The sequence below is a fragment of the Bradyrhizobium sp. Leo78 genome, assembly GCF_059512425.1.
Genome location: NZ_JCAMOT010000004.1, coordinates 228,033 through 284,262 on the forward strand (window position 1 = coordinate 228,033; position 56,230 = coordinate 284,262).

At 62.6% G+C, this 56,230-nt stretch carries 54 protein-coding genes, 1 pseudogene and 1 riboswitch (1 of these 56 running past the window's edge); of the genes and pseudogenes, 20 read left to right on the top strand and 35 right to left on the bottom strand.

What is annotated here, in order from left to right; all coding sequences use genetic code 11:
- The 16 genes from fliP to motA all read right to left on the bottom strand — a co-directional run.
- Positions 1–187: the beginning of a flagellar type III secretion system pore protein FliP gene (gene fliP, locus AC5ZG1_RS07585; protein WP_028161575.1), read on the bottom strand. The gene continues 548 nt to the left of window position 1, outside the view; only the first 187 of its 735 coding nucleotides appear in the window; the start codon lies at positions 185–187; the stop codon falls past the left edge of the window.
- On the bottom strand, positions 184–639 hold the full coding sequence (locus tag AC5ZG1_RS07590; RefSeq protein ID WP_496132456.1) for a flagellar basal body-associated FliL family protein: 456 nt from the start codon (positions 637–639) through the stop codon (positions 184–186). Before AC5ZG1_RS07590 ends, fliP begins: the two co-directional genes overlap by 4 nt.
- A 50-nt stretch (positions 640–689) precedes the next feature.
- Positions 690–1,391: a flagellar basal body L-ring protein FlgH gene (gene flgH, locus AC5ZG1_RS07595; RefSeq protein WP_130223159.1), complete on the bottom strand. Its 702-nt coding sequence runs from the start codon at positions 1,389–1,391 to the stop codon at positions 690–692.
- Positions 1,388–2,077 (bottom strand): MotE family protein, encoded by a 690-nt coding sequence (locus tag AC5ZG1_RS07600; RefSeq protein WP_028161572.1) that lies wholly within the window; start codon positions 2,075–2,077, stop codon positions 1,388–1,390. Before AC5ZG1_RS07600 ends, flgH begins: the two co-directional genes overlap by 4 nt.
- Before the next feature lie 60 nt (positions 2,078–2,137).
- The gene (gene flgI / locus AC5ZG1_RS07605) at positions 2,138–3,241 is read right to left on the bottom strand and encodes a flagellar basal body P-ring protein FlgI (RefSeq protein WP_464344079.1); all 1,104 of its coding nucleotides are present in this window, start codon (positions 3,239–3,241) and stop codon (positions 2,138–2,140) included.
- Positions 3,238–3,717, bottom strand: coding sequence for a flagellar basal body P-ring formation chaperone FlgA (gene flgA / locus AC5ZG1_RS07610; protein ID WP_245287139.1), 480 nt, complete (start codon positions 3,715–3,717; stop codon positions 3,238–3,240). Before flgA ends, flgI begins: the two co-directional genes overlap by 4 nt.
- 21 nt (positions 3,718–3,738) lie before the next feature.
- On the bottom strand, positions 3,739–4,527 hold the full coding sequence (gene flgG / locus AC5ZG1_RS07615; protein WP_208825120.1) for a flagellar basal-body rod protein FlgG: 789 nt from the start codon (positions 4,525–4,527) through the stop codon (positions 3,739–3,741).
- Positions 4,528–4,536: 9 nt separating this feature from the next.
- Positions 4,537–4,854: a flagellar hook-basal body complex protein FliE gene (gene fliE, locus AC5ZG1_RS07620; protein ID WP_496132513.1), complete on the bottom strand. Its 318-nt coding sequence runs from the start codon at positions 4,852–4,854 to the stop codon at positions 4,537–4,539.
- A gap of 6 nt (positions 4,855–4,860) precedes the next feature.
- Complete coding sequence (flgC, locus tag AC5ZG1_RS07625; protein ID WP_028161567.1) at positions 4,861–5,280, bottom strand: flagellar basal body rod protein FlgC; 420 nt, start codon at positions 5,278–5,280, stop codon at positions 4,861–4,863.
- Between the two features lie 11 nt (positions 5,281–5,291).
- Entirely contained in the window at positions 5,292–5,669 is a 378-nt protein-coding gene (flgB, locus tag AC5ZG1_RS07630; protein ID WP_130223165.1) for a flagellar basal body rod protein FlgB, read from the bottom strand.
- Positions 5,670–5,762: 93 nt separating this feature from the next.
- Positions 5,763–6,839, bottom strand: a complete 1,077-nt coding sequence (gene flhB / locus AC5ZG1_RS07635; protein WP_028161565.1) for a flagellar biosynthesis protein FlhB — start codon at positions 6,837–6,839, stop codon at positions 5,763–5,765.
- 12 nt (positions 6,840–6,851) lie between these two features.
- Entirely contained in the window at positions 6,852–7,886 is a 1,035-nt protein-coding gene (locus AC5ZG1_RS07640) for a flagellar motor switch protein FliG (RefSeq protein ID WP_496132457.1), read from the bottom strand.
- 13 nt (positions 7,887–7,899) lie between these two features.
- Positions 7,900–8,298 (bottom strand): flagellar motor switch protein FliN, encoded by a 399-nt coding sequence (fliN, locus tag AC5ZG1_RS07645; RefSeq protein WP_130223171.1) that lies wholly within the window; start codon positions 8,296–8,298, stop codon positions 7,900–7,902.
- Positions 8,299–8,349: 51 nt separating this feature from the next.
- Positions 8,350–8,631, bottom strand: coding sequence for a hypothetical protein (locus AC5ZG1_RS07650; protein ID WP_130577363.1), 282 nt, complete (start codon positions 8,629–8,631; stop codon positions 8,350–8,352).
- Entirely contained in the window at positions 8,612–9,547 is a 936-nt protein-coding gene (locus tag AC5ZG1_RS07655; protein ID WP_035688738.1) for a flagellar motor switch protein FliM, read from the bottom strand. The genes AC5ZG1_RS07650 and AC5ZG1_RS07655 overlap by 20 nt, the downstream gene beginning before the upstream one ends.
- Positions 9,547–10,452, bottom strand: coding sequence for a flagellar motor stator protein MotA (gene motA, locus AC5ZG1_RS07660; protein WP_456643783.1), 906 nt, complete (start codon positions 10,450–10,452; stop codon positions 9,547–9,549). The genes AC5ZG1_RS07655 and motA overlap by 1 nt, the downstream gene beginning before the upstream one ends.
- Before the next feature lie 250 nt (positions 10,453–10,702).
- Between motA and flgF the strand changes: the two genes are divergently transcribed.
- Together flgF and fliI are read left to right on the top strand one after the other, a co-directional pair.
- The gene (flgF, locus tag AC5ZG1_RS07665; protein ID WP_028161560.1) at positions 10,703–11,434 is read left to right on the top strand and encodes a flagellar basal-body rod protein FlgF; all 732 of its coding nucleotides are present in this window, start codon (positions 10,703–10,705) and stop codon (positions 11,432–11,434) included.
- Between the two features lie 30 nt (positions 11,435–11,464).
- Positions 11,465–12,796, top strand: a complete 1,332-nt coding sequence (gene fliI / locus AC5ZG1_RS07670) for a flagellar protein export ATPase FliI (RefSeq protein ID WP_028161559.1) — start codon at positions 11,465–11,467, stop codon at positions 12,794–12,796.
- Between the two features lie 73 nt (positions 12,797–12,869).
- Here the strand turns inward: fliI and AC5ZG1_RS07675 are convergent, their stop codons facing one another.
- Positions 12,870–13,676, bottom strand: coding sequence for an NAD-dependent protein deacetylase (locus AC5ZG1_RS07675; protein ID WP_496132458.1), 807 nt, complete (start codon positions 13,674–13,676; stop codon positions 12,870–12,872).
- Positions 13,677–14,190: 514 nt separating this feature from the next.
- On the opposite strand from AC5ZG1_RS07675, the gene AC5ZG1_RS07680 reads away from it, so the two are divergent.
- Positions 14,191–14,436: a hypothetical protein gene (locus AC5ZG1_RS07680; RefSeq protein WP_496132459.1), complete on the top strand. Its 246-nt coding sequence runs from the start codon at positions 14,191–14,193 to the stop codon at positions 14,434–14,436.
- A gap of 111 nt (positions 14,437–14,547) precedes the next feature.
- Here AC5ZG1_RS07680 and AC5ZG1_RS07685 read toward each other — a convergent pair whose 3' ends face one another.
- The 7 genes and pseudogenes from AC5ZG1_RS07685 to AC5ZG1_RS07715 all read right to left on the bottom strand — a co-directional run bounded on the left by AC5ZG1_RS07685 (position 14,548) and on the right by AC5ZG1_RS07715 (position 21,417).
- Positions 14,548–15,165, bottom strand: a complete 618-nt coding sequence (locus AC5ZG1_RS07685; protein ID WP_496132460.1) for a dihydroxyacetone kinase subunit L — start codon at positions 15,163–15,165, stop codon at positions 14,548–14,550.
- Positions 15,165–16,163 carry a dihydroxyacetone kinase subunit DhaK gene (locus tag AC5ZG1_RS07690; protein ID WP_496132461.1) on the bottom strand — a complete coding sequence of 333 codons (999 nt, stop codon included), beginning with the start codon at positions 16,161–16,163 and terminating at the stop codon, positions 15,165–15,167. Before AC5ZG1_RS07690 ends, AC5ZG1_RS07685 begins: the two co-directional genes overlap by 1 nt.
- Positions 16,164–16,189: 26 nt before the next feature.
- Positions 16,190–17,238, bottom strand: a pseudogene (locus tag AC5ZG1_RS07695) (ABC transporter ATP-binding protein).
- Positions 17,239–17,273: 35 nt separating this feature from the next.
- Positions 17,274–18,113, bottom strand: coding sequence for a carbohydrate ABC transporter permease (locus tag AC5ZG1_RS07700; RefSeq protein WP_207230935.1), 840 nt, complete (start codon positions 18,111–18,113; stop codon positions 17,274–17,276).
- Positions 18,103–19,062 carry a carbohydrate ABC transporter permease gene (locus AC5ZG1_RS07705; protein WP_496132462.1) on the bottom strand — a complete coding sequence of 320 codons (960 nt, stop codon included), beginning with the start codon at positions 19,060–19,062 and terminating at the stop codon, positions 18,103–18,105. The genes AC5ZG1_RS07700 and AC5ZG1_RS07705 overlap by 11 nt, the downstream gene beginning before the upstream one ends.
- On the bottom strand, positions 19,062–20,462 hold the full coding sequence (locus AC5ZG1_RS07710) for an ABC transporter substrate-binding protein (protein WP_496132463.1): 1,401 nt from the start codon (positions 20,460–20,462) through the stop codon (positions 19,062–19,064). Before AC5ZG1_RS07710 ends, AC5ZG1_RS07705 begins: the two co-directional genes overlap by 1 nt.
- 55 nt (positions 20,463–20,517) lie before the next feature.
- On the bottom strand, positions 20,518–21,417 hold the full coding sequence (locus AC5ZG1_RS07715; protein ID WP_028161552.1) for a dihydrodipicolinate synthase family protein: 900 nt from the start codon (positions 21,415–21,417) through the stop codon (positions 20,518–20,520).
- Positions 21,418–21,645: 228 nt separating this feature from the next.
- On the opposite strand from AC5ZG1_RS07715, the gene AC5ZG1_RS07720 reads away from it, so the two are divergent.
- Positions 21,646–22,452 (top strand): IclR family transcriptional regulator, encoded by an 807-nt coding sequence (locus tag AC5ZG1_RS07720; RefSeq protein WP_456643776.1) that lies wholly within the window; start codon positions 21,646–21,648, stop codon positions 22,450–22,452.
- Positions 22,453–22,520: 68 nt separating this feature from the next.
- Here the strand turns inward: AC5ZG1_RS07720 and AC5ZG1_RS07725 are convergent, their stop codons facing one another.
- From AC5ZG1_RS07725 to AC5ZG1_RS07740, 4 genes are all read right to left on the bottom strand, one after another.
- The gene (locus AC5ZG1_RS07725; RefSeq protein WP_456643775.1) at positions 22,521–23,537 is read right to left on the bottom strand and encodes a hypothetical protein; all 1,017 of its coding nucleotides are present in this window, start codon (positions 23,535–23,537) and stop codon (positions 22,521–22,523) included.
- Positions 23,538–23,646: 109 nt separating this feature from the next.
- Positions 23,647–24,654, bottom strand: coding sequence for a substrate-binding domain-containing protein (locus AC5ZG1_RS07730; protein ID WP_456643774.1), 1,008 nt, complete (start codon positions 24,652–24,654; stop codon positions 23,647–23,649).
- 23 nt (positions 24,655–24,677) lie between these two features.
- Positions 24,678–25,667, bottom strand: coding sequence for an ABC transporter permease (locus AC5ZG1_RS07735; protein WP_130223198.1), 990 nt, complete (start codon positions 25,665–25,667; stop codon positions 24,678–24,680).
- The gene (locus AC5ZG1_RS07740; RefSeq protein ID WP_496132464.1) at positions 25,664–27,178 is read right to left on the bottom strand and encodes a sugar ABC transporter ATP-binding protein; all 1,515 of its coding nucleotides are present in this window, start codon (positions 27,176–27,178) and stop codon (positions 25,664–25,666) included. The genes AC5ZG1_RS07735 and AC5ZG1_RS07740 overlap by 4 nt, the downstream gene beginning before the upstream one ends.
- 167 nt (positions 27,179–27,345) lie before the next feature.
- Between AC5ZG1_RS07740 and AC5ZG1_RS07745 the strand changes: the two genes are divergently transcribed.
- Both AC5ZG1_RS07745 and AC5ZG1_RS07750 read left to right on the top strand, forming a co-directional pair.
- The gene (locus tag AC5ZG1_RS07745) at positions 27,346–28,236 is read left to right on the top strand and encodes a CoA transferase subunit A (protein ID WP_456643772.1); all 891 of its coding nucleotides are present in this window, start codon (positions 27,346–27,348) and stop codon (positions 28,234–28,236) included.
- Between the two features lie 3 nt (positions 28,237–28,239).
- Positions 28,240–29,052 carry a CoA-transferase subunit beta gene (locus tag AC5ZG1_RS07750; protein ID WP_456643771.1) on the top strand — a complete coding sequence of 271 codons (813 nt, stop codon included), beginning with the start codon at positions 28,240–28,242 and terminating at the stop codon, positions 29,050–29,052.
- A gap of 72 nt (positions 29,053–29,124) precedes the next feature.
- Here AC5ZG1_RS07750 and AC5ZG1_RS07755 read toward each other — a convergent pair whose 3' ends face one another.
- Together AC5ZG1_RS07755 and AC5ZG1_RS07760 are read right to left on the bottom strand one after the other, a co-directional pair.
- Positions 29,125–30,267 (bottom strand): CaiB/BaiF CoA transferase family protein, encoded by a 1,143-nt coding sequence (locus tag AC5ZG1_RS07755; protein ID WP_496132465.1) that lies wholly within the window; start codon positions 30,265–30,267, stop codon positions 29,125–29,127.
- Positions 30,268–30,286: 19 nt separating this feature from the next.
- Positions 30,287–31,342: a LacI family DNA-binding transcriptional regulator gene (locus AC5ZG1_RS07760; protein WP_456643769.1), complete on the bottom strand. Its 1,056-nt coding sequence runs from the start codon at positions 31,340–31,342 to the stop codon at positions 30,287–30,289.
- Positions 31,343–31,548: 206 nt separating this feature from the next.
- On the opposite strand from AC5ZG1_RS07760, the gene AC5ZG1_RS07765 reads away from it, so the two are divergent.
- Genes AC5ZG1_RS07765 through AC5ZG1_RS07780 form a run of 4 tightly spaced genes read left to right on the top strand, consistent with a single transcriptional unit; the run spans position 31,549 to position 34,814 of the window.
- The gene (locus AC5ZG1_RS07765; RefSeq protein ID WP_496132466.1) at positions 31,549–32,325 is read left to right on the top strand and encodes an ATP-binding cassette domain-containing protein; all 777 of its coding nucleotides are present in this window, start codon (positions 31,549–31,551) and stop codon (positions 32,323–32,325) included.
- Between the two features lie 25 nt (positions 32,326–32,350).
- On the top strand, positions 32,351–33,283 hold the full coding sequence (locus tag AC5ZG1_RS07770) for a CoA transferase subunit A (protein WP_496132467.1): 933 nt from the start codon (positions 32,351–32,353) through the stop codon (positions 33,281–33,283).
- Complete coding sequence (locus AC5ZG1_RS07775; RefSeq protein WP_496132468.1) at positions 33,276–34,049, top strand: CoA-transferase subunit beta; 774 nt, start codon at positions 33,276–33,278, stop codon at positions 34,047–34,049. The genes AC5ZG1_RS07770 and AC5ZG1_RS07775 overlap by 8 nt, the downstream gene beginning before the upstream one ends.
- 18 nt (positions 34,050–34,067) lie before the next feature.
- Positions 34,068–34,814 (top strand): hypothetical protein, encoded by a 747-nt coding sequence (locus AC5ZG1_RS07780; RefSeq protein WP_496132469.1) that lies wholly within the window; start codon positions 34,068–34,070, stop codon positions 34,812–34,814.
- 31 nt (positions 34,815–34,845) lie between these two features.
- On the opposite strand, the gene AC5ZG1_RS07785 is transcribed toward AC5ZG1_RS07780, so the two are convergent.
- A complete protein-coding gene (locus AC5ZG1_RS07785) occupies positions 34,846–36,528 on the bottom strand; it encodes a thiamine pyrophosphate-binding protein (RefSeq protein ID WP_496132470.1) in 1,683 nt (560 codons plus the stop codon).
- Between the two features lie 186 nt (positions 36,529–36,714).
- On the opposite strand from AC5ZG1_RS07785, the gene AC5ZG1_RS07790 reads away from it, so the two are divergent.
- The 6 genes from AC5ZG1_RS07790 (at position 36,715) to AC5ZG1_RS07815 (ending at position 43,386) form a co-directional block, all read left to right on the top strand.
- On the top strand, positions 36,715–38,193 hold the full coding sequence (locus AC5ZG1_RS07790) for a xylulokinase (protein ID WP_496132471.1): 1,479 nt from the start codon (positions 36,715–36,717) through the stop codon (positions 38,191–38,193).
- 1 nt (position 38,194) lies between these two features.
- Complete coding sequence (locus tag AC5ZG1_RS07795) at positions 38,195–39,388, top strand: CaiB/BaiF CoA transferase family protein (RefSeq protein ID WP_496132472.1); 1,194 nt, start codon at positions 38,195–38,197, stop codon at positions 39,386–39,388.
- Positions 39,389–39,631: 243 nt separating this feature from the next.
- A complete protein-coding gene (locus AC5ZG1_RS07800; RefSeq protein ID WP_496132473.1) occupies positions 39,632–40,600 on the top strand; it encodes a sugar ABC transporter substrate-binding protein in 969 nt (322 codons plus the stop codon).
- Between the two features lie 52 nt (positions 40,601–40,652).
- The gene (locus AC5ZG1_RS07805; protein WP_496132474.1) at positions 40,653–41,666 is read left to right on the top strand and encodes an ABC transporter permease; all 1,014 of its coding nucleotides are present in this window, start codon (positions 40,653–40,655) and stop codon (positions 41,664–41,666) included.
- Entirely contained in the window at positions 41,663–42,571 is a 909-nt protein-coding gene (locus AC5ZG1_RS07810; RefSeq protein ID WP_463328136.1) for a CoA transferase subunit A, read from the top strand. The genes AC5ZG1_RS07805 and AC5ZG1_RS07810 overlap by 4 nt, the downstream gene beginning before the upstream one ends.
- A complete protein-coding gene (locus AC5ZG1_RS07815; RefSeq protein WP_496132475.1) occupies positions 42,568–43,386 on the top strand; it encodes a hypothetical protein in 819 nt (272 codons plus the stop codon). Before AC5ZG1_RS07810 ends, AC5ZG1_RS07815 begins: the two co-directional genes overlap by 4 nt.
- A gap of 72 nt (positions 43,387–43,458) precedes the next feature.
- On the opposite strand, the gene AC5ZG1_RS07820 is transcribed toward AC5ZG1_RS07815, so the two are convergent.
- The 3 genes from AC5ZG1_RS07820 to AC5ZG1_RS07830 are packed head-to-tail and all read right to left on the bottom strand — an operon-like array spanning position 43,459 to position 47,574.
- A complete protein-coding gene (locus AC5ZG1_RS07820) occupies positions 43,459–45,009 on the bottom strand; it encodes an AMP-binding protein (protein WP_496132476.1) in 1,551 nt (516 codons plus the stop codon).
- A gap of 32 nt (positions 45,010–45,041) precedes the next feature.
- A complete protein-coding gene (locus tag AC5ZG1_RS07825) occupies positions 45,042–46,358 on the bottom strand; it encodes a thiolase family protein (RefSeq protein WP_496132514.1) in 1,317 nt (438 codons plus the stop codon).
- A 4-nt stretch (positions 46,359–46,362) separates the two neighbouring features.
- The gene (locus AC5ZG1_RS07830; protein ID WP_496132477.1) at positions 46,363–47,574 is read right to left on the bottom strand and encodes an ABC transporter substrate-binding protein; all 1,212 of its coding nucleotides are present in this window, start codon (positions 47,572–47,574) and stop codon (positions 46,363–46,365) included.
- Between the two features lie 241 nt (positions 47,575–47,815).
- Between AC5ZG1_RS07830 and AC5ZG1_RS07835 the strand changes: the two genes are divergently transcribed.
- The 4 genes from AC5ZG1_RS07835 to AC5ZG1_RS07850 all read left to right on the top strand — a co-directional run bounded on the left by AC5ZG1_RS07835 (position 47,816) and on the right by AC5ZG1_RS07850 (position 53,106).
- Positions 47,816–48,358 (top strand): MarR family transcriptional regulator, encoded by a 543-nt coding sequence (locus AC5ZG1_RS07835; protein WP_456643756.1) that lies wholly within the window; start codon positions 47,816–47,818, stop codon positions 48,356–48,358.
- Positions 48,359–48,449: 91 nt separating this feature from the next.
- A riboswitch (cobalamin riboswitch) is annotated at positions 48,450–48,649 on the top strand.
- Positions 48,650–48,899: 250 nt separating this feature from the next.
- Entirely contained in the window at positions 48,900–51,050 is a 2,151-nt protein-coding gene (locus AC5ZG1_RS07840) for a TonB-dependent receptor (RefSeq protein WP_496132478.1), read from the top strand.
- Between the two features lie 2 nt (positions 51,051–51,052).
- Positions 51,053–52,501, top strand: coding sequence for a PepSY domain-containing protein (locus AC5ZG1_RS07845; RefSeq protein ID WP_496132479.1), 1,449 nt, complete (start codon positions 51,053–51,055; stop codon positions 52,499–52,501).
- Positions 52,502–52,635: 134 nt separating this feature from the next.
- Positions 52,636–53,106: a MarR family winged helix-turn-helix transcriptional regulator gene (locus tag AC5ZG1_RS07850; RefSeq protein WP_496132480.1), complete on the top strand. Its 471-nt coding sequence runs from the start codon at positions 52,636–52,638 to the stop codon at positions 53,104–53,106.
- 117 nt (positions 53,107–53,223) lie between these two features.
- On the opposite strand, the gene AC5ZG1_RS07855 is transcribed toward AC5ZG1_RS07850, so the two are convergent.
- Positions 53,224–54,828 carry a porin gene (locus AC5ZG1_RS07855; RefSeq protein ID WP_130223242.1) on the bottom strand — a complete coding sequence of 535 codons (1,605 nt, stop codon included), beginning with the start codon at positions 54,826–54,828 and terminating at the stop codon, positions 53,224–53,226.
- Between the last annotated feature and the right edge of the window lie 1,402 nt (positions 54,829–56,230).

The following is a 56,230-nucleotide window of genomic DNA, read 5'->3' on the forward strand; positions in this document are numbered from 1 at the left end:
TGAAACTCGTCACCATGATCAGAAGCCCGGGAGCCAGCGACAGGACTGTGAGCAGCGCCACGAGCTGGATGATCCGGCCGCTGGCGCTTCCACCGCCTTGCGGGATCAGCGAGGACAGATCGGGAATCTGCGCCGCTGCCGCGGTGGGGAGAAGAGCCAGGAGCAGGACGAGGCAGAAGCGCTTCATTGGATGACCAGTGTTTCGATGATCAGTTCGCGCACCTTTCCGCCCGAACGGACCGCCGCCCGCTCGTTGAGATCCTCGCGAAGATACTGCAGCCCGCGCGCGCCCTCGATTTGCGCCGCCGACACCGTTCGCAGGTAGGACACGATGTCTTCGCCCAGCCGGGCCGCGAGAAGGCTCGCCTCCTCCTCGTTCATCTGATCGGTGATGACTGATCCCTCCATGCGGACCCACGTGCCGGTCGGTGCCGCCAGGTTGGTCACTACCGGCGAGATCTTCCGCAGGCGCGCCGTCGGACTGAATGCGGTGGCGACCGGCCGCTCCGCGGGCTCCTTCTGGCTATCCGCCATCCGCTGCCCGGCGGACAGGACATACAGACTGGCAAGACCGCCCGCCCCAGCCGACAGCACCGTAATCAGCAACAATGCGGCCAACCATTGCATCACGTTTCCCATGCTCCGCTCCGCCGCCTGACGAGCTTCGCCACTTCTGGCCGCACCATCGGCTAGAACGGCCCGACCTGGTCGTAGATCTGCTGCCCCCACGCCGGCTGCTGCACCTCCATCAGACGGCCGCGGCCGCCGTAGGACATTCGCGCTTCTCCGATCTTGTCGTAGGCAATGGTGTTGTTGCGGCCGATGTCCCGCGGCCGGACGATACCGGCGACGTTCAGAATGCGCAGTTCGTAATTGACGCGCATTTCCTGCGATCCGCTGATCAGCAGGTTGCCGTTCGGCAACACGTCCACCACGACCGCTCCGACCGAGAACTTCACCTCATCGGTGCGATCGATCTTGCCCGCTCCCTTGGTCGACGTTTGCGAGTCGACGTTGCCATTAGCCAGCCCCTGGGGCTTCCAGCCGAACATGTCGACGAGGTAGTCGGCGCTGAACTTTGTCTTCGAATCCCGTGACCGGTCGGTCTTGTTGTCGAGGGTCGCCTTGTCGTTCATGGAGATGTTGACGGTGATGAGATCACCGATGCGCGCCGCGCGCGGATCGCGGTAAAGATCCCTCCGCTCGTCCCACAGCGAGTGATAGCCAGCGGTGTATCGGCTGCGCGGCTCGACGGGAACCGCGCGCGCTTCTGCGTGCAGACCCTGGCCGATCGGCGACAAATAGGGCGCTTGGTTGATCTCGGCGAGGCTGTTCATGCATCCGCCCAGAGCGAGAACCGGAAACAGAGAAAGTAAGCGAAGAACCTTCATTTGTTCGTCTTCCCGTCGTCGGGGCGTCGCATGCCCGCCAGGGTGTCGGCGAGGTGGGCCGCGCGCCCGGTCTCCATCTCGTTCAGGATCGCGCTTGCGGTCCGCACCCGAAGCTTGGCGAGCACGGCGGCCGCGGTTTCATCCGCCATGCTGGCGATCTGCCGCGCGGCGGCATCCGGGTCCATGCCGGAGTAGATCTCGACGACGCTGTCTTCCGCCTTCTTCAGGAAGTCCTCGCGCAGCTTCAGCCATTTCTCGTACTCGGCGCGCTTCGCCTCCAGCTCGGCGATCCGCTCCCGAAGCTTGGCCTCGGAGGCTTCCAGCTGCTTTTGCTGCCACGCCACGCGCGCATCCAGCGCCGAATCCGTGATGTTCTTGCAAAATTCGGTGGCGTCAGATCCGCGCTGATCGCCTGTCGCCGGCTCTCCAGGTGCCGATGGAGGCGCTGCATTTTTCGCAACGGTTGCGGTCGTCAGCGGCAGTTCGGGCTGGGAATTGCCGGACGGCGCCTCCGGCTTGGCAACAGGGCGGGACGGCACCGCGCGCGATGTCTTGGCGAAGTTGGCCAGGTTCAGCGGCTTCGACAATTTCTGCTCAGGCTGCGCCCATGCCGACGCCTGCGCGGAGAGCGCAAGACACCCCGCAAGCAGCATGCTTCTTCCCAGCAACGTCGCGAGCCTCACCATCCGCTCCCCGTACAGCATCTGTTCGAAGCGTTGCACGTTCAAGCTTGTGCGACGCTGACTCTACTGGATGACAAGATCGGCTTGGAGTGCGCCCGCCGCCTTGATCGCCTGCAGGATCGCGATGATGCCCTGTGGCTTCAATCCGATCTGGTTCAAGCCGCGCACGAGACGCTCCAAGTCCGTTCCACGCAAGATCGCCACTTGCGCGCCATTCTCGCCGGCTTCGATGAACGTTTGCGGCACCACGACCGTTTCGCCGCGGCGCGCGAATGGCCCAGGCTGGGAAACGACCGGCATCTCGGTGATCCGAACCGAGAGATTGCCGTGGGTGACGGCGACGGTCGAGACCTGGACGTTGCGGCCGATCACAACGGTGCCGGTCCGTTCGTCGATGACGACACGCGCCGGCGTGTCAGGCTCGACCAGCAATTCGCCGATCTCGGCGATGAAACGAACCGGCGCGACCGAGCGTGGCCGCGACAATATGATCGACCGGTAGTCACGCTCGAAGGCCATGCTGGCGTGATATCGCCCCTGGCCATAGTGGTTGATGGCGTCGATGATTCGCGTCGCGGTGACAAAATCCGGATTTTTCAGCTCGAGAATGAGCGATTCCATCTGGTAGAATTTGCCCTGCACCTCGCGTTCGATCAGCGCGCCGTTTGGAATGCGGCCCGACGTCGGAACGCCCTGGCTGACGGTCTGCGCGGCACCTTCGACCGAATATCCGCCAACCGCAATAGCTCCCTGGGCAACGGCATAGACCTCACCGTCCGCGCCGCGGAGTTGGGTCATGAGGAGAGTGCCGCCCAATAGCGAAGAGGCATCGCCGAGCGAGGAGAGCGCGACATCCATGCGCGAACCACCAGTAGCGTATGGTGGCAGATCGGCCGTCACCACGACAGCGGCGACGTTTCGCGTCCGCAGCAACGTTCCGCGGATGTTGATCCCCATATTGTCAAGCATCGACTGGAGCGACTGCTCGGTGAAAGGGGCATTGCGCAACGTATCGCCGGTCCCTTTAAGACCGATCACCAGACCGTAGCCGATAAGCTGGTTTTCCCGCACACCCTTCAGGTTGGCGATATCCTTGATCCGCACCGCCGCATCGGCGACGGTGCAGGAAAGGAGCAGGACGATGAATGATAAAAGTCGCAATATCATCCGTTTTGAATCCGCACCGATCCGTCCGACTGGATGATACCCCTGATGATCACGCCCGTATCGAGGTTCCGAAGCTGGATCATGGTGCCCGGACTGCCGGATTGCAGCGATGAGGCGTAGGTGACGATGGAAAGCGATCCATCTTCGACGATCACCTTGACGACATTGCCTCGCGCCACGAGTTTCTGCTCTTCGAGAGCGTTGATCGGAATCGGCTGGCCCGCCACCAGCGTCCTTCGCGCGACGCGGCCAACAAGCGATGCCCGGTCGGCGGCAAAGGCCGCTGCACCGGGCATATTCGGCCCGAAGGCGCGATCGATGATCAACTCGTCCTTGATCACATCGCCCGGATAGATCACCGTTGCCGGCACGAGCAAGCGCACGGATTCTTCCGCGATCGCGCCGCCACCTGCGCCGCTCGCAACGAGCATGAGCGCCGCGATCATGGAAACCAGCGCGAACTTGACGAGCTTCAAGACGCTTCTCCGCTTGCAATCCTATCGAAGGCCCTTGGAGACCGTCGACGCCATCTCGTCCGCCGCCTGGATCACCTTCGAGTTCATTTCGTAAGACCGCTGCGCCGAGATCAGTTCAGTGATCTCTTTCACCGGATCGACGTTCGAACTTTCCAGGTAGTGTTGGTGGATCTTGCCGAAGCCGATATCGCCGGGAACGCCAACGACCGGAACGCCGGACGCCAACGTCTCCTTGTAGAGATTGCCGCCAAGCGGATCGAGGCCCGCCTCGTTGGCGAAATTCGCGAGATTTAGCTGGCCGAGCAGGCGCGGATTAACCTCGTTGTCCAGCTTGGCGTACACTTGGCCGGATTCATTGACCGTGACATCGACCGTCCCTTGCGGGACGATGATCGCGGGATCGACGGTGTAGCCATCCGCCGTCACCAACTGTCTATCCGCGTTGGTATTGAAGGCCCCGGCGCGGGTGTAGAGCGTTTCGCCATTCGGCCCCACGACCTGGAACCATCCTCTGCCGTTGACGGCGAGATCGTAGGTATTGCCGGTTTGCGCCAACGCACCCTGCAAGTGCAGCTTTCGCACGGCCACCGACCGAACGCCCAGCCCCAGCTTGGCCCCCTCGGGGACCGCAGCTTCGCCGCTGCGGTTCGGAACGCCCTGCATGCGATCGACCTGGTAGAACAGATCAGTGAATTCGGCTCGCGAACGCTTGTACGATGTCGTGTTGATGTTCGCGATGTTGTTGGCGATGACCTCGACATTGAGCTGCTGCGCGCTCATTCCGGTCGCCGCGATGGCAAGCGCTCTCATTTGCTATCCTCAGATCGCCATTCGGCTGACTTCTTGGTACGCCTGCACGACCTTGTCGCGCACAGCGACCGCCATCTGCAGCGTCTGCTCGGCGGACATCACGGCCTCCACCACGCTCTGGGCCGACACCTTGCCCTGGATATACGACACCGACGCAGCCTCCCCGTTCTTAAGGGTGCCGATGGCGTCGGCGGCAACCTGCTCAAGGACCCCGCCAAAACCGGCCGAGGATTGAGCCGCCTGCGGCGCCACCGGTGCGGACGTCGCAACACTGCTTGAGCGAACGACACCGGCAATGTCTTTTAGAACCGAAACCGCTTCCAACATCATGGACTATGCCCCCTTCAACAGATCGATCGTCATGGCAACCATCGACCTCGCCTGCTTGATCACCTGCAGATTGGCCTCATACGAGCGGTTGGTTTCCCGCATGTCCGCCATTTCGATCAGCATGTTCACGTTCGGCAGCTTGACATAGCCGTCCTGGCCGGCCGCCGGATGAGTTGGCTCGTAATCGACCCGAAACGGAGCACGGTCGACGCCGATGTCCTTGATCTTCACGACCCGCACGCCCGCCGCGCGATCGACCTCCGCCGAGAACGTCGTGGTCTTGCGTCGGTAGGGCTCGGCACCGGGCGTACGGCCAGTGGAGTTGGCGTTTGCCATGTTCTCGGATACGACGCGCATCCTGGTCGACTGCGCCTCAAGTCCCGAACTGGCGATTTGAACTGATGCCTGCAGCGGATCGATCATCAAGCCTCGCGTTAGCTCTTCGCACCGGTCATGAACATGCGGTGAAACGATTTGACGATTGCGACGTTCAACGAATAGTCCTTGTTGATATCGCCTGCCTTGAGCATTTCCTGCTCGAGACTCACCGAGTTTCCGGAGTGAACGACTTCCCAGCTATTCTCCTTGCGCGTGCCCTGCGGACGTACAAGCGAGCCGGTGGTCATATGTTTCGGAGATGTGACTGCGAGCGGCACGACTTTGGTATCGAGTATCTTGTCGAACGGCTCGATATCCTGCGCTCGGTAGCCCGGCGTATTTGCATTGGCTACGTTCGACGAAATCGTGGACTGTCGAAGCGACAGCCAGCGCGCGTGAGATGAGGCAAGATCGAAGAGATAAACGGGTCCCACAACGTCCTCGTCACAGTGGTCCTATGACGATCGTATACGAACCCAAACTTGTCCGAGGCTGGTGAAATCTCCGCCATTGATGCGAAGCGTTTCTCACACACCCGCCTTCTGCTTGCGTGAATGCAGGAAATAGATGATCTCGGCGACCGGACGAAAGAACTCTTGCGGAATCACTCGGTCGACCTGAGCGGCACCGTACATGGATCTCGCAAGCATCTTGTCCTCCACGACCGGCACGTTGTTCTGCTCGGCAATTTCCCTGATCTTGAGCGCGATGAGATCCTGCCCCTTCGCAAGCACGGTGGGGGCTGCATCTTCGCCATGTCGATATTTCAGGGCGATCGCATAGTGAGTGGGATTGGCCACGACCAACGTCGCGCGGGGAACCGCAGCCAGCATCGACTTTCGCGCCCGATCGCGGGCCAATGACCGCAGCCGCGACTTGACCAGCGGATCACCTTCCGCCTGCTTGAATTCGTCTTTGAGTTCCTGCCGCGTCATGCGCAGGTCGCGCCGCCAGTGGAATCGTGCCCAGACGAGATCGAGTGCCACCAGCACGATCGTGGCAATGCTGATTGCCGATACGAGCCGCATCGCAGTCGTCAAGATAAGTTCCGGAACGCCGGTCGGGTCGCTAAACAAAGAATTCACGGCCACAGCCTCCTCGGCCCGCAATACGATGGCCACCACGAGGCCTATCGCAAAAAACTTAAAAGCGGCCTTCAGGAACTCGATGCGCCCCTGACTGCCGAATAATCTTCCCCATCCCTGAGAAATCGAAATACGTGAGGCCTCGGGCTTTATCCTTTCAAACACCAGACGCGGAGCGTTCTGCAGGAACGAAGCCGCCAGTCCGGCTATTGCAAGGACAACCACGATTGGAAGTAGCAGGGCGGCCGAACTGCTTCCAATAACCACCATGAATTCCAACGCATCCGCACCGTTACGGATGCGAATCCCGGAGGGATCATCGATCAACCGGCTCAGCGTCGATGCCAGTTTCCGGACACTGTCGACCGTAAGGAAGCTCAGGATGATGAGGAACGCGATCATGGACGAGAAGATCGACGCCTCACGCGAGACCGGAATTTTGCCCTTCTCGACGGAGTCTCTTATCTTCTTTTCCGTCGGCTCTTCGGTCTTGCTCTCCTTGTCGGGTCCCTCAGCCATAACCGTCAGTCTTTACGTGAATACCGGCCCATCTTCCTGATCCGGATTGAGCTCGATCTCTCCTCGCCCGGCCATGTCGAGCGCAAGGTCCGTGATCGCGCGGCGCGCCTCCAGGATTTCGCGCTGGTTCGAAGGGACACTGCTGGCAAGCTCGCCCTCGACCATCCGGCGCGTCCGCGACGCCAGCGACGACAGAATGAGCTCGCGAAAGCTCGTATCGGTTCCCTTCAGCGCTATCACCGTGCGATCGGTCGGGACCTGGTCGAAGATCAGCATGCGCGCCTTGGCGGTGAGATTGACGATATCGTCAAACGTGAACAGCATCCCCTTCAGTATCTCCGCCGACTTCGGTCGCGATTCGGAGAGATTCTTCAGCGATTCCTCCATCTGCGTCCGCTCCATCTTGTTGATGATGTCGGCCATGCGAGGATAGGTGTCGGATGCGAGGTTGCGCCCGAAGTTGATCATGAAGTCTTCGTGCATGGTCTTCTCGATGACCCCCATCGCCTCCTCGACAACGGGTTTCAGGCTCAGCATGCGGCGCATCAGATTGTGCCGCAAATCCGCCGGCAGCAGGCTCATCACGCGCGCGGCGCACGCGGGCTTTACCCTGGAAAGGATCAAGGCGGCCGTCTGCGGATGCTCCTTGAGCAGATAGTTGGCCAGCAGGCTTTCGGACACGGAAGAGACCCGTTCCCACACCGACTTGGTCTTGTTGCCGAGCACCTCCGATATGATGTCCGTGACCTGCTCGGGAGGAAGAACGCCGGTCAGCAGTTTCTCCAGCTCGCCGACCGTCCCGAAGATGTTGGGCCCGGTCGTGAAGTGCTGGGCGAACTCCTCGATGATCGCCTCGAGCTCGGGACCTGAAATAGGCTTCAATTCCGCCGCTGCGCGCGTGACGATCCTGATCTCTTCCGGATCGAATTCCTTTAGGACGCCGCCGGAGAGCTCCCGGCCCATGGCCAGAAGGAGCGCGGCAACCTTCTCCGTACCGCTCAGCGGCCTGGCTTCGGAGCTACGCTTTGCAGGTGCATTGAACGCCATTCGGGCAGATCCCTTACGCCTCTACATCGCCCGGGGATCCTCCGACGATTTCGGTGAGCGACACGCCGAATCGCGAGTTCTCGTCCTCCACGACGACAACCGCGCCGCGCGCCACGATTCGGCCGTTGACAACCACCTCCACCGGCTCGCCGACGCGATGATCCAGCGGAATGACGGCGCCTCGCCCCAGCTTCATCAGATCGGCGACCGGCATCGTCGCCGAGCCAAGCAGAACCTGGACAGTGACCGGAATGCGCAGGATCGGCTCAAGGTTTGTAAGCCGGCTGGTTTCCTCCGCCGCGCGCGCAGCAAGATCCGCGAGTTTTCCGAACGCGGCTCCTCCCAGCTTGGCCGCCTCCGAGGGATTCGCTGTCGGGGAGGCGGCTGATTCGGTTTCGAATGGCTGCTTCATTTCACTTGCTTTCTCGGCAATTTCATATTCCGGCGATCACGCCAATTATATCTACCTGCGGGACACATCGGCGCGAGTTTCGATATCGATGATGGCCTTGCGCGCCTCTTCGATCTTGCTTCCGAGAATATTGACGAGCTGCTTTCCGTCGGCACTGAACTCCCGCACCATGAGCACCATGTCATCCATGGTTTCAGTGGTCTTGCCGAGAATGAAAGCGAAATCGCCCTGGCTGGCGCGCAGGTGAACGAGCTCCCGGTGCATCCTCGTCACACGGATGGTGGTGACAAGCAGCGCCGCCAGGAGAATAAGGTCAACGAGATAGGATGCCATCGATGAACTCCCGCTTTTGATCCGCCGATTCCTTGACTTGCAGCGAATAGACCCCGTTGAGCTGCCCCATTTGGCACCAGAACAGCCGCTGATTGTTGCACTCGAGCCTCACGAGAGTGCTCGGCGTGGCATTCAGCTCGATCACCTGACCTACCTGAAATCCCGCGACTTCGCCGAGAGTGAGCGAGCGCTCCTCGAGCACCGCTTTCAGCACCACCTCGGTGCGCTGGATCTCGTTGTGGAGCTGCTTGCTCCAGTTCGGGTCCGTGGATACGGACTCTCCGGACACGATCTGCGAAAGCGCCTGGCGGATAGGATTGAGAACCGCGTGCGGAATGACGATGAACATCTCGCCACCGCGGTCCAATCCCTGGACCAGAATCTTGGCATATACGGCCATGTTGTTGAGCCGGCCGATAGCCAGATAATCCATCCGCGTCTCGACGCGTTCCAGATTGAACTGGACCTCCGAAGCGCGCGAGAACGACGATTGCAATGCCTTGCCGAAGCGTTCGAACAGCGCTTCTGCAACATGCAGCTCCACGTTCGAGAAAACGCGCGGCATGTCCAGCGGTGGTTCCGCCCCGTCGGAGCCGAACAACAGCTCTACCATCGTGTATACGAAGTCGCGATCGAAGCCGATGAGGATTCGGCCGTCCCACGCCTGCGCGTAGAACACCGCCACGATCGCCTCTGATTCGCGGCCGTCGAGAATCTCGGAAAGACGGTCGCTACCGACACCGGTCAGCGAAAAATACGACTGCGACGGCGACATCGACCGGAGACTCTCGGCGCAGAGGTTGGTCATCTGATCGAAGATCACATGCAGCATCGGCATGCGATCGACCGAGATTCCGGCGGCCCCGAGCAGTTGATCCGGCGCCGGCTCGTGCCGCAGCGGCTTGCTTTCCGACATCAGGCCTTCGCTCCCGCCACTTTCGCCACCTGTTCACCGCCGCCGCCCTTTGTCGCGCCGGCGATGGTCTCGTTTTCCACCACGTCGATCGAGGGACGATCGCCAGGTCCGATCATCTTGCGGCCATGCTCGATTGCGATCTGCGGCAGCGCGCCGTTCATGAAGGCAAGCAGCGTCTGCTTGACGATGATGTACATCCGGCATTGCTGCTCACGCACCATTTTGACCTTGTGGGCCAAAGGCGCAACAAGGCCGTACGAGAGAAAAATTCCGGCAAATGTTCCAACCAGCGCCGAACCGATCAGGCCACCGAGAAGCTTGGGCGACTGATCAAGCGCCCCCATCGCCTTGATGACACCCAGGACCGCGGCCACGATCCCAAGCGCCGGCAGGCCTTCCGCAACCATCATCAGAGAATGGTACGGCTTGAGCTTGCTACGAACTATCGTTTCGATCTCTTCGTCCATCAGCGCCTCGATCTCATGCGGTCGCGCGCTTCCCATGACGATCAGGCGAAAATAGTCGCAGATGAAATGCACGAGAGAATCGTTGGCAAGTACGGTCGGGAAGTTCTGGAAGATCTCCGACGATGACGGGTCGTCAATATGCGCCTCGACTTCATTGCGCCCCTTGTTGCGCACCTCGCGCATGAGCGCGTGCAGAAGTCCGAGCAGGTCGAGATAGTGGCGCTGCTTCGGCACCGCCACGGTAAGCGCCTGCACGATCCCGACCCCCGTGTCGATGACGACTTTCCAGGGGTTCGCGACAATATAGGTGCCGATCGCCATACCGGCGATGATGACGAACTCCCACGGCTGCCAGATCACGCTGACATGCCCACCCATCGCCACGAAGCCGCCCAGCAGGCTCGCGATCGTGACGATGACGCCAAAAAGAATGCTCAAGCCCACCGCTCCGAATTGGGACACATTCGTTTAGGCAGCGATCCTTGCACGAAGCTGTCACTGGACCGGCGCGAACAGCCTCACACAAGCTTGCCGGTCGATTTTTCAGCCAGTCTTAATCCCTGTGTGCGCGCAGGAGCTGCTTTCGCGATGGTGTCCCACGATCGCAAGTTATCGGAGATCTCCGGCAATCCGGCTCGATCTCCGAGCGGACGGCGCGCAGCAACCTGAAGATCGGACGATAGCCGGTATGCAATCAGCGCTCTATGTCAGCCTTTCCGCTCAGGTCGCCGTCGAAAAGAGGCTTGAGACCATCGCCAACAATCTGGCGAACATGAAGACGACCGCTTTCCGCGCCGACGCGGTGAAGTTCGAAACGGCAATGTCGCGCGCCGCATCCCAGCCCGTCGCCTTCTCGACCCCCGGAGAAAACTTCATCTCCCGAAGGCCCGGAAGCGTGACGCGGACCGAGAATACCCTCGACGTCGCCGTCATCGGCAACACATGGATGGGGTTTACCGGTCCCACCGGCACGGCTTACACGCGGGACGGCCGGATGCAGATCAACCGCACTGGCGAATTGCAGACCGTTTCAGGGTTCCCCGTGCTCGATGCAGGCGGCACGCCGATCATCGTCGATCCCGAGGGCGGACCGCTGACGATCTCGCGAGACGGCACCATTACGCAAGGCATAAACCAGGTCGGAGTGCTCGGCCTGTTCGACATTCCTGTGGGGGCAAAACTGGAGCGCTACGGCAATTCGGGGGTCATTCCGGACCGTGCCGCGACGCCCGTCGTCGATTTCATGTACACCGGCTTCCAGCAGGGCTATGTCGAGGAGTCCAACGTCGATCCGCTATCGGAGCTGACACAGTTGATCACCGCCTCGCGCGCGTTCCAGAGCGTCACCTCGCTTGTCGAGGGCTCCGAGGGCACGATGCAGAATGCGATTCGCTCGCTTGGCGAACCGCCCAAGGCATAGCAGCCAGCAACACAGGAGCCTGGTGACCGAATGAATGCGCTGGAGCGGCTGGAATCGACGCTTTCGTCGCTCCGCAAGGACGTGCCGACGGTCCGGGTGGGCGGCACCGTTTCAGAGGTCGCGCCAACGCATTACCGCGTCTCGGGCCTCTCGCGATTCGTAAGACTGGGAGAGTTGATCGGGCTCGAAATCGATGGCCAGGTACAACTCGGCGAGGTCGTTCGTATCGACGGCAACGGCGTCACTGCCAAGCCATTCGATTCCCACATCGGGGCGGGCCTGGGCCTCGTTGCCTATCGTCATCCACCAAAGACGATCTCGCCGCATCCAAGTTGGAAGGGCCGGGTGCTGAACGCCCTTGCCGAGCCGCTCGACGACGCTGGCACGTTGCACGTCGGGGACCGGGTGATGTCAACGGATGCAAGCCCGCCGCCCGCCATCAGCCGCGCCCGGGTGCGCGCACCGTTGCGGACGGGAGTGCGGGTGCTGGACCTGTTTACGCCGCTCTGCGTCGGGCAACGTATTGGTATTTTCGCCGGGTCAGGCGTCGGCAAGACGACGTTGCTGTCCATGATCGCGCAAAGCCAGGGTTTCGACACCGTCGTCACGGCCTTGGTCGGCGAACGCGGCCGCGAGGTACGCGAATTCCTCGAGGAGGCACTGGTTCACCATCAATCGCGCGCGATCACGGTGGTGTCCACGAGCGACGAGAGTCCGATGATGCGCCGCCTGGCAGCAAAGACCGCCACCACGATCGCCGAATATTTTCGGGATCGCGGCGAATCGGTGCTGCTGATCGTCGATTCGGTCACACGCTTCGCTCACGCGGCCCGCGAAATAGCACTGGCCACCGGCGAGCCGGCGGTTGCGCGCGGCTATGCCCCAAGCGTCTTCAGCGAGCTGCCGCGCCTGCTCGAACGGTCCGGACCCGGCATCGACGGACAGGGCTCAATCACCGGCATTTACTCCGTGCTCGTCGATGGCGATGATCACAATGAGCCGATAGCAGATACGGTGCGCGGCACTCTCGATGGGCACATCGTGCTTGACCGGGAGGTCGCAGATCAGGGGCGCTATCCCGCCGTCAATGTACTGTCATCGGTATCGCGCCTGGCCCAACAGGTCTGGACCGCGGACGAGCGCAATCTGCTGCGAAAGTTGCGCGCCATGATCGCGCGCTTCGAGGACACGCGCGATCTGCGCTTGATGGGCGGCTATCAGCCGGGTCGCGACGGCGAACTCGATCAAGCTGTCCAACTCGTTCCGAAGATCTACGATCTGATGCGGCAAGCACCGTCGGACCCGCCGAGTCGTGAGCCGTATCAGGAACTGCTGAACCTCATCAAGGCCGCAATCGAGTAGCGGTTTGCCTTTCCGGGAGGCCAACCTCGGAAGGTCACTGTAGCTTTGTTGTTCCTGACACTCGCCGAGTTTCTCATAGCAAGAAGGCAAGCGCCGCCTCGCAGCGATCTTCTATCTTCAGCGTGAGCAGGTGATCGGCACGGGTCCGACCGAGATTGACGGCCGCGATCGGCAGACCATTTTGAGCGGCCATCTGCGCGAACCGAAAGCCGGAATAGACCATGAGCGAGGAACCGACGATCAACATGCCGTCGGCTTCGTTCAAATGGCTCTTAGCGGTGGCAACGATCTCGCGCGAAACATTTTCGCCGAAGAAGACGACATCCGGCTTGAGAACGCCCCCGCACACGCGGCAAGCCGGTACGACAAAGCTTGAGAAATCCTCGTTCTCGACGTCAGCGTCCCCGTCCGGAGCGTCCGCGGCGTCCAAACCGAGCCACGCGCCGTTCAAGCGAGCCAGCTCATCCTGAAAAGTCGACCTCGGCATCGTCGATGCGCATCCCAGGCACCGAACCATATCAAGTCGTCCGTGCAGGTCGATGACCTGCCTGCTGCCCGCAGCCTGATGCAGCCCATCCACATTTTGCGTCAGGAGGATTTTGCTTCGTCCCTTCGCTTCCAGCTTGGCCAGCGCATGGTGGGCATCGTTGGGCAACGCACGGCCAAACCTCCGCCACCCGATCAGACTCCGCGCCCAATAGCGCTGCTGGGTCGCGTGCTCACGAATGAAGGCCTGGTAGGTGACCGGCGGCGTCCGCTTCCACTTGCCGTCGCTATCGCGATAATCCGGAATGCCGGAATTTGTGCTGCAGCCTGCTCCCGTCAGGACGAACAGACGTGAGTGGCGGCTGATGAAGTCCTCGAGCGCATCGTCTTGCATAGCCGGAAGTATTTAGTGCGTCGGTGTCGCTGACGCCAGTAGGAGCCGGCGAGCTTGTGCGCCGGGCCCCGGACGGGACCGCTCTCCACACCAACTTCGGCCGAGCCTTGCTTGCCGAGGAGGCCCGCCGATGGCCTCTGCTTCGCAGGCTTCTCAGGGGGATAGAGTGGAGCGCGTTGCTCTATCCGCGGCAATATTGTTAAACAGCGCTGTCATCGTCCGGCTTGGCCGGACGATCCAGTATTCCAGAGACGGCTGAGCTTAAGTTGAGAGGCCGCCAGATACTGGATGCCCCGCCTTCGCGGGGCATGACGGGGGAGTGGGTGTGTGAGTTCGCATTCTCGCGGCGCATTGCGTCCGAGCTTCGCTTCACTTTCCACCCTCTTCGCGGTCAGAGCGCGCAGGGAAAGCCGGGTGCTGGTTGCCCCCATGGGTTCGCTGATGAGGATGGACAGACTTTTGCTGATTTGCCCGTCAGGTTGATTTGTCGCACATAGGGCGGAGCGGGAACGCGATGCCTGAACCGATCACCGCGTTCCCGTTTGAAAAGCCTCAATCCCGCCGCCTGATCTCGGCCGTGCGGCTCGATTCACCGGGCGGCAGCCTCGCCGAGGCGGTCAAACTCGCCAATTTGATCCGCAGGGCGAAGCTGCCGACGATTGTCGCGGCCGGGTCGCGCTGCGCCTCGGCCTGTTTCAGTCGTCTATGTCAGATGGCTTCACTCCCACCTGCGGCGCTTTCTACAAATGCCTGTGTTTGAAGCGCTGTCGCGATGTATAGTCCCGTTCTCAACGGGTCTCAGCGTCCTGCTGTAGTTATTCCTGTTCGCCAAGAGCGCGCGGATCGCTTCGTTTGCTCCGCGCGCAAGGCCTTATGAGGCATGATTGCCTTCCGTAACGGCGGTCACCAGCCTGACAAATGCCAGCATTCCGGGATCGTCGAGGCCGCGGCTCTTGTCGCCGAACATCCGCGCACGGCCGATCCTGCAGGGTTTGTCTTTGAAATCGGCCAACACAACGGCGGCACCCTGCCGCGCCGCGCTGACCACCTCTGTCCAGTCCGACTTGCCCGTAACCGCCTTGGCAACGGCATCGATCGCGTCGATGACCGTCTTGTCACCGAGCGCCGATTGGCCGCGCTTCAGCATCGCGTCACGCACATCAGCAAGGATCGGACCCAGCTCCGAGGCGGCAAGCTCGGTGCGGCCTTTCGTGGCGCGAGCGAACGCGAGAAGTCCGGTCGCAAATAGCGTGCCAAGGCTGGAGCCGGTGGCAGCCGCGGCCGCCTGTGCAAGAGCGCCGCAGACACGGCCGAGATCGTCGCCGTCCTTCGCATCCACCGACGCCAGCCGCTCAATCACCCTGGCAAGCATACCGCCCGTGTCGCCATCGCCCAACTTCGCGTCGGCAGCATTGAGTTCTTGTTCGAGCTGCGGCATGGCGGCATGAGCGCGCGACGCTGCCGAAATGAGGGACTTTGCCGACAGCATCAGCCGACCGTCCAGAATGGGCAGTGTGCGGGAGCAGCGAGAAGGCGTTCCAGTTCCTGGTCGAGGAAGCAAAGGCTGATCGAGGCGCCGGCCATCTCCATCGAGGTCACGTAGGGGCCAACAAGCGGCATCACGATGTGTAGCCCGCGTGCCGCCAGGAGTTGGGCCGCTTTCCTGTAGAGGATGAACAGCTCTTCCAGCGGCGTCGCGCCCAGGCTGTTGACGAGGATGGAGACCCGATTGCCGCTGCCCCGCGGCTGCTCCGCCAGAAGGCGCTCGATCATTTCGGTCGCGATCTCGTCAGCGGATCTCAGCTTGTCGCGCCAGATGCCGGGCTCGCCGTGAATGCCGATGCCCATCTCCATCTCATCCTCACCGACGGTGAAGGTCGATCTGTCCGCGCCGGGCACCCGGCAGGGCGCGGTCGCCATGCCGATGGTACGGGTCGCATCGACAGCTTTCTGCGCGATCTCGGCGACATCGGACAGGCTGGCCCCCTCCTCTGCGCGTGCGCCGGCGATCTTGTAGGCGTAGACGATGCCGGCGACACCACGCCGCTTGCGCGCCTCCTGAGGCGAGGCGCTGGCGATGTCGTCGCAGCCAAGCACGGTGCGCGTTTCGACGCCATCAAGCTCAAGCATCTCGGCGGCCATGTCGAAGTTCATGCGGTCGCCGCCGTAATTGCCATAGAGCAGCAGCACGCCGGCGCCACCATCAGCAAGCTTGATGGCCTCGGTGCAGGAGGCCACATTCGGTCCCTCGAAGACGTTGCCGATGGAGCAGGTGTCGAGCAGCCCCTTGCCGACATAACCGGTGAAGAGCGGCAGATGCCCCGAGCCTCCGCCCGAGGCGATGCCGACCTTCCCCTGACGCGCGCCTTCCGCCCGGCGCACCACGCGCTTTGCCTCTCCGCCCAGAGCAAGCGAGGGATTGGCCGCCACGAGGCCGGCAAGCATCTCGTCAACATAGTCCGAGGGTGAGTTGATGATTTTCTTCATGAGAAGCCCTCCTGAATGGCACAAGGTCAGTTGCCGATACGCGCTTCGGTCCCGGGATCGAACAGATGAATGACGGGGTCGAACGCCAGCTTGATGACGTCCCCTACAGCAGCCGTGATGCGCTCCCGGACAACGGCCGTGACTGGCGTCGTGCCGACACGAAGCTGCAGTACGGTCTCGGCACCGGTCGGCTCTATCAGCAATATGGTCCCGTCCAGCCCGCTTTGCCGACGTGGATGTGCTCCGGCCGGATGCCGAAGATCACGTTCCGTCCGTCCTGCATGCCCGGCGCCGAACCGAGGTCTACGCCACCATCGGCGATGATGCGCCCGCCGCTCGCGATCGCCGGAATGAAGTTCATCGCCGGCGAGCCGATGAACCCGGCCACGAACTTGTTGACCGGCTTGTCGTAAAGATCCAGCGGTCGTCCGACCTGCTCGACCGAGCCGCCGCGCAGCACGACGATCTTGTCGGCCATGGTCATCGCCTCGATCTGATCGTGCGTGACATAGACCGTCGTGGTCTTGAGCCGCTGGTGCATGTTCTTGATTTCGGAGCGCATCTGCACGCGCAGTTTGGCGTCGAGGTTCGACAACGGCTCATCGAACAGGAATACTTGCGGGTTGCGCACGATGGCGCGGCCCATGGCCACGCGCTGCCGCTGGCCTCCGGAGAGCTGGCGCGGATAGCGTTCCAGATAATTGTCGAGGTCGAGAATGGACGCCGCCCGACGCACCAGCTTTTCGATCTCTGCCTTCGGACGCTTCTGCAGCCGCAGCGCGAAACCCATGTTTTGAGCGACCGTCATCTGCGGGTAGAGGGCGTAGTTCTGAAACACCATCGCAATGTCACGGTCTTTCGGCGCGACGTCGTTGACAACGCGGCTGCCGATGCTGATCGCGCCGGAACTGATGACCTCCAGCCCGGCGATCATGCGCAGCAGCGTGGACTTGCCACAGCCCGACGGCCCGACGAGCGTGACGAACTCGCCGTCTTCGATGTCGACCGAAATCCCGTGGATCACCTCAAGAGAGCCGTAGCGCTTGCGCACGTACTTGATCGTTACAGTACTCATTGCATGTTTCTTCCTTCGCGAAGGGCGAGCCCGCGTCAGCCCTTGACCGCGCCCGCGGTCATGCCCGCGACGAGGTACTTGCGCATCAGCACCGAGAAGAGCAGCACAGGCATCATGATCAGCGTGCCGCCGGCGGCGATCTTGCCCCACTCCCAACCTTCGTAGTTCATGAAGTTTACGACCTCGACGGGAGCGGTCATGGCGCTGTTGCGGGTCAACGTCAGGGCGAAGAAGAAGTCGTTCCAGGAATAGAGGAAGCACAACATTGCCGTGGTGGCTATCGCCGGAGTGGACATCGGAAGAACGATCAGCACGAATGTCTTCCAGAGGCTGGCACCATCTATCCAGGCGGCCTCTTCCAGCGCGCGCGGCGTCCCATCAAAGAAATTGCGCATCAGCCACACGACCAGCGCGAGATTGAAAGTCAGGTAGACGATGATGAGGCCGGTCTTCGTGTCCAGTAGTCCAAGATTGCGGTAAACGAGGAAGTAGGGAATGGCGAAGGCGACCGGCGGCGCCATTCGCGAGGCCAGGATAAGCAGCGAGAACGTGCGCTCGCGACGCATGGTGGCGCGCGACAGCGCGTAGGCGCCGGGCGTTCCGATCATCAGCGCCAACGCGGTCGAAACCGTGCTGGTGACGATGCTGTTCCAGATCGACACCGAGAACCGGCCAGTCCACAACCCTTCGTAGTTCTTCAGCGTCGGCTTGAAGAACAAGCCATCTATTCCGGTGAAGAACTCGTCCGACGGCTTGAAGCTCATCACCACAAACCACAGGAAGGGCAACAGCGTCAGGATCGCGAGCACGATGACGAGCGTGTTGGCAAGAATGCGTTCGCGACGTGGCAGATAGGAGGGAGCGTTAGTCGACACGGGACTCTCCTGCAACGACGCGGATGATGATCCAGCTCAGCAACAGCGTGATCGCAAGCAGCACCATGGTGACTGCCGACGAGTAGCCGATATAGCTGTAGTTGAAGGACTGCGAGAAGACGTAATAGTTGGAGACTTCGGTCACGGTGCCCGGCCCGCCATCGGTAAGGATATAGATCAGCGGGAAGGTCTTGATGCTGTCGATCAATCGGAACAGGCCGGCAACCAGGAGCGTGTTCCGCAGATAAGGCAGCGTCACGAACCAGGTGAGCTGCCAGCTTGTCGCGCCGTCAATGCGGGCGGCCTCGCGCAGCTCCTCGGGCATCATCGAGAGCGCCGCCAGGATGATCAGCATCGTGAAGGGAAACCATTCCCAGGTATCGGCGATGATGATCGCGGTCAGCGCCCAATTGGCATCGGTGATCGGCGTCGCGACGGACCAGCCAAGCGCTTTGAATATCCACCACGCCGGGCTGATGTCGGGCGAGTAAAGCACCTTCCAGATGATCGCCACGACGATGGGTGGCAACACCATCGGCACGAGAAACGTCGAGCGCAAGGCCTCCATCAGCGCGGTGCGCATGTTCAGCAGCAAGGCCACGACGAGGCCGAGCAGGAGCTGCAGCACCACGGTGAAGAACGACAGCTTGAGCTGCACCCACAGGCTGTTGTGCAGCCTGCTGTCGCCGAACAGAACCTTGTAGTTGGCCAGCGGGTCCGACAAATTCCACGCCGTTCCCGGCGTCGCCAGGCTCAGCGGCGTAAAGCTGGTGACCAGAAGATAGATCGTCGGCAGCAGCGTGACGATGGCGAGGATCACGAGCACCGGCGTCAGCAGCATCCAGAAAAAGCGGATCCGCTGTCGTTCGAAATGGGGAAGCGCGCCGATAGCTGCGCCACGGCCATCGCTGGCCGCGGCGTAATCCGACACCTTGGTGGAGATCGACATTAAAGCGCAACACCGGCCTTGCGCAGATCGGCAACGGCTTCGGCCTGTGCCGTCGCCATGGAAGCCTCCGCGCTCTGCTGACGCGAGGCGATGCGCTCGATCGCCTTGTTGATCTTGTCGCCCACTTGCGGAAAGACCGGGACGGTACGGTAGCTCATGTAGTTGCCCTCGCCGGCCCGCTCCAAAATTTGAAGATAGAGCGCGGCGACATCCTGACCGTTGATGTTGAGCACCTTGCGGTATTCCGGATCGTCGATGATGGACCGGCGCGGAACGGCGAGGCCACCGCGCTCGAACGCGATACGCCGGAACGTCTCCTTCGAGGTTGCCCACTGAATGAAGGCCCACGCGGCTTCCTTCTGCCGCGCGCCGACCGGAATGCCGTAGCCGTTGGCATTCGAGCCCGGGAAGCTGCCGCCGGCCCCCTTCGGGATCATGCCGAAGCGCGCCGTCTCCTTGACCTTGGAATCGGCGCGCTTGGCGAGCGGCAGCACCCAGGCCATCGCATTGGTGCGAATGTTGGCGCGCCCCTCCGTCTGGCTGCGGAGCGCCTGATCGTCCGTGAACGACAACACGCCCTGCGGGCCGTATTTGCTGAGGAGATCCCCATAATATTGCGCGGCGCGCGCCGCTTCCGGCGTATCGAGCGTCGGCATCAGATCGTCCGGCGCCTTGCGAAACACCTTGCCACCCATGTTCATGAGGTAGGGCGGGAAATTCCAGTGATGCAGCTTGTCGTTCACGTAGGCCGCAACGCCATCCTTGCCATGGACGGCCGCGCAGACTGCCGCGAGTTCTTCGAGTGTCTCGGGGATCTTAAGACCGGCCTTCTCGATCAGGTCGTAACGCGCGATCCCCATCATCATCGCGCCGGCCTCCCAGGCGAAGCCGTAGGTCTTGCCGTCCTTGCCGCGGAACGGGGTCTGGGTGCCGCTGACGAAGTCGTCGGGATTCCACTCCGCGGGGGTCTGGTTGCGATCACTGACGAACGAGTCCAGCGGCGCGAGCCAGCCCGCACCAACCCAGCGGCCCGAATAGGGGAACGTGATGTTGATGAAGTCGTAGCTGGATCCCTGCGTGGAAAGCTCGAGATCCATGCGCTGGTTGTAGACAGGGAAGGCCTGGAGATCGATCTCGACCTTCATCCCTGTCGCCTTCTCGAACTCCGGCAGATAGGCCTTCACATTCTCATGGAAGACGTGCTGGAAGCAGGCGCCGCGAAGCGTGACGCCATCAAACCGCTTCGCCTGGGCCAGCACTGCGGGAGAGCGCAGGCCGACGGCGGCGCCGGCCGTCAGCGCAGCCATCGTCCTCAAGACGTCCCGGCGATTGATGGCGCCGGCCGCCGGGAGAGCAGCATCAGCCGCTTCGGGATTCGCCGCTTCGGGACTCCTGGACATGTTCTTCCTCCTCGCTAGGCACTTTGCGCGCCGATTTTGTAGATATGAGAGACGATCAGCGTCCCGGATCGAACGCGAGCAGCGCTTCGAGCGCCGGACGGATGACCTTCTTCTGCTCTTCACTTGCCGGCGGCATGGGATGCCGCGGCGCCAGGCCGACGTGATCGCCCTGAAGTTCGAGGCAATACTTGACGAGAGCCGGAAGATTCTCGTGGCCCATCAGGTTCCAGAATGGGACGAGCTTGTTATGGATCTTCAGTGCGAGCTCATGATCGCCGCGCTCGACCGCATCCCACAGCGCGACGCAGGGACCCGGCGCGGCCGTCGGCGAAGCAGCCAGAGTGCCTTGCGCACCCATCATGAAGCACGGATACAGAAGGTCATCGATGGCGGCGAGGATCGCCTTGCCCTTCGGCGCGCGGATTACCAGCTCGGCGGCGCGCTTGATGTTGCCCTGGCTCTGCTTGATGCCGATGACGCCCGGGATCTCCTCCAGAATGCGCAGGACGAGCTCGGTGCTGAGCAGATTCCAGGGAATGACGTTGTAGATGACAAGAGGAATGCCGACTGTTTCCCAGATGCGCTTGAAATAGTCGAACATCGCCTGTTCGCCGTAGTCGAACACGTAGAATGTCGGGGTGACCTGCAGCGCGGTGATGTTAAGACCGTTAAGCGCCTTGGCCTTGGCAACCACATCGCGCGTGCTGTTGGAAATGATGCCGGCTACGACCGGCACCTTGCCGTTGACCTCTTCGACAGCAGCCGCAGCGAGCTGACGCAGTTCGGCGGTCTCGAGCGTGAACCCCTCGCCGGTCGAACCGCCGAAGCACACGCCATGCACCTTCTTGCTGAGAATATAGCGGACATGAGACCTGAACTTGGCCTCCTCGATGTTGCCGTCCTGATCGAATGGGGTGACGAGCGCCGGGATGATTCCCTTCAAGGTGGTGCTCATGATTTACGATGACTCCGCAGCTCTAATTGATCCTGATAAGTGGCACCGATAACGGCGCACCATTTCCTTGTCAAAGATCGTCAACGAATTGACATTACGTAGCTAATTGCGTTTTCGTCGAAACAATATCCCGATAGTCGGGATAAAATACGAATTTCATCCATTTGCTCGTACAACGAGTATCCCATATATTCGGACGTCCAGAGGTCATATTCAGGACGGGAAAACATGGACGCCGTGAACAGCGAGGCGGACAAAGACAGCGGCGCCGAAACCTCCGCGCAGAAGATGCAGAAGGTGCTTCAGTGCTTCTCCGTCCTGGAGCGCAGCCTCAGCGTTTCCGAGATCGCCGAACGAACCGGCATGCCGCGCAGCACCGCGCACAGATGGTGCGTCTCGCTACGCGAGATCGGCTTCCTCGATCAGGATCATACCAGGGACGAGTACCGGTTGGGCCTGAGCCTGCTTCAGCTCGGCAACACCGTGCTGTCGAGCATGGATCTGCAGAAGCAGCAGCGGCCGATCGTCGAATCGCTGACCCAGGCTTCGCAGGAAGGTGTGCATCTGGGTGTATTCGACGGCATCAGCATGGTGTTCGTGTCGCATACTCCGGGTGGACCACTGGTCCGCAACAACTCCACCACGCTCGTCGAGTCATCACCTTGTTATTGCACGAGCGTCGGCAAGGCCGCGCTGGCCTTCCAACCTGCCCCGGTCGTCCAGCGTATCATCGACATGGGCCTGGTGGCCTACACGCGCAACACGATCACCGATCCCGACAAGCTTCGCGAGGAGCTGCGGATCATCCGCGAGCGCGGCTATGCTCTCAACGATGGCGAGTTTGAACCGCATACGCGTTGCATTGGCGCCCCGATCCGCAATGCCAGCGGAAAAGTGATCGCCGCCATCAGCGTCACAGGCACGTCCAAACGCCTGCCCGATAGCCGCGTCAAGAACATTGCCCCGCTTGTGGTCCAGCACGCCGACGCGCTCTCCATTCAGCTCGGCTACCGCATCCGCGGCGTGGCCAGCTAGCGCCTTTCGAGCGAAGCATGCGCTCGGACTTGATCCGAGGGTAGACAGCGGTTCGCGTGAAGAAACCGTCAGGCTGGCAACCTGCACGACGCCCAGCCGACCGCGGTGAGCTTGGCATCCGATGCGCGGCGCGCCCAGACCTCGAGCTCGACGACACGCACGCCATCGGCCAGCGTGCCCACAGCCGTCACCACGCCCGAGAACGACACCGGATCGAACACCTGCAGCGTGTTGATGAATTTCATCTTCAGCCAGCCTTTGGTAAACCAGGCTGCGCCGAACACCCGCGCCATCAGCTCCGCTGCGGCGCCGTATTCCTGCTGGCCCTGCACGATCAGGGTCGGCAGCTTGCCTTTCTTGGCAATCTGCAGATCGTTGTGCGTATTGCGCACGTATTCGCCGATGCGCGAGAAGACAGCGGTCTGCTCGGCTGTGAAGACCTTGGTGAGCGGCGTCAACACGTCGCCCACAGCCACATCGCTACCGGCCTTCTCGATCCGCCGCGCACAGTCCGCAACCTCTCCCGTCACGCTGCGTTCGGTCTTGCTGCTGCCGCGGCCGGCGATGAGACCCGGCACCGTGCGCAGGATCTCGACGCCGCGGTGTCTGACGATGCTGCGCCCGTCCTCGGCGGTCGCCTGGGCTTCCATGACCACATAGCCTTGGCCGCGCCGCTCATAGGCCTCGACATACTGGCCGGAGAGCGTCACGCGTTCGCCCAGCTTCACCGGACTATCGAACCAGATCTGCTCCTCGGTGTGGAAACCCACCGTCTTGCTGGCACGATAACGCGTAGTGAAGAGCTGGACGAGATCATTGCCCAGCAGCGCCGGATGACCGATGCGCGCACCGTCGAACGGGCTCTCGCCCCGCAGGTACCAGGCACCATAGTCGTCCTGGGTGAAAGCGAAGCGCTTGATCTTGTGATCGTCGATGGTGATCGTCACCGGCCCCAGTTCCTCCGGGATCCGCAGGTTCTCGAACACCGGCTCCTTCAGGCCGGCTTCGAGGTCATCTACGGTCACGGCCCGGCGAGGGTCGGTCAGATCGCGCCAGGGGTTCGGTGCGGCGGTCGATTGGGTCATGGTCACGTCCTGGAAGCGCTCTTCGATTGCTGCGCGAACGGCGGCCGGCTGCGGCTTCGGCCGAATGCAAGGAAACAACGGACCCCGGCCGGAGTCCGGGATCGGAGCATCAGAAGGTCAGGCGTGAAGGCAGGACCTTCCGCTTGCGGCTCTCCGGGTCATACCACTCGGTCACATTCGACTTGGTGATCAGCGGGGAATCGAAGGCGATCGTCTTCTTGATCGGCTTGCCGCGCAGGATCTGCACCGCGGCCTCGATCCCCTCCGAGCCGAACGGAAGATACTCCCACACGCCGTCGAGATCGCCCTTGTAGATACCTTCCAGTGCCTCGACCGTGAGACCGTCATAGCCGGTGAACCACATCTGGTCCTTGCGCCCCGCCTCTTTGGCGGCGCGCACAGCGCCGAGAGCCATGTCGTCATTATGGCAGTAGACCGCGTCGATCTGCTTGTTGGCCTGGAGCAGATCCTCCATGCCCTTGATGGCCTGGGTGCGGTCGTAGTTGGCGACGATGTGGCCAATGATCTTGATGTCCGGATGCTTCTCGATGACTTCACGCCAGCCTTTCCCGCGCTGCTGGTTGATTACCGATCCAGGCTTGCCCTCGATCTGCGCAATCAGACCTTTGCCGCCGAGCTTCTTGACGTAGTACTCGCCGGCCGAACGCGAGGTCGCCATGGTGTCGGTCGCGAGGTGACACGCGAAATCAACGCCGCGGGCCAGCGGCGAGCTGAGTACCACGATCGGAATCTTGGCTTCGTTGATCTGCTTGACCGCGGGCGCGATCGCCTCGGCGTAGTAAGTCGAGATGATGATGATGTCGACGTTGCGGACGAGCAGATCCTCGATGTCGCGGACCTGCTTGGCCGGCTGGTCGTTGGCATCATAGACGACGGTCTTGAGACCGTACTTCTTGGCGGTCTCCTCGATGCCTGCCTGTTGCTGCTTGATCCACTCGGTGTTGGAGAAGGACATCGTGAAGCCGACGGTCTTTCCCTGCACGGCCTGCGCAAACGAGTCTTGTCCCCAGATGGCGCCGGACGCGAGCGCCGCAGCGCCGGCGCCGAGCTTGAGGATGTCGCGGCGGTTCGCCCGCCGCGCTCCGTCGTGGGTCATGATTTCTCCTCCAATTGCGGGCTTCAGCGCCGCTTTCTCCATTCGCTCATGACGACCGCCAGAACGATGATCACGCCCTTGAGCAGCATCTGAGAATAAGGTGACACGTTGAGCAGGTTGAGGACGTTCGATAGGAACGCCATGATCAGCACGCCGAGCACCGTGCCGCCGACACCGCCGACGCCGCCATCGAAGGTGGTGCCGCCGATCAGCGTGGCTGCGATGGCGTCGAGCTCATAGAGCGTGCCGGCATTGGGCTCGCCGACAGTGAGGCGGCTCGCCAGGACGACGCCCGCAAGACCCGCCAGCAGCCCGCTCACCGTGTAGACGAGCACCTTGTTGCGCTCGACTGCGATGCCCGAGAGGCGAGCCGCCTCCTCATTGGCACCGACGGCGTAGACGGCGCGGCCGAACACGGTGTAGCGGAGCGTCACAGCCGCGATCAGCCATACGAACGCGAACAGCACCACCGGCGCCGGAACAGGCCCGATGAAGCCGGACCCGAGAAAAGTGAAGGCCGCCGACGCATCGCGCACGATGACGTTGCTGCCTTCCGTATAGATGTAGACGAGGCCACGCACGAAGATCATCGTGCTCAACGTCGCGATGAAAGGCTGCAGGCGCAGACGCGTGATCAGCAGCCCGTTGACGATGCCGACCGCGACCCCCGCCGCGACCCCGACCAGCACCGCGGCGCCCACGCCGTAGTGCGCGAAGCCGGCCGTCAAGGCGGCCGAAATGCCGACGATGGAGCCGGCCGAGAGGTCGATTCCCCGGTTCAAGATGACGTAGGTCATCCCGATGCTGACGAGGCCGATCATGGTCGCCCCGCGCAACACATTCAGGATATTGCGCGAGGACAGGAAGTACGGCGACAGCAGGCTCGCCACGACGAGCAGCAGCACGAGTGCGAGCACGTTGCTGTAACGCACCAGCAAGCCCAGGGCCCGGTTGTAACCGGAGTTGGCGGATTTGGGAGAGGCCGCGCCTTCCGTGATGGCGGTGTCGGTCATGCGTGAAGCTCTTGCTTGATGGATTGAGCGGGGAGGGCGAGAGCGAGCAGGCTTTCTTCCGTCGCACGGTCGCCCTCGACTTCGCCGGTGATCCGCCCGTCGCTCATGACGAGCACGCGATCGGCCATGCCCAGGATCTCGGGCAGTTCGGAGGAGATGAGCAGGACCGCAATTCCCTCGCGGGCGAGTTGATCGACGAGCGCGTAGATCTCGCGCTTGGCGCCCACATCGATACCGCGGGTGGGCTCGTCAAGGATGAGCACGCGCACGCCCTTGAGGAGCCATCGCGCAAGGATGCATTTCTGCTGGTTGCCGCCGCTCAGCACGGCGATCGGCTGCTCGGCATGAGGGGTCCGCACGTTGAGGCGGCCGATAAACGCCCGCGCCTGCTCGGCCTGCTTGCGGCTGTTGAGCACGCCGAAGCGGCTGTGCTTCTCCGGAGCCGCGAACGCGATGTTCTCGCGAACCGAAAGCGGCATGAAGAGGCCGTCGCGGCGATCCTCGGCGATGTAGGACACGCCCTTTCTGATCGCGTCCGCCGGGCTGCGCAGGACGACCGGTTCTCCGTCGATCAGGATGCGCCCCGCCGAGATCGGGGCTGCACCGAACAGGGCGCGCGCCAGCTCCGTTCGGCCTGCGCCGACCAGGCCGGAGAGGCCGAGAATCTCGCCGGCGCACAACGTCAGGCTTGCGTCCCTGAAGCCGTGACCTGAAATCTCCCGCGCCTCCAGCACCGGCTTGCCGGGCACCCTCCCCTTGGCGGGGAAGCGCTCGCCAAGATCACGCCCGACCATGAGGCCGATCAGCACATCCTTGCTGGTCGACGCCACGTCCAGGGTCGTCACCCTGCGGCCATCCTTCAGGACGGTGACGCGCGAGGCGATCCGGAAAATCTCGTCCAGATGATGCGAGATATAAAGAAAGCTGACGCCATCGGCCTGCAGCCTCCGCACGATGGTGAAGAGGCGATCGACCTCCACCGGCGTGAGACTCGCGGTCGGCTCATCGAGAATGATCAGGCGCGCCTTGAATGCGAGCGCCTTGGCGAGCTGGATGAGCTGCCGCTGCGCGATCGACAATGCCTCGACCGGGGTACGCGGATTGAGATCGAGGCCGACACGCTCCAGTAATTCGGCGGTCCTGCGATCGGCTTCGGCCCAATCCACCCGTCCCCAGGCCGCCAGCGGCAGGCGTCCCATAAAAACGTTTTCCGAAATGGACAAAGGACTGCAAAGCTTTGGCTCCTGATGCACCATGCTGATCCCGAGCTCGAGCGCCGCGAAGGGATCCGGAATCCGCACCGGACGGCCATCCAGCAAGATTTCGCCGCCATCCGGCGTGTAGATTCCGTCCAGGACCTTCATCAGGGTCGATTTTCCGGCGCCGTTTTCTCCAATAAGCGCATGTATTTCACCGCGCTCGACCAGCAATGACACCTGATCAAGCGCCACCACGCCGGGAAACGACTTCGAAATACCGCGAACATCAAGAAAAGCCGGGACCGGCGCCAAGTATTTCCTCCATCTCACCCGCGTCTCCACAGTTTTGAGACTTGTCGCGCGGTGTATGATCGATATAAAAACGTTTTTGTATCGGACGCGCAAGCTGAAAATGCAATCTGGCGGCCGATCACGTTGTGAAATTTTGTGGGGTCCGCCTCACGGTGCCGGGAGCCGCCATGAAGAACAAGCTCGTTTCACTCGAGGCCGCGCTGGCCCCGATCCCGTCCGGCGCGACGCTGGCGATCGGCGGGAGTCTGCTGCGGCGCCAGCCCAATGCGGCCGTCCGCGAATTGATCCGCCGCGAGATCAAGGACCTCACCTTGGTCACGTGGGCGACCACCACCGCGACCGACATGCTGGCCGCAGCGGGCGCGATCCGGCGCTGGGAGGGCATCTATGCAGGGATGTTCAGCCACGGCCTCGCGCCCAATTTCAGGCGCGGCGTCCAGAGCGGGACCATCACGGCGCGCGACTTCTCCGAATGCGCGATCGTGGCGCGTTTCCGCGCGGCCGCAGCGGGGCTCGCCTTCATGCCCGTTCGCTCGCTGCTCGGCTCCGACATGGCGGCGCGCAATCCGGAGCAAATCCGGCCCATCACCTGCCCCTTCAGCGGCGACAAGCTCCATGCAGTCGCCGCAGCCGACGCCGATTTCACCATCATTCACGGTTACGCCGGCGACTGCTACGGCAACGTGCAGTGGCCCGTCGTGCGCGACAGCGACGACATCGACCAGCTCATGGCGAGCGGTGCGAGGCGGCTCATCGTCACCGTCGAGAAGATCGTTCCGCACCAGCAGGTCAAGGCGCAGCCGACCCTCACCTATATTCCGGGACAGTGGGTCGAGGCCATCGTCGAGGTCCCGCAAGGCGCGCATCCGGCGGCCTGCGACTCCATCTACGACGAAGACGAAGAGCATCTGCGGCTTTACCTCGAGCACGCCAAGACCCCCGAAGGCATGGCGAGCTATCTCGACCGCTTCGTCCGCACGCCACGGACTCACGACGAGTACCTTCACGCCAGCGGCGCTTCCGCCCGCCTCCCGTCCCTTTCCGTTCAGCAGGGCTGACGCATGAACACGCTTACCGCCACCGGCTTCACCGTCAACGAACTCGCAGCCTGTATCATTGCGCGCGAAATCAGGGATGACGACCTGATCTTTGTCGGCGTCGGCACCAACGGACGCGCCTTCACGCTCGCCGTCGGCATCCCGCTCACCGCGTGTCGCCTCGCGCAACTGCGCCATGCGCCCGGCGCGACGGTCTACTGGGGCAACCTGTTGGATCCGGACCTTTCCAGCATGCCCGACAACCTCCGCCAGGACAGCCTGACGCGCTGGCATGCCGCGGCCTGCCCGGCCGACACGGGCTTCAAATGCGACATGCTTGGCCGCGGCCGCTTCGACGTCTCGTTCGAGTCCGCGGCGCAGGTCGATCGCCACGGCAATCTCAACATCACCGCGATCGGCGATTATGCAAAGCCGGATGTACGGCTGGTCGGCTGCCTCGCCCAGCCCGAGCATCTGGCCTTTGTACGCCGTCCCATCATCGTGGTGGACCTCGACAAGCGTACGTTCGTGGAGCAGGTCGATTTCGTGACCAGCGTCGGCCACCGGGTGCGGGGCACTCCGCGTCGGGAATTTGGCCTGCCAGGGCCGGGCCCGGCGCTCGTCGTCACCGACAAGGCCATCTTCGACTTCGGGACCGACGGCGCCATGCGCCTGCGTTCGCTGCATCCGGGCGTAACGCTCGATGACGTGCGCTCACGCATGGGCTTCGCGCCGACCATTCCCGAAAAGATCCCCGTCACGGAGCAACCGTTGCCCGAGGAGTTACGCCTGCTGCGCGAGGTGATTGATCCACGCGGCGTATTGATGCGGGTTTGAGCGCCCCCGAATAATGTGGCACGAACGTGCCACGGGGCAGCGCCGCCGCCCCGTGCGCGTTCGGCGCTCACTTCAGCCGAGCCAGTCCGCGACCACCTCGCTGGTGTGCTCTCCGATCGACGGCGCCCGCCGGCGGATGCTGTTCGCGGTCTCCGAGAGCTTCACGGTGACCCCGTGCGTCGGCACATTGCCGTCGGGATAAGCGATATCGACGATCTGCTCGCGATGCTTGAGCTGCGGATTTGTGACCACTTCGGCAATGGTGGCGACCTTCCCGCACGGCACCTCGGCACGCGCCAGCGTCTCGACCACGTCGTCGGAGCGGTGCTGGGCGATCCAGCCGGCGATGATGGTTTCGATCGCGTCAGCGTTGGCCATACGTGCAGCGTGCGTGGCGAACCGATCATCCGAGAGCAGGTGCTCGAGACCGGCCGCCTTGCACAAGCGGGGAAACAGCGCGTCATTGCCGGCATTGAAGTGAATCCAGCGCTCGTCCTTGCAACGATAGTTGTTGGCGGGCGCCGAATAGCGGTCGCGCGCTCCCTTGCGCGTGGCCTCCGTTCCGAACAGCGCGTACTCGGGAATGGCGGTCAGCAGCAGGGTCACGGCGCTGTCCAATAGCGCAGCGTCAACCACCTGCCCTCGTCTGGTCCGCTCGCGCGCCTGCAAGGCTCCGAGCGCACCGACGGTCGCGTAGAGGCCGGTCACCTGATCGACGACGAAGGCGCCCGAAGGGACCGGCTTACCGCCGGCCTCGCCCGTGATCTCCATCAGGCCGCTTATGGCCTGCGCGATGACGTCGAAGCAGGGGCGCTGCGCATGCGGTCCGGTCTGTCCGAAGCCGGAGATGCGCACCATGATCAGACGCGGATTGATGGCGGAAAGCTCCTCGTAGCTGCATCCCATCTTCTCGAGCGTGCCCGGCCGGAAATTCTCGATCAGGATGTCCGCTTTGGCGGCGAGGTCGCGCAGGAGCTGCTGGCCCTCGGCGCTGCGATAGTCGAGCGCAAGGCTGCGCTTGTTGCGATTGAACATCATGACATAGAGGCTCTCGCCTCCGATCTTTGGCGCGATCGCCCGGGCATCCTCACCCTTGCCGGCCCGCTCCACCTTGACGACGTCGGCGCCCATGTCGCCCAGCAGCATTCCGCAAACAGGTCCCGCAATGAAGCGCGACAAATCGAGGACCTTGATCCCCTCAAGCGAACCGGCCATTTCCTCTCCTTGACTGGAATTATACGGCTTCTTTCTTGCGCTTCCTGCCCGCCGCCTGGGGGGCGCGCGCGGTGGACCCGCGGACCACGAGGCCCGTCGGGAAAATCTGCTCGCGTGCCGGCGACGGACGCTGATTGCGGATCCGCTTCATAAGCATCTCCGCCGCGGCCGCGCCCATGGTGCGCTTCTGCAGATGGATGGTGGTCAGATCGATGCGACGGAAGGAAGCGAGCTGGATGTCGTCGAGACCGACAACCGAGAGATCGCTCGGCACCTTGATGCCGAGCTCCATGGCCGCCTCGATCACGCCCATGGCGTTCAGGTCGTTGCTGGCCATGATCGCGGTGGGGCGATTGGGCAGAGACAACAAGCGCAGGCCGGCGTCGTAGCCGGTCGGCAAATTGTAGTCGCCGTTGAAGATGAGTTCGGCGTCCCGGTCGAGCTTCAGGCGGCGAACAGCGGCTTTGTAGGCCTCGAGCCGTTCGGCGGCGGTCGAGGAGTCCATCGGACCACGCACGAAGCCGATGCGGGTATGGCCGAGACTGGCGAGATGATCGACCGCCTGGGTGATTCCGCCGACATTGTCGGAACCGACATAGTCATCCTCGTGGCGCGGACTGCGCCGCTGGACCAGCACGAAAGGCGTTCCCGAGTCGAGCAGCTCGCGAACGCGCGGCGTATCCGTGTATTGGGAGATCAGCACCATGCCGTCGACCTGGCTGTCGAGCAGCGCGCGCATATGCCAGATCTGCTTCTCCTCATCGCCATCCGTGTTGCAGAGAAGCAGGCTGCACTTTTCGCGGATCGCCACGTCCTCCACGCCACGGACGAAATCCGGAAAGGCCGGGTTGGCGACGTCCGCGATCAGGACGCCGATGGTGAAGCTGCGCTGCATCCGCAGCGCCCTGGCCACGGCAGACGCACGATAGCCGAGACGCTCGGCCGTCTCCTTCACCAGCCGCCGGGTCTCCTCGCTCACATGCTGTTTGCCAACCAGCGCGTTGGAGACGGTCGAGAGGGCGATGCCGCACTCGTTGGCGACATCCTTGATCGTTACGCGCTTCTTGTCTTTCATGTCTCAGGTTCTCCGACACCCATGCACCGTTCGGCAGCAATAGCGGCCGGCCGGGCTTCGTCCAGATTCAGACCCTGAGAGAACGCACATCGCAAGCAGATTAAGTCCGCAGTTGACCCCGGCGTCATAGCACGTGTAGCTTGCAAAACCAAGAAACGTTTTCGGAAATCGTTTCGTGGCTTGTCAGGCCGACACGGAGGATGCGAATGACCCCAGGCATGAGCGGCGCGGCCCTTCTTGAAGCGCGTGGCGTCAGGAAATCCTACGGCCCGGTCCATGCCTTGCGGGGCGTCGACTTCCGCATCCGTAAAGGCGAGACCATCGCGCTCGTCGGCGACAATGGCGCGGGCAAGAGCACCTTCGTCAAGATCCTGTCCGGCGCCATTCAGCCGACCGGAGGAGAAATCCTGTTCGACGGCCGCCCTATCGCGATCTCCTCCACGGAGGTGGCGAGGAATCTGGGAATCGAAACCGTGTACCAGGACCTCGGCCTCTGCGACAATTTGAGCGTCGCCGACAACATATTTCTGGGCCGGGAAAGGACCTGGGGGATCGCTCCGCTGCGTTTCCTGGACAAGCGCAGCATGCGCGCGGCGGCTGACCATGCGCTGAAGGGCCTTTCTGTCAACGTGCCGCGCGCCGACGCCAACGTTTCCGGTCTCAGCGGCGGCCAGCGCCAGGCCGTTGCGCTGGCCCGCACCAAACTATGGAAATCCTCGCTCGTGCTGCTCGACGAGCCGACTGCCGCGCTCGGCGTGCAGGAGACCAAGCGAGCGATGGACGCCGTGCGGAAGCTGCAGGAACAAGGCATCTCCATCGTGCTCATCAGCCACAACATGCCGCTGGTGATGGAGATGAGCCACCGTGTGGTGGTTCTGCGGCATGGGACCAAGGTGGGCGACGTGCCGACCGCCTCCGTCGATGGCGACGATATCGTGTCGCTGATCACCGGCGCCCGCCAGACCTGGATCGAGGCGGCCTGAGCGCCTCACGGACAAGACCCCCAGCATGGCGCAAACGCCGTCGAAACTCGTCTCGCTGGCCGAGGCCGCGCAATCCGTCGTGAGCGGCGCATCGCTGACCGCCGGCGGCTTCGCGCATTCCCACCAGCCGCTCGCCTTCACGCGCGAGCTCATCCGGCAAGGGCGCTCGCGGCTCACGCTGATGAGCGTCGCAGAATGCTGGGTCGCCGAGTTCCTGGCCGCCGCGGGCATGCTCGAGAAGGTCTATTTCTCGAACTTCATGTTCGAGGGCTACGGCCGCTGCCAGCGTTTCTCAAAGGCGGTGGAGGCGGGCACCATCGAGGTCGAAGACCATAGCCATTTCGGCATGGTGTCGCGCCTGATGGCGGCGGGGCTCGGCCTGCCGTTCATGCCGATGAAGGCGATGGCGGGGACGGATATCCTTGCTGTCTCCGGTTTCGAGCCGGCGGCGCACAAGGCCAAGCGCCTGGATTCGCCCTTCGGCAACGGCATCGTCACCGCGGTCTCTCCGCTCAAGCCCGACGTGGCCGTCATTCACGCCGCCCGCGCCGACAGGCTCGGCAATGTGCAGCTATTCGGGACAATGTCGGTGATCGAGGAGCAGGCGCGCGCTGCGCGACAGGTGATCGTCACCGTCGAAGAGATCGTGGACACCGACGTCATCCGTCGCCAACCGGAACTCACGCTGCTGCCGGCGCTGATGGTCGACATGATCGTCCATGTGCCGTACGGCGCGCATCCGACGGGAGTCTACGGCTACTACGACCATGACGCTCCTCACCTTGCCGACTATTACGCCGCATCGCGCTCGGAGACTGACACGACGGCGTGGCTCGACCGCTGGGTGCATGGCCTCCCGGATCATTATGCCTATCTGGACGCCCTGACGATGTCCCGGCTGCTCCGCCTGCGCGTCGACCCCGCGTTGGGTTACCTGCGTGAGGTCTGCCATGACTGACGTCAGCCGCGACGAATACATGGCTGTCGCCGCCTCGCGCGAGATTCGCGACGGCGACACCGCCTTCATCGGGACAGGCCTGCCCATGGTGGCCGCCTATCTCGCCAAGGCGACCCACGCGCCGCGCGTCAACCTCGTGTTCGAATCCGGCATCATCGATCCCCAGCCTGTCGACCTCGCCACCGGCGTGGGCGACTATCGGCTTGTGCACGGCTCTACCAAGGTCGCGGGCACGTTCTATGCCCTCAGTCTGCTGCAGCAGGCGAAGGTCGATATCGGCTTTCTCGGCACGGCCGAGATCGATCCTTACGGCAACCTCAACTCCACGGTGATCGGGCCCTACGACCGGCCGCGAGTCCGGCTGCCGGGCAGCGGCGGCGCCAACGACATCGCCAGCATGGCGAAGCGCTTCGTGGTGATCGCGCGCCTCGACCGCAAACGCTTCGTCGAGAAGCTGCAGTACCTGACGACACCGGGCTTCCTCACCGGTCCCGGCGCACGCGAAGCGGCGGGCCTGCCGGGGGCCGGCCCGGTCAGGGTGATCAGCGATCGCGCGGTCGTTGGTTTCGATCCGGCCTCAAAGCGCATGCGCGTGGAACGGCTCTATCCCGGGGTAACTCTGGGCGAGGTACAGGAGCACATCGCTTTTGCGATCGATGCGGCTCCAACGCTCGAAACCGAACCGAAGCCCGACACTCATTTGCTCCGCCTGTTGCGCGAGGTCATCGACCCCGACGGGGTCTATGTCGGTCGCGACGAGCGCTGAGTCGCAAGGATTTCGTCCATGACCATAAGCTCCAAAGTCGTTTCGCTCCCCGATGCAATCGGCCTCATTCGTGACGCCGACTGTGTCGCCCTTGGCGGCCACGCCGGGCGCAGGCCGCCGATGGCGCTGGCGTGCGAGATCATCCGGCAGGGCCGCAAGGACCTTCGTCTGGTGTCCTGGGACAAGAGCCTGGCGCTCGAACTCCTCGTCGCTGCAGGCTGCGGCGCGCGTATCGCGGCCGATGACATGGAGACACGTGATCGCATCCGCGCCATCGCGCTCGAGTTGCCCTTCACATCGGGCACGTGGGACTCCCATTTCCGCATATTGCGGCCGGATGTCGTGCTCCTGCATGCGCAATGGGCCGATGCGGACGGCAACGTTCGCTTCGCCATGGATCAGTGGGAAGCCGAATTCCCGGACTTGCTGCTCGCGAAGACCGCAACAAAGGTGATCGTGTCCGTGGAGCAGATCGTCAGTCGCCAAGCTATCGCGCGGCGCCCGACCGATCCATTTCTGTCCGGCAAAGCCCTAGCCTGCGTCGTCGAAGCACCTTACGGCGCGTATCCTGCCGCCTGCGACACCCGCTACGAAGCGGACCACGCAGCGCTTGGCGCGATCGCCGACGCGACGCGGTCGGACCAGGCCCTACGGGTCTGGCTCGATACGCATGTCTTCAAGCCGGGCGATCACTGGGCGGCCATCGACGCCGTCGGTTCGCGACGGCTGCTCGGCATCACGACCGACCGGGTGTTGCGGGTCTGATCCCCGACAACACGGCGGTCGGCTGCAGCCATCAGATCGGATCCTTCCAGACGTTCTCGCTTCCGTCGATGCGGACGTCGATCAGGTAGAAGCGGCCCGAGGCCTTGCCTCGGGCAATCGCGGCAGCCAGGTCTCCGGGATTGCTAACCTTCTCACCGTCGCCGCCCATGCACTTGGCGATGCCTGCATAGTCCACGTCGCCGAAATCCACGCCGATGTAGCGCTGGCCGTGGAAGTGCAGCTCTTCCTGCTTGATGTTGCCGTACGCCATGTCGTTCATCACGATCAGCGTGAACGGCGCCTTTTCGCGCACGGCAGTCTCCATGTCGCCCATGCTCATGCCGAGCGAGCCATCGCCAACGACGGCGATGATGTCCTTGCCCGGCCCGGCAAGCTTGGCGGCGATCGCAGCCGGCAGGCCGAAGGCCATGTTTCCGTAGCCGACCGGCTTCATGTAGGCGCCGGGCGTCTTGATCGGCAGCATATGCGTCCAGACGCCTGGGTTGCCTGCATCGGCAACAATCACCGTGTTCGCATCAATCGCTGCGCCGAGCGTCTGCATGACCCATTGCGGCTTGATCGGCCGCGACGTCGCGTAGGCCGGGGCGAAGACGTCCTTGCGCCACTCCTCCCGCAGCCGCCTGGCCTGAGCGAGCCAGTCTGCGCGCGCGGCGGCATTGGCCGATACCTTGCCCTGCAGAGCCCCCGCGAGCCGCCGCAGCGCATCTGTGGCGTCGCCGATCACGCCCACCGCGACCGGGTAGTTGCGGCCGACGATCGTCGGATCGAGATCCACCTGCACGATGTTCCGCGTCAGCGGCAGCGTCCAGCGCGAGGTCGACGCTGCATTCATGCTGTTGCCGACGACAAGGATGCAATCCGAGTCCTGCAGCAGGTGTTTGGAAACCTTGGTGCCGAAGCGGCTGCGCGGGCCAAAGCATAGATCGTGGTCGCCGGGCACGGCAGAGATGCCGTTGAAGCTCGTCACGATCGGCGCACCGAGCAGTTCGGCCAGCTTCAGCGCGGCCTCGCCGGCCCGCGCGATGATCGCGCCGCGACCAAGCCACAGCACCGGTTTCCTGGCGACGGCCAGCGCCTGGGCAGCCGCCGCGATCGAGGCTTCAGGAGCGACCGGGCGCTCGTTGAAGCGGTAATTCTGCGGGTCGATCGGCTCGAACGCGATCTCGCCGCCCTCGACCGCATCGCGGGCGAAATCGAGCAGAACGGGGCCGGGATTGCCGGTCGTCGCCACACGGAAGGCCTCGCGCACCGCCTGCGGAATGCCCTCGCTGTCCGGCACGAAGCGGCTCAGCTTGGTGAACTGCCGAAACAGCGTGATGTGATCGGCATCCTGGTTATCGTCCTGGCCGATGTGCCGGCGCCGATTGTTGCAGGTGATCACCACAACCGGACTTGAATCGCGGTGCGCACCGCCTACGGCGGTGATCAGGTTGGTAGCCCCGGGGCCGGTGGTCGCGAGGCAGACGCCGGGCTTGCCGGTGAGACGGCCGTAGGCGTCGGCCATATGTGCGGCAGCACGCTCATCGCGCGTCGTGATGAAACGGATGCCGGGCTCGTCATAGAGCGCGTCCATGATCGAGAGCGTTTGGCCGCCAGGTACGCCGAAGATGAACTCCACACCTTCGAGCTTGAGGCATTGGACGACCGCACGTGCGGCTCCGATCTTGGCTCGCGCGGGCTGTGAAGTCGTCATCTGCTGCACTCCTGACTGTCTTTGATATCCGCGGCCGTCTTGGCCATGGCAGCGACGCGTAGCAGAAAAAAACGTTTTCGGAAATCGTTTTTTGTGTCTTTATGCCAGCACGCCAAAACCGACGTACGGGACCCATGAACCTGCCCGCTTCTCCCGCCGCCATCTCCTTCACAGGATCGAGTCATAATGCGAGGTGACCTGATCCTCGCCATCGACGCCGGCACCAGCAGCACGCGGGCCACGCTGTTCGACGCGACTGGCGTGCGGCTCGCACATGCCAGCCGCCCCTTCAGCGTTGCGCTTCAGGCCTCGTTCGCCGAGGCCGATCCTGCATCGCTGTGGGCAGCGGTCGTCGAAACGGTCCGTGATCTCGGCGTCGATCGGGAGCGCATCGCCGCGATCGGCGTCACCGCCGCGATTGGCATGGTGCTCACGGACGCGCATGGGCTGCCGCTTGCTCCCATCTGCACCTGGCAGGACCGGCGCGCGACGCGTGAAGCTGCCCTCATCGAACGTCGACTTGGCGCCGCAACCGTCTATGGCATCTCCGGTCGCCGGATCGCCCCCGAGCTGACCGGGCCGCTGCTGCTCTGGTTCCGCGATCATCAGGCCGACGTCTTCGCCAAAGCGCGCCTCATGCTGGCCATGAAGGACTGGCTGCTCATGCGGCTTTGCGGCGAACCCGTCTGCGATCCCGCGGGCGCTTCCTATTCGCTGCTGTTCGATGTCGGGCGGGGCGCCTGGAGCGAGGACTTGATCGCAGCGCTGGAACTGCCGCGCCACCTTTTCCCGGAGATACGCGACGGCACCGCGATCGCCGGCCGGCTGACCCTGGGCGCGGCGAATGCGCTGGGGCTGCTGGATGGAACACCGGTGGTGGTCGGCGGCCCTGACGGCACCGTCGGCGGAATGGGAGGCGGCATGGTCGAGCCCGGCATTGCCGTCAACGTCATGGGCACCACGGACGTCATCTTTGCCTGCGCCGACCAGCCATGCTTCGATCCGGATCGCCGCCTGGTCCTCAATCGCTTTCCCGTCGGAGAGGCCTGGTGCATCGGCGGTCCCATGGCGGCCACCGGCGGCGCGGTTGCGTGGCTTGCCGGCGTGCTCGGCGCCGACTTGCCGACGCTGACGGCCGAAGCCGCTGCGATCGCCGCCGGCAGCGACGGCCTGATCTTTTCACCGATGCTGGCGGGCTCGCGGACGCCGCGATGGGACGTCACCGAACGCGGCGGCTTGACGCGACTAAGTTTCGAGCACGGACGCGGGCACCTGTTTCGCGCCGCGCTCGAAGGCGTAGCGATTGAAGTCGCAGAGGTCTTCGATGCGCTCGCGACCGCGGGCATGCCGGTGCGCGAAATCCGCGCCGTCGGCGGTGGGGCCGAGTCGTCGCTGTGGCTCGAAATTCGCGCCGCCCTGCTCGGCAAGCCGCTCATCGTACCTGAAATCGCCGAGGCTTCCGCGCTCGGTGCCGCCATGCTGGCAGCCGTCGGCGTCGGACTTCATGCCGACCTTCGGGCGGCTAGCGCCGCGATGGTGCGAATCCGCGAGAAGATCGAACCGGCGCCCGATGCGATCGCCGCCTACGCTCATCTCAAGAAGCAGTATCTCGCCTACCGCCAACACCTCGACAGACTTCCGGTTCAGGAAGCAGGAGATCTTTGACATGTTCAGTGCGCTACAGGGATTGAAGGTCCTCGACGTGTCGCGCTTCATCGCCGGCCCGTTCTGCGCGATGCAGCTTGCCGATCACGGTGCTGATGTCGTCAAGGTGGAGCGCATCGACTCGGGCGAGGACACCCGCGAGAACGAGCCGAAGCTTGGCGGCGAGAGCGTCTATTTCATGACCTATAACCGCAACAAGCGCAGCTTCGCGCTCGATTTCCGCAAGCCTGAGGCCCAGCAGGTGCTGCGCGAACTCGCCGGCAAGGCCGACATCCTGATCGAAAACTTCCGTCCGGGAACGATGGAGCAGATGGGCTGTGGCTGGGAGGCGCTGCATGCGCTGAACCCGCGGCTCATCATGGTGCGCATCTCGGGCTTCGGCCAGACCGGGCCTCTCTCGCAGCGCCCCTGCTTCGACGTGATCGCGCAGGCGACGAGCGGATTGATGGAGCTCACCGGCGACCCGAACGGCCCGCCGACCATGGCCGGCACTTTCGTGGTGGATTACACGACCGCGCTCTACGCCACCATCGGGGCGCTCACCGCCCTTGCCGCCCGCGAGCAGACCGGCAAGGGCCAGCTCGTCGAAGCCACGTTGCTCGAGAGCGCAGCCAGCCTGTTGATGACGGCGATCCCCGAGCAGGCCGTCTTCGGCCGCAGCATGAGCCGCCAGGGCAACCGGGACCGCTACACGTCGCCGGTCAACACCTTCAAGGGATCGGACGGCGCCTGGGTGCATATCGCCTCGGGCACCGATCCGCTGTTCCAGCGTCTGGTCAACGCAATGGGACGCGAGGACCTGCTGCAGGATCCGCGCTTCGCCACCGTCAAGGCGCGCGTGGCGAACGCATCCGCGATCGAGACCGAAGTCCAGGCCTGGGTTTTCAGACACACTGCCGACGCCGTGGTCGAGGCCATGGACCGCGCCGGGGTGCCCTGCGCCAAGGTCTCCACCATGGCTGACGTGGTCGAGAATCCGCAGCTCAAGGCGCGCAACCAGATCCTGACGGTCGACCATCCATGCGCCGGCGCCTATCCGACCCACGGCATCACGGTCACGCTGCGCGAGACTCCGGGCGCCGTGCGCCGACCTTCCCCTCTCGTCGGCGAACACACAAGCGAGGTGGCCGCCGAGTGGCTCGGCTGGTCCCGCGAACGCTGCGATGAGTTGATCGGAAAGCGCGTGATCGGATGAGGGACTCGCGACGCCGGCCTTGGACCTCGGATGCCGATCAGACGTTCGCCCCGCGACGCCCCGCCGCGCTGGCCGACCCTGCAGCCGGAACAGCGGTCTTAGCGGTTGACGTTTGCGGGAGGGCCTGATCAAGTAGGATACAGAAACGTTTTTCGGAAATCGTTTTCGGAGTAGCAGCCCTACGGCGGAAACGTTCAGGGCCGATGCCCCCGCCAAGGGCCGGCCCTTATCGGGAGGGAATCCATGTTCACCATGCGTTGGCTCAAGGCCGCCATGCTCGCGCTCGTTACGGCCGTCGGGCTTGCGGGAGCGATCCCTGCACAGGCTCAGGACAAGATCACCATCGGCGCCATCATCTACGCGCGTGACTCGCAGTACTGGCAGCAGATCGAGCGCGGCATGCGCGACGCGGCTGCGAAATACGGCGCGACGATCACGTTCGGCCTCAACCAGCGCAAGCTGCCGACCGAGGGCCAGGTGATCGAGGACTTCGTCACCCGCGGGGTCGACGTGCTGATCATGCCGCCGCTCGACAAGCAGGGTTCGGTGGCATCCGCCCGCCGGGCCAAGGACCGCAACATCATGGTCGTCGAATACGACACCCGGCTCGAGGATTCCTCGATCGCCAGCCACTCGATCGGCGTCGACAGCCACGAGCTGGCCGCCGCGGTCGGCAAGGAGCTGCGCAAGTACCTGGAGAGCAACGGCGGCCAGCCCTCGATCGGCATCATCACACTGCCGCCGATCAACGCCAACATGCAGCCCCGGCGCCAGGGCTTCCTGTCCGCTCTCGAAGGCTTGAAGTACGAGACTGTCGCCGAGGTCAGCGGCGCCACGCCCGAGGAGGGCGCGAACGGCCTGGAGAACATCCTGCGTCGCAAGCCCGACACCACGGCCATCTGGGCCTCCAACGCCGGCACGCTCGCCGGAGCGGCAGCCGCAGCGCGCCGGGCCAACACGCAGACCAAGCTGTACGGTATCGACATGAGCCAGGATCTCGCCCAGATGCTGCTCGACCCGTCGAGCGCGGTGGAGGCGATCGCGGACCAGCAGCCTTACCGCATCGGCTATCTGACCGTCGAAACCGCGGTGAAGGCCAAGCGCGGCGAAAATCAACCGCGCTACGTCAACGTGCCGGTGCAGCTCTACACCAAGAGCGATCAGCAACCCGTGAAAGAATATCTGGACCTCGTGCGCTCCTTGTCCAACTGAGGCGAGGCACGGAGCTCCTTAGAAGCCTCTCACAATCTTCCTGCGAGAACCCATGTCCATGAACAGCACGCTCGCCCAACCTCGCGAAGGCATCAGTCCGGCGCGACTAAAGGCGGCCCTGGCCTCCTGGCGCGCCGAGATCGGCGTCGGCATCGCGTTGGCGGCACTCATCATCTACTTCTCGGCGACGGCTTCGAATTTCCTGACCGTCGCCAACTTCGCAACGCTCCTCACCCAGACTTCGGTCGTCGCGATGATCGCGGTCGGGATGACGATGGTGATCATCGCAGGTGAGATCGACCTGTCAGTGGGAGCAACCGTTGGCCTTGCCGGAACCGTGATGTCGCTCCTGGTCGTGAAGCTCGGCTGGTCGCTCGTCACCGCAAGCGCGCTCGCAGTCGGCATCGCGGTCCTCATCGGCGCCTTCATCGGCGCGCTGCGCGTGATCTGGGCGATCCCGTCCTTCATCACGACGCTGGGGCTGCTGTCGGCGCTGCGCGGCGTCGCGTTCTACATTAGCGACGGCCTCACCATCGGGCCGATGCCGAAGGCGCTCGATGGTCTATGGTATGGCTCCGTTCTCGGCCTGCCTACACCGGTCGTTCTCATGGCCGGCACGATCGGACTTGGCTGGCTGCTGCTCTCGCAACTGCGCTTCGGGCGGCACCTCTATGCCGTCGGCGGCAACCCGATCACGGCCTCGCGCTACGGCGTGCCCGTGCGCGCCATCCGCATTGCCGTGTTCATCATTGTCCAGGTGCTCGCGGCGATCGGCGGCATCATGCTCGTGTCGCGGCTGAACTCGGGCAGCGCCACCGTCGGCGAGCATATCGAACTCGACGTGATCGCCGCGGTCATCGTCGGCGGAACCAGCCTGAACGGCGGCTATGGTCGCCTGATCGGCACTGTACTCGGCGTCATGTTCGTCGCCGTGCTGCGCAACGGCATGGTTCTCGCCGGTATCGACCCCATCGTGTTCCTGATCGCCCAGGGCCTCGTCATCATCCTCGCCGTCTGGTGGAGCATGCTCCGCCGGCAGCGCACACGTGCGGACGGATTCGCATGAGCAAAGCTCCCCTTGCCTCGAAGTTGATCACCCTGCCGGAAGCCGCCGGACGCGTTGGCGACGGTTGCCGGCTCGCTCTCGGCGGCTTCGCCGTCTATCAGAAACCAATGGCCTTCGTGCGCGAGCTGGTCCGCCAGGGCCGGCGCGACCTGACGATCATCGGATCCGCCCACTCCTTCGATGTCGACATGCTGGCAGGCGCCGGCTGCTTGAAGAGGGTCGAAACATCTTATGTGGGGCTGGAGAAGCACGGCTTGGCACGCAACTATCGCCGCGCGGTAGAAGGCGGGCGTCTCAAAGTCGTGGACTATCCCGAGATGGCCTGCTGGGACCGCTTCCGCGCCAACCAGGATGGCTTCGACTTCTGGCCGGCCAAGTTTCTGGGCGGCAACGATGTCGTCACCTACAACGACGAGATCAAGGAATTCCCCTGCCCCATCACCGGCCGCAGGCTGCACGCTTTCCCGGCGGCAAATCCCGATGTGGTGGTGATCCACGCTATCGCGGCCGACGAGCAGGGCAACATCGTAACGCCGGCGCGGCGGCTGCTGCCGCAGAGCGGCGACGTGCTGATGGCCCGCTCGTGCGAGCATGTCATCGTCACCGCGGAAAAGATCGTCGCAAAATCCTTCATCAAGCGGCACGCCCGTTTCGTCGAGCTGCCCTCCTATCGGATCAGCGCCGTGGTCGAGGTGCCGTGGGGATCGCATCCGACGCCGACGCTGGGGCGATATCTGGCCGATGATACCCATCTCGATGCCTATGTGGCGGCCTCTGCAAACGACGGCACCTTCGCCGCCTACCTTGATGATTGGGTCCGACGGCCGGTGGACCACTTCGCTTATCTGGACAAGCTCGGCGCCGCCCAGCTTTCTCGCCTCGCCGACCTCGGGAGCCTTGCATGACCGCGCCCGCCACCCTCAACGAAACGCTCGCCGTCGCACTGGCCCGCAGCTTTGCCGATGCCGAGGTCGGCTTCACCGGTCTCCTCACGGGGGCCGCGGCGGCCCTGTTCGGGACCGGCATCCCGCTTGCGGCCATGGAGCTCGCCAAGCGCATGCACGCACCGAACCTGACCATCCTGCTCGCTGGCTGCTATCATAACCCGGACTTCAGCGAGATCGACCGGCTGCCCGACTCCGAGCACAGCGCGATGCTGCGCGACCTGCCCTGCGAGTCCCAGATGGTCGACTATCCCGGCCAGTTCGTGCTCAAACGCGGCGACGTGAGCTTCGGATTCAGCAGTGCGGTACAGGTGGACCGCGTCGGCAACATCAACAGTGTTTGCGTCGGTCCGCACGACCGGCCCAAGGTTCGCCTCGTCGGCCCGATCCTGCAGCCCGAGCATATGACGCTGTTCCGGCGCGAATATGTGATGATGCCGCACCATGACCGGCGCAACTTCGTCGAGAAGGTCGATTACGTCTCCGGCGTCGGCTATCCGGGAGGGATCGAAGGACGCAGGAAGCTCGGCCTCGACTGGGGCGGCCCCTGCATGGTCGTCACCCCCAAATGTCTGTTCGACTTCGACCGCGAGGCCGGGCGCATGAAGGTCCGCTCAATCCACCGCGGCGTCACCCGGCCGGAGCTGCAGGACGCCACCGGATTCGACCTCGGCGACCTTTCATCGGTGCCCGAAACCGAGGCGCCGACGGCCGAAGAGCTGCACATCCTCCGCCGCGACGTGGATGCGCGCGGTGTCCTGATGCCCGCGCTCTGACGGATACAGCCGGACGCGATCGGACGCCGCATCGACGGGATCGATCGGGAAAGATGTAATCGATTCACATCGTCAGGGCGCCGGCGTTGGCTGTAGACTTTCCCGCAGCGCCTTCTTGTCCGGCTTGCCGAGTGACGTCAGCGGAATGTCCTGACGAAAGTGAATCGCCTTCGGCGCACAGACCGGTCCTTTCGCCTGCCGGACCCAGGCGATCAGGTCGACCTCCGATGCGGTCATGTTTTCGCGCAAGACCACGACGGCGGTAACGGCTTCACCCCACACGGGGTCGGGTAGCCCAATGATGGCTGCGGCGGAAACGGCCTCGTGTGCGGTAAGGACGTCCTCGACCTCCGAAGGATAAACGTTGAAGCCACCGGTGATGATCATGTCCTTCGATCGACCGACGATGTAGAAGAAGCCGTCGTCGTCACAGCGCGCCAAATCGCCGGTATGCAGCCAGCCGTCGCGAAAGGCATGGGCAGTCTCCTCCGGCCGATTCCAATAGCCCTCCATCACTAACGGTCCGCGGACACAGATCTCACCCAACTCTCCTACACCGACCTGCCCTCCCTCCTCGTTTAAAAGCGCGACCTGGCTATTGCCGATTGGGACCCCGCATGAGGTCAGCCGTCGATTGTCGATGGAAAGATGATCATCTCTTCGCAAGACCGTCACGGAATTGGGGGCCTCGGATTGCCCATAGAGTTGCATGAAGATCGGGCCAAAACGCTCGATCGCTTCGCGCAGGCGGACGGGTGTCATCGGCGCGGCCCCGTAGATCACAAGTTCGAGGCCGATGTCCCGGACGTCATGAGACGCCGCGTGGTCCAGCAGTTTGTAAATCATGGTCGGCACGAGGAAGGTGGCGGAAACGCCATACGACCGTACGGCCTCGAAGAATCCTTCCGGCGTGAAACCGTTGGCCATCACGACGGTGCCGCTCAAGACCAGGACGGGCAACAGGCAGCCACCCGCGCCATGACTGATGGGCGTCGTCGCGAGGAAGACCGGCGCTCGCGGCCACTCCCACTCCGCCAATTCCGCCATCGTCATGGCGACGTGCGTGCGATGACTGTGCATCACTCCTTTCGGCCGCCCCGTCGTACCGCCGGTATAGATCAGCCAGCAGAGATCGCTCGGCCTCGCATTCGAGACCAAGTCGCGCGCGGGAAACGATCCGGCTTCGGCAAGCACGTCGACCGCGGTTTCGCTGGGCCCCAGTGCCATCGCCTCGACGCCGCGAACCCGCGAGACGATCGCACCCGCACGGTCGGCGAATGTCGCGGGGTCGAAGAAGAAGGCCTTTGCGCCGCTGTCCTCGAGCATGAAAATCTGATCTTCCGCGGAAGCAAGCGGATGGAGGTTAGTCAGACGTGCTCCCGAGAGATAACACGCCGCACCGATTAGAAATGCTTCCATGCTATTGCGAGACAGACAGGCGACACCGTCGCCGCGGCGGACCCCGTGCCGTTCGAAGACCTGCAACATGCGCGAGAGCAGCGCTCCGAAGTCACGATAGGTCGTTCGCTTGCCATCGGAGATGAACGCCGTTCGATCGCCGCCGCGCCTGATCGCCCTGATGAGAATGTCACCCATCGTGGACGGTGCGTGAAGTTGATCCATCGATTACCTTTCCGCCATCTGCCGGGCCACGACTAGGATGCTCGCTCGTAGACGATGACAGCGGCGAGCGCCTCTTCGAGTCCGATCACGCCGCCACCGTTCTCCTGGAGGGCAATACGTGCATTCGGGACTTGTCGGGCCCCCGCCTCGCCACGCAACTGGGTCACCAATTCGAAGCACATGGACAGGCCGGTGGCGCCTATTGGATGACCTTTGGAGACCAACCCGCCGGATGTGTTAATGGGTAGCGCGCCGCCGATCTTCGTTGCGCCGATGGCTACGAATTGTCCTCCCTCGCCGACATCGCAGAAGCGCAACATCTCGCTCTGATAGATCTCGCAGAAGGAGGTGGCATCATGTACCTCGGCAACATCGACGTCGCTGGGTTTGATGCCCGCCATCGCGTAGGCGCGATCGGCCGCCGCTCGCGAAAGGCTTGGTTCGTCCGGGAGGCGATACTTGCCGCCAGTCACGGCCAGCCCTCGGATCAGAACGGCACGGCGCTGCACCTCCGCGGGCTGGGCGCGAAGGAACGTTTCCGAGCAAAGCAAAGCCGCAGCGGCACCGTCTCCGATCGGCGCACACATCGATCGTGTCAGCGGGTCTGAGACCATCCTGTCGCCAAGGACCTGTTGTGGAGTCATTTCGAAGCGATATTGCGCATTTGGATTGAGCGCGCCGTTGCAGTGGTTCTTTGCTGCACCGATTGCGATCTGCTCGGCGGTGGTTCCGTAGAGCTGCATATGCAGCCTGGCCTGCATCGCGTAGGTGTCCATCGCTACCGTGCGGTCAGGAGATCGCTGGAATGGCTTTCCCACTTCGCGACCGATCTGCGCGTAATGTTCCTCCCACTCCTGCGGATCGAAACTGTCCAATCCGCGCTCGAACTCCGCGAGCATGGCGGCCTGATTATCTGGATCGTAGAGTTTCTCAACCCCAAGGGCGAGGGTGAGATCGGCATCGCCGGCGCGAATCTCCTTAAAAGCTGCGGCTAACGCCAGGCTGGCGGTGGCACAGCCGCCTTCCACGTTCACGATCGGCGCCCGTTCCGGAAACCAGCCCTCGCGGACGAGCGGAATGAAGCACACGTTGCCGCGCGCAGAGGCTTGTCCCCAGTAATGCATGAGACAATTGCCGAACCAGGCGGCTTCGATGGGCGGGCATTCCTCAAGCTTCGCGTCCGACAGCGCCCCGAAATAGGCGCCTCGCGTGAGCTGTTTGAAGGACTTGTCCGGCCATCGCCCAAACGGGGTCGCATAAGCCCCGAGAACATACACATTGTTGGTCAAACGATCGCTCCTCATGATGAAGGTTGTTCGCGTGCCACTGCGTGCTGGCGCGCTGCGCATTCGACTAGCCGCGTTTCGCGACCAGGCGGCAGGTGCTTTGGTCCAGGGGACGGAATGCCTTGTCGCCGGGAGTAGCCGAGAGTATCTTGAAGAGATCCCACTCTCCCTTCGATTCTTGCGGCTTCTTGACCTGGAGCAGCAGAATGTCATGCAACATGATGCCATCGGCACGAACGCGCCCATCGGGCACCATCGGATCCCTGACCGGAAGTTCGCGAATCTTGTTTGCGATCGCCTCGCGATCGTCACTGCCTGCCGCTGCGACGCTCTTGAGATAATGCAGCGCGGCCGAATAGACACCCATTTGGACCGAGGTCGGCATTCGGCCTTGACGCTTTTGGAAACGTTCCGCCCAGGCGCGGGTTTCCGGCGTGCGATCCCAGTAGTAGCCGTCGGAAACGATCAGCCCTTGCGCCTCTTTCAGACCCACGGCGTGAGCGTCGGTGAGGTAGAACAGTCCGGTCGCCAATCTCTGGCTTTGTGTGATTCCGAACTCGTTTGCCTGTTTGACAGAGTTGATGGTGTCGGAACCGGCGTTCAACAGGGCGACCACATCGGCCTTCGAAGCTTGCGCCTGCAATAGAAAGGACGAGAAGTCCGCCGTATTCAGCGGCGTCTTGACGGATCCCACCACGGTGCCGCCGCTGGCTTTGATCGCCGCCGTCAGGTCTGCTGAAAGCGCCTCGCCCCAGGCATAATCCACCGGAAGGAAGAACCAGGACTTCCCCCCGCTCTCGGTAACTGCGCGGCCCATGGCGTTGGCGAGTGCGTAGCTGTCGTAGACCCACATAAATCCGTACGGCGAGCACGCCTCGGCGGTGAACTTCGAAGTGCCGCCTCCGGCGGCGATCAGAATTCCGGACTTGTTCCTGACGATGTCCTGAATAGCGAGCAGGATTCCGGAGTTCGGAACGTCGAGGATAAGGTCGACGTGCTCGACGTCGAGCCATTTGCGGGCAATGGATGTCGCTACGTCGACCTTTTGCAGGTGATCAGCCGAGATCAATTTCACCGGTTGGCCGAGCACGCTTCCGCCGAAATCTTCGATCGCCATCTGCGCTGCTACGACCGAACCTTTTCCCGAGCCGTCGGCGTAGGGTCCGCTCTGATCGTTGAGCACCCCTATGGTGATGCCGTTTGGCCCTGCATTTGCGGGCGGCGCCGCCGGCACTGCAACAAGAACCGCAATCGAAGCCGTCCAAAATTTCCAGTTCACAATTTCCTCCCATCCTAACAGCTCTGTTGTTTTTGCTCGAAGCTGTCGTGCGTTCCTGCCCCAAGTGGCGACAGAACGACTGTCTCCTGCCTAGGGCCGGTCGCGGCACTGAAACCTGCGACCGGATGGCGACAGATACCCCAATAATTTATATAGTACAAGTTTATTGTGATATTTGGTCGTTGCGGGACGTCTGGCTGGGACCTAGATTGTCGGTTAAGGAGGTGGCGGATTCACAGGGATGGTCGGTTTGGTGAAGCAGCAGAATTCCTCTCACGCCTCTAAGGCGCAGTCAGAAGTCCCAGCCGATCTTCGCAAAAAGACTCTGAAGGCGTTTTTGCTGCATTTCTTCGCCAACGTGATTCTTGCTGCGGACGCCGAAGCCGCACTGGAGCCCTACGGTCTCACCCGCCTGCACAATCGTGTGTTGGTTCTGACCGCGATGAATCCGGGAGCGACGGTCAGTGATCTCTTGCGTGCGATGCGTGTGTCGCACCAGAATTTGAATCCGACCATGCGGCAACTCATCAAGGACGGCCTGCTGATCGCGAAGATTGGCGAAGAGGACCGAAGGCAGAAACGACTCTACCCTACGGCCAAAGGCCGCAAACTTGTTCAGACAGTGCTCCGCCGGCAGTTCGCGCGCCTGGAGGCCGCTTTGGCCGACTGCGGCCCTGATGCGACGAATGCGTTCCTCGCCGTGCACGAGAAGCTTGTAGACAAGGACGATCTGAGATGGGCAGAGCGGCTTGCGGAAGATCCCTCTGGACTCGCAGATGTTTGATACCAAGGACGGCTTGGCCGGCCGGCCCGACGTGGCTTCTCCGCTCCGTCCAGAGCCTGCAATGAGAGGATTGACTTCGGCTCAGACAACCTCCTAGATCACGACTGACGGTTCCCCCTACGGGGATCAAAAGGGAACGCGGTGCGGGGACTTCTCCTCTATGCCGCGGCTGCCCCCGCAACTGTGAGCGGCGAATCTTTCGTCATGCGCCACTGGGAGCCTCGGTCCTGGGAAGGCGACGAAGGGTTGGGACCCGCAAGCCAGGAGACCTGCCGTCAGCCGTGGTCACACGCAAAAATGTCGGTCGGGGAGTACAGACATTGTTTTCGACCGGCGTGCCATAGGCACGTTCGAGCGAGACCTCGTTTGCGGTGACGTGCCACTGACGTCATACCGAGGTCTGCTCGTGCTCTCTATTGTTACTATCGTAAGGCAGCGTGATGCTGCCCGGCTCGCTTTCAGATACTTTCTGCCGGTTCTCCTGCTCGAATCTTCTTCGGCAAAGGCCCAGCAGCCTGAGACGTCCCATGTCTTGCCTCCGGTGAGCGTTATCCAGCCGCAAAAGCCTGCAGCAAAGCGTCTCAATCATCAGCGTTCAACTTCCGCAGCGCGACCTGCGCAGTCTCAGTCGAGCCGGAGCCCGGCGGCGCGAAGCACCACGCCCTCGACCGCAACGTCCGACACGCCATCTCCGACGCTAAACCTGAACAAGCAGAACGCGAGTGGCAGCCGCCTCAACCTCACTCCGCTGCAGACGCCCGCCAGCGTCGAAACGATTACGTCGCAGACCATCGCAGAACGCGGCCAGCATAATGTCACGGACGCGGTCACCCAGAACGCAGTGGGCTTTACCGCGAGCCCGGCGCCCGGCAATGGCGGCCTCTCGTTCAGCACGCGCGGCTTCACCGGAAGCAATTCGGTGATGACGCTGTATGATGGCACTCGCCTCTATGTTGGCGCAGGAACCGTGACCTTTCCATTCGATACGTGGTCGGCGGATCGCATCGAGGTCATGCGCGGGCCAGCCTCCGTTCTGTACGGGGAAGGCGCAATTGGTGGGATCATCAATGTGATCCCCAAGAAACCGGTCACGACGCCCTACAACGATGCCGAGATATCGCTCGACACCAATACGACGCGACGCATTGCGGTGGATAGCGGCGGCCCGATCAATCCGAACGTATCCTATCGCGTCAATGCCATCGGCAACATCTCGAACGGCTGGGTTGATCGCGACGAGACATCGAATGTTGCGGTCTCCGCCGCGGTGCGTGTCCAGGCCGCCGAAAACCTCGCTTTCACACTCTCGAACGACTACAGCAATCGAAGCCCCTCGCGCTATTTCGGCACACCGCTGATCAACGGCGGGATCGACGACACGTTGCGGTTCAAGAACTACAACGTGCTCGACAGCGCGATCCGCTATCAGGATAACTGGAGCCAGTTCAAGACCGAGTGGGACGTGACGGAAGGAGTCAAGGTCCAGAACACACTCTACTATCTGACCAGCCGTCGGCATTGGCGTGATGTCGAGAACTATAGTTGGAATCCTGCAACACGGTTGATCGACCGCACCAGCTACATCGAGATCTTCCACGACCAGGCTCAGGTCGGTAACCGGATGGACGCAACGTTTCGTGGTCATCTGCTGGGCTTCGCCAACGAGTTCGTTGCGGGCTTCGACGTCAACCGGATCGATTTTACCCACACCAACAATTCGCCCTATGGCGGCGCATCTTCGGTTAGTCCCTATGCCGGCGACATGGGGTCTTTTGCGACCTCCACGACGCGAACCACGCCTGGCTACAATGCGATCGTCAATCAATATGCGTTGTTTGCCGAGGACCGGCTGTCGCTAACCGATCAGTTGTCCGTTGTAAGCGGCATCAGGTTCGACCGGCCGGATGTCGACCGCACCGATTACAGGACACCAACGAATAATTTCGATATCTCGCTGTCGGGTACGAGCTGGCGAACCGGCGTGGTCTACACGCCCGTCTCGAACCTCGCCTTTTACGGACAATATGCGACAGCCGTTGATCCCGTCACCAATCTCATCTCGCTGTCGGCCACGCAGAAAACCTTCCAGCTTGCCACGGGCAAGCAAACCGAGGTTGGGGTCAAGCAATCATTCTGGGGCGGCCGTGGTGAATGGACGCTGGCAGGTTACGAAATCGTCAAGAACAACCTGCGGGTCCCGGATCCCAACAATCCCGCCGGCCTGGCGCTGCAAGTCGGCCAGCAATCGTCGCGCGGAATCGAAGCATCGATCGGCCTGGCACTGAATGATGGTTGGCGCGTCGATGCCAATCTCGCGGTGCTGCGGGCCCGGTACGACAACTTCAGCCAGGTGGTGGGCGGCAAACTCGTCAGCTACGCCGGCAACGTTCCGACGAATGTGCCGCAGCAGGTATCGAACGTGTGGCTGACCTGGGACTTCGCGCCGAACTGGTCCGTCTACGGCGGCGTGCAGATCGTAGGGCAAACATTCTCCGATAACGCCAATACCCAGCTTCGCCCCGCCTACACCGTGGTCAACGGCGGACTGCGCTGGAAGCCTGACGGGCAAACCACGGTGGCGCTTCGCCTCTACAATCTCTTCGACACTGTCTACGCCACGTCCGCCCCTTCCGGGCAATGGCTGCTCGGCATGCCGCGCACGGCAGAAGTGTCCGTCAACGTGAAGTTCTGATCATGCGCCGCGCGTTGATCTGGAGAGGACGGCGGTGGCTTTACATCACCCATCGCTGGATCGGCATCGCGACCTGCCTGTTGTTCGCGATGTGGTTCGTCTCGGGCATCGTCATGATGTACGTGGCGTTCCCGCAGTTGACCGATCGCGAGCGCTGGGCGGCGCTGCCACCGATCGCCTGGGACCGCGTGCTCGTGGCGCCCGATCGAGCCATGGCCATTGCCGGTGTTGCGAACTATCCGCGCGATCTTCGCCTCGTCATGCTGAACGATATCCCCGTCTATCGGCTGCTGGACTGGAATGGCGCACGCAAGACCATATCGGCAACGGACGGTCATTCGATCGAGGACATCACGACCGAGCAGGCGCTGGCGATCGCCCGCCATCATCCGAATGCCGTGCATCCAAGACTGATTGGCACAATCGAACGCGATCAATGGAGTGTCACGGCGCGCTATGATCCCTTGCGGCCGCTCCTCCTGGTGTCGCTAGGAGATGAAGCCGGAACCGAGCTCTATGTCTCGGCGAAGACCGGTGAACTGGCGCTCGACACCACGCGACGTGAGCGGATCTGGAATTGGCTAGGCTCGATCCCACACTGGATCTATCCCACGGTCCTCCGCCAGGATGGCGCAAGTTGGCGGCAAGCGGTGCTCTGGATATCAGGCATCTGCCTCGTGGTGGCGGTTACCGGTTTCTGGATCGGCATTCTACGGCTGCGATTGCGCCAGCGTTATGCCCGGGGCAGCGTCACGCCTTATCGGGGATGGATGGCCTGGCATCACATCGCCGGATTGATCGGCGGCATCTTCGTCCTGACGTGGACATTCAGCGGTTGGCTGTCGCTTAATCCGGGCGAGTATTTTGCAGGCCGAGGCCCGAGCCGGGAGATGGCGGTCCGATATGCTGGGCATGATGCGCCGCGGATTGTCGCAGCCTTCCAATCGATGCCTCCGCTCGGGGCGGTCGAAGCTCGCTTGGTCTGGCTCGGCGGCCATCCGCTGATGGTGCTCACCGACCGCGACGGCGATCAGACTGTTGCCGATCCGGCAAGCGGCGCCACGAAGGTGCTTTCCGACGACGAGATTTTCTCAGCGGCGAATAGCTTGTTGCCAAACGCCGCGGTGACCGCGCGCCTGCGCCTCCAGCAGTTCGATGATTATTGGTATTCGCATCACAATGAGCGGCTTCTGCCCGTGTTGCGCGTGGGCTTCGACGACGCGGCTGAGAGCTGGTTCTACATTGATCCGCGCAATGGCGATATTCTCGGCCTCGTCGACAACAGCCGCCGGGCGTATCGCTGGCTGTTCAATGCGCTGCACAGTCTCGATTTTCCGCCGCTGCTGCGCCATCGCCCAGCATGGGACATCGCTGTGTTGCTGCTGTCGCTCATCGGAATGATCATATCGACGAGTGGCATCGTCATAGGCTGGCGGCGACTGCGATCCTAGGGACAATGTCCGGCGCGCGGTGACAGCCAAGAGATCAGGACAAAGGCCGCAGCAGCCAAGCCGAATCTCCTTTACAAAACCTGAGCGCGAGATCAGTATCTCTACACGCGGAGATTTCACGTCGGCAGCTTTCCATGAGAAACTACGAGGCGAGCCGCAGGTTCATTTCGGAAGTCACCGCAATGGTCAGTCGTCTGGAGGCCATTCGCCACTACTGGGCGCGGCATCTCGGCATAACCGATGCTCAGTGGATCATTATTGTTGCCTTGGCCGAGTTAGACGGACGCGATGGCGTCTCCGTCGAGGCCATAGCGAAGACGCTGCAGGTGAATACATCTTTTGTCGTGAGGCAATTGAATCTGCTGGAGAGAGCGGGTCTGCTTCAACGTGTGTCCCCCTCCTCGAACACTCAGCTAGCAACTCTCTCTTTGACAGAAGCTGCCTACGCGCATCTGGCGATGCTGTCGTCTGAACAAGATGCGCTGCATGAGTTCATTCTGGCTGAGTTTGGACGCCCTGAACTCGACAGGGTGATCGACAGGCTCGCCAGTTTGAACCATCAGCTTGAAAAGGCCGCGGACGAAAAGGCCCCGCTATCTTCGTAGCGCAGTCTATCCGAGGCCGCGTCCTCACTGCACCGCATAGCAAACCTTGTCGCGCAAACGGAAACCCCCGGCAATCGCTTGCCGGGGGCCTTGATTAAGATTCCTTTGACGAGTGGATCAGAAGTTGCGCTGAACGCGGACGTTCAAGCTGTACGTATCCTGGTCCCTGAAGTCGTACCGAGCGGTCGGCATCGGCGCCGATGGGGTAAGGATAGCGGAGCCAGTGAACTTCTGGTCGAGATGGAACCACATGAATTCGGCCGAGAACGTCAGGTTCTTGACCGGGGTCCAGCGGGTGATCGTACCGAGCTGCGAGACATTGAAGTCGGGGTTACAGCTAAAGTCGGCACTGACCGCCGAGAGGCGGGCAGCAGTGAAGGTGGAGCAGACGAAGAATTTTGCCGTGTTATCGTAGCTGACCGCCGAGTAGCTGCCGAACAAGCTGCTCGACCAGTAAGGATCCCAGTTGTGGTTATACGCACCACGGACGCCCCATGCTGTCGTCAGATGGATTTTCCCATCAGCACCAAACAACGGGCCCGCGAGGCCGGCCGGTGCCCACACTCCGTCAGTCACCGCCCCGAAGCCGATGCTTCCGAAGGAGCCGAAATTATTGGCGCCACCGAAGATCGTGAAGGGGTTAGGCGATGTCGCCGACGTCGAGATCACCTGCTTGGTGTTACCTTTGGCAAAGGTGGCATCAATCTTGAAGTCGTCGCCGGGGCCGGTCGGGATGTTCTTGATCTGCAACGCAGCCATCACCGCACCACCCCACTTGGTGTCGGGGTGACCGGAGAGTTCAGACAGGTTGGTCGGCGCCGCACCCGGCAGACCGGTTGCACCAGCGGGAGCACCGACCGTATTCAGGACGTTGTAGGAGCCGTTGACTTCATGTGCCGAAGCCGAAATCTGGAACAGACCCCAAGCCTGATCGATGCGGATGTTACCGACGACGTCCGGCGCATGCACACCGGCATAGGCGTTGGCGACAGCGCCCTGTGACGTGAGCGGCACGGTCAGGTTGGCCACGACGGTGCGGTCGAAGACGGTCGGATCATCAAGGCCGATGGTGCCCGAGATGCCGTTGCCGAACTGCGCAGTGTACTGGATGTTGTTCACGCCGGTGACGGTGTCATGACCGCCGAGCAGGAAGGACGAGTTGTTGCCCGGATAACCATGCCATGGCGTCGCGAAGGCCGAAGCCGACTTACCGAAGGTGAAGCCCGCGAACTGAATGAACACGAATTCGACCGCGACATAGCCGCCGCCGGGGGTGTCAAGCAGGTTGGCGCTTGCGACCGGCAGGCTCTGGTTGATCGAGTTCGGGTTGTAGGTGTTGTTGCCGAGCGTCGAGAACTGGAAGTCGGCCTGACCGAAGGTGCGGACGACGCCATATTCCGTTGCTGTGCGGGTATCGACCGTCAGCGCCATACGGGAGCGGGCGGAGAAGTAGTCTTGATAGCGGTTGGTTTGACCCGCATCACCGCTCCAGGCTGGCGCGTTGTAGATGCCGCCGTTGAACGTCGTGTCGACACGCAGGTAGCCACCGATCTTCATGCAGGTGTCGGTGCCAGGGATGTACCAGAAACCGGCGCCGTAAAGCGAACAGATCCTCACGTACTCGACCGCTTTGGCCTTGACGGGAAGATCGGCCGCCTGTGCCCCGCCCATGGCGAGCAGACCCGCCGCTGAGCCGAGGATAAGGCTCTTAACCATCTTCATGTTAAACCTCCAAGTTGCTCTATAAGGAAGAGCTGCGGATCCGCCGGGTAAACACCCTGAAGCTGATTCCCTAGTCCCCCCAAAACCCGTCAAGCCGCTTCGCGCTTTCGGACTCCCGCGAAAACGCGAGGGACTTAAGCGAACCACCAAGAACGGGACGACTTCGGGATGCCCCCCTCCGTCGCTGTTCCATAAGAAACGAAGGTCTCCTAAGGCGCAACAAGAGAGAGAGGACTCCGCAGGCGCCTTCGCTTCTTTTCGGACGCATGTTGCACAAATATCACGGCACCGTGAGTGCGCGTGATCGAATAACACACTGAAATGCTTAGCTTATTTTGCCTCAGCGCCAGACTGAAATTTAGGCACTCATCAGAAGGGAACTCGATAGCGCGTGCGCGGAGAGGTTTACGACGGCATGAGATGTACCCCACGAGAGAATCATCGGGGAGAATCATTCTTCCTTGGTGTCGCCGATCGATTGCTGGACCCATGTGCCTCGCAACCCGCCAAGACCTTGCGGCGAAGGAGCCGACGAAGGCGCAGGCGATCGACCAGGCGATCAATGAGAGGTTGTCGCTGGCTCAAGATCAGGTGCTCACGCTGCAAGATGCCGCATGGCATCGATCTCGCCATCCTGCCGCACATGGCGACCATGGCAGTCCATGAGCTTGCCATCCGGCTGCACCGCCAGGAATGCGCCGAGTAGGTGCTCCAGCTAGCGTTGCACGGCACATCGCCCGGTCCGCCCCATTGATCTACGTCAATATGTAGTTGTTACCGTTCTTCCTTTATTGCGGGCGGCCTTGGCACCGTGGGCGGCCGAGCACCTTTCGGATTGTCGTAACGCCCGCCCCGATCGGATCGAGACCCGCGCTACGCTGCTATCCAACGTCTTCAAGGAGGAAAAATATGCTGAACATGCGAACACTGTTGGCAGTCGCCATACTTCCATTCCTTGCAATCTCATCATCGGCACAAACAGGACAACAGATGGATAGGACTAGGGCCATACGCGCTGAATGCTTCAGGCAGGCCAATGAGGCGGCAAGATCCCAAGTGGGCATGGCTTCTGCTAATCCCGCTGCCACTGCCGAAGGGAACGCTGTCGGCGCAGACGCCTATTACTCGTGCATCCGTAGAAACGGGCTCCGAAGGTAAACACACCCTCGCCGAGGATCGGTATCACCTGCATCCACTTGCGCTTGGACTGCCGAAATATCCCGGAGCGCGAGATACTCACGCAGGTCCGGCAGATCCTCGACGAGTGCTGCCGCCAATGCACAAGCACTTGCCGTACAGGCTATTGCGACCGCCGTCGTCTGAACCAGCTGCGATGCCGCGCTGTCATCGACACGGCTATCATCGACGTGCGGAGCAATATGCATTTTGTGCCAAGTATTCG

Coding starts and splice junctions, on each gene's coding strand:
- AC5ZG1_RS07590 (WP_496132456.1), bottom strand. CDS start 639: ATGGGAAACGTGATGCAATGGTTGGCCGCATTGTTGCTGATTACGGTG.
- flgH (WP_130223159.1), bottom strand. CDS start 1,391: ATGAAGGTTCTTCGCTTACTTTCTCTGTTTCCGGTTCTCGCTCTGGGC.
- AC5ZG1_RS07600 (WP_028161572.1), bottom strand. CDS start 2,077: ATGGTGAGGCTCGCGACGTTGCTGGGAAGAAGCATGCTGCTTGCGGGG.
- flgI (WP_464344079.1), bottom strand. CDS start 3,241: ATGATATTGCGACTTTTATCATTCATCGTCCTGCTCCTTTCCTGCACC.
- flgG (WP_208825120.1), bottom strand. CDS start 4,527: ATGAGAGCGCTTGCCATCGCGGCGACCGGAATGAGCGCGCAGCAGCTC.
- fliE (WP_496132513.1), bottom strand. CDS start 4,854: ATGTTGGAAGCGGTTTCGGTTCTAAAAGACATTGCCGGTGTCGTTCGC.
- flgC (WP_028161567.1), bottom strand. CDS start 5,280: ATGATCGATCCGCTGCAGGCATCAGTTCAAATCGCCAGTTCGGGACTT.
- flhB (WP_028161565.1), bottom strand. CDS start 6,839: ATGGCTGAGGGACCCGACAAGGAGAGCAAGACCGAAGAGCCGACGGAA.
- AC5ZG1_RS07640 (WP_496132457.1), bottom strand. CDS start 7,886: ATGGCGTTCAATGCACCTGCAAAGCGTAGCTCCGAAGCCAGGCCGCTG.
- fliN (WP_130223171.1), bottom strand. CDS start 8,298: ATGAAGCAGCCATTCGAAACCGAATCAGCCGCCTCCCCGACAGCGAAT.
- AC5ZG1_RS07650 (WP_130577363.1), bottom strand. CDS start 8,631: ATGGCATCCTATCTCGTTGACCTTATTCTCCTGGCGGCGCTGCTTGTC.
- AC5ZG1_RS07655 (WP_035688738.1), bottom strand. CDS start 9,547: ATGTCGGAAAGCAAGCCGCTGCGGCACGAGCCGGCGCCGGATCAACTG.
- flgF (WP_028161560.1), top strand. CDS start 10,703: ATGCAATCAGCGCTCTATGTCAGCCTTTCCGCTCAGGTCGCCGTCGAA.
- fliI (WP_028161559.1), top strand. CDS start 11,465: ATGAATGCGCTGGAGCGGCTGGAATCGACGCTTTCGTCGCTCCGCAAG.
- AC5ZG1_RS07675 (WP_496132458.1), bottom strand. CDS start 13,676: ATGCAAGACGATGCGCTCGAGGACTTCATCAGCCGCCACTCACGTCTG.
- AC5ZG1_RS07680 (WP_496132459.1), top strand. CDS start 14,191: ATGCCTGAACCGATCACCGCGTTCCCGTTTGAAAAGCCTCAATCCCGC.
- AC5ZG1_RS07685 (WP_496132460.1), bottom strand. CDS start 15,165: ATGCTGTCGGCAAAGTCCCTCATTTCGGCAGCGTCGCGCGCTCATGCC.
- AC5ZG1_RS07690 (WP_496132461.1), bottom strand. CDS start 16,163: ATGAAGAAAATCATCAACTCACCCTCGGACTATGTTGACGAGATGCTT.
- AC5ZG1_RS07705 (WP_496132462.1), bottom strand. CDS start 19,062: ATGTCGATCTCCACCAAGGTGTCGGATTACGCCGCGGCCAGCGATGGC.
- AC5ZG1_RS07710 (WP_496132463.1), bottom strand. CDS start 20,462: ATGTCCAGGAGTCCCGAAGCGGCGAATCCCGAAGCGGCTGATGCTGCT.
- AC5ZG1_RS07715 (WP_028161552.1), bottom strand. CDS start 21,417: ATGAGCACCACCTTGAAGGGAATCATCCCGGCGCTCGTCACCCCATTC.
- AC5ZG1_RS07720 (WP_456643776.1), top strand. CDS start 21,646: ATGGACGCCGTGAACAGCGAGGCGGACAAAGACAGCGGCGCCGAAACC.
- AC5ZG1_RS07725 (WP_456643775.1), bottom strand. CDS start 23,537: ATGACCCAATCGACCGCCGCACCGAACCCCTGGCGCGATCTGACCGAC.
- AC5ZG1_RS07730 (WP_456643774.1), bottom strand. CDS start 24,654: ATGACCCACGACGGAGCGCGGCGGGCGAACCGCCGCGACATCCTCAAG.
- AC5ZG1_RS07735 (WP_130223198.1), bottom strand. CDS start 25,667: ATGACCGACACCGCCATCACGGAAGGCGCGGCCTCTCCCAAATCCGCC.
- AC5ZG1_RS07745 (WP_456643772.1), top strand. CDS start 27,346: ATGAAGAACAAGCTCGTTTCACTCGAGGCCGCGCTGGCCCCGATCCCG.
- AC5ZG1_RS07750 (WP_456643771.1), top strand. CDS start 28,240: ATGAACACGCTTACCGCCACCGGCTTCACCGTCAACGAACTCGCAGCC.
- AC5ZG1_RS07755 (WP_496132465.1), bottom strand. CDS start 30,267: ATGGCCGGTTCGCTTGAGGGGATCAAGGTCCTCGATTTGTCGCGCTTC.
- AC5ZG1_RS07760 (WP_456643769.1), bottom strand. CDS start 31,342: ATGAAAGACAAGAAGCGCGTAACGATCAAGGATGTCGCCAACGAGTGC.
- AC5ZG1_RS07765 (WP_496132466.1), top strand. CDS start 31,549: ATGACCCCAGGCATGAGCGGCGCGGCCCTTCTTGAAGCGCGTGGCGTC.
- AC5ZG1_RS07770 (WP_496132467.1), top strand. CDS start 32,351: ATGGCGCAAACGCCGTCGAAACTCGTCTCGCTGGCCGAGGCCGCGCAA.
- AC5ZG1_RS07775 (WP_496132468.1), top strand. CDS start 33,276: ATGACTGACGTCAGCCGCGACGAATACATGGCTGTCGCCGCCTCGCGC.
- AC5ZG1_RS07780 (WP_496132469.1), top strand. CDS start 34,068: ATGACCATAAGCTCCAAAGTCGTTTCGCTCCCCGATGCAATCGGCCTC.
- AC5ZG1_RS07785 (WP_496132470.1), bottom strand. CDS start 36,528: ATGACGACTTCACAGCCCGCGCGAGCCAAGATCGGAGCCGCACGTGCG.
- AC5ZG1_RS07790 (WP_496132471.1), top strand. CDS start 36,715: ATGCGAGGTGACCTGATCCTCGCCATCGACGCCGGCACCAGCAGCACG.
- AC5ZG1_RS07795 (WP_496132472.1), top strand. CDS start 38,195: ATGTTCAGTGCGCTACAGGGATTGAAGGTCCTCGACGTGTCGCGCTTC.
- AC5ZG1_RS07800 (WP_496132473.1), top strand. CDS start 39,632: ATGTTCACCATGCGTTGGCTCAAGGCCGCCATGCTCGCGCTCGTTACG.
- AC5ZG1_RS07805 (WP_496132474.1), top strand. CDS start 40,653: ATGTCCATGAACAGCACGCTCGCCCAACCTCGCGAAGGCATCAGTCCG.
- AC5ZG1_RS07810 (WP_463328136.1), top strand. CDS start 41,663: ATGAGCAAAGCTCCCCTTGCCTCGAAGTTGATCACCCTGCCGGAAGCC.
- AC5ZG1_RS07815 (WP_496132475.1), top strand. CDS start 42,568: ATGACCGCGCCCGCCACCCTCAACGAAACGCTCGCCGTCGCACTGGCC.
- AC5ZG1_RS07820 (WP_496132476.1), bottom strand. CDS start 45,009: ATGGATCAACTTCACGCACCGTCCACGATGGGTGACATTCTCATCAGG.
- AC5ZG1_RS07825 (WP_496132514.1), bottom strand. CDS start 46,358: ATGCGCAGCGCGCCAGCACGCAGTGGCACGCGAACAACCTTCATCATG.
- AC5ZG1_RS07835 (WP_456643756.1), top strand. CDS start 47,816: ATGGTCGGTTTGGTGAAGCAGCAGAATTCCTCTCACGCCTCTAAGGCG.
- AC5ZG1_RS07845 (WP_496132479.1), top strand. CDS start 51,053: ATGCGCCGCGCGTTGATCTGGAGAGGACGGCGGTGGCTTTACATCACC.
- AC5ZG1_RS07850 (WP_496132480.1), top strand. CDS start 52,636: ATGAGAAACTACGAGGCGAGCCGCAGGTTCATTTCGGAAGTCACCGCA.
- AC5ZG1_RS07855 (WP_130223242.1), bottom strand. CDS start 54,828: ATGAAGATGGTTAAGAGCCTTATCCTCGGCTCAGCGGCGGGTCTGCTC.